Genomic DNA, 44020 nt, shown 5'->3' with positions numbered 1-44020 from the left:
CCAGCGGACCCTCCGGGCTTCGTTCTTTCGTGTTCCCAGCTTATCAGATGTTTTCCGCTCCGTTTCCGGGGCTTCGTTCATCCAACTCGCCGGTGTCTTCCGGGGCTTGACGCCCTGTCCGACGTTTCAAACTCTAGCCGATCCCCGCCTCGAAAGGCGAATCCAGCCGCAATCCGATAAAACGCCCACGCCAAATAAGCACCGAGCCGCGAATCGAAAATGCCGACGCGACCCAGCCCAAACCTGGGAAATGGTGTTTCAGAGGATTGGCTACCCCGGGACCGTCCGCGCAGACGCGTGTCCGGTGCTCCCAGCCAGGCAGCTCGAAGAACTCTACGCGCTCCTGCACGCGGATGCAAACGGCAGGCGAACGCCCGCCGACCGGAACCCCTGGGAGAGGGGGCCGGCCGGCGGGCGGGCGCTGAGCGCCGGGGGCTGCTCCCGGCTGGGGTTCTCAGCTGTTGGTGGGGAAGCCCAGGTTGATACCGCCGTGCGACGGGTCCAGCCAGCGCTGGGTGACGGCCTTGCCGCGGGTGAAGAAGTGCACGCCGTCCGGGCCGTACGCGTGGGTGTCGCCGAAGAGCGAGGCCTTCCAGCCGCCGAAGGAGTAGTAGGCGACCGGCACCGGGATCGGCACGTTGATGCCGACCATGCCGACCTCCACCTCGAACTGGAAGCGCCGGGCCGCGCCGCCGTCGTTGGTGAAGAGGGCGGTGCCGTTGCCGTACGGGTTGGCGTTGATCAGCGCCAGGCCCTCCTCGTAGGAGGAGACGCGCACGACGGAGAGGACCGGGCCGAAGATCTCGTCGTTGTAGACGGACATGCCGGGCTTCACGTGGTCGAACAGCGTGGGGCCGAGCCAGAAGCCGTCGGCCGTCGGGGTGCCGTCCTTGTCCTCGGCGGTGACCGGGTGCTTGCGGCCGTCCACGGCGAGCTCGGCACCGTCGGCGAGGCCGGACTCCACGTAGGAGGTGACCTTGTCGCGGTGCTGGCCGGTGACCAGCGGGCCCATCTCGGAGTCGCCGTTGCAGCCCGGGCCGACCTTCAGGGTGGCGATCCGCTGCTTGATCTTCTCGACCAACTCGTCGCCGACCGGGTCGACCGCGACCAGGACGGACACCGCCATGCAGCGCTCGCCGGCCGCGCCGAAGCCGGCGTTGACGGCGGCGTCGGCGGCCAGGTCGAGGTCGGCGTCGGGCAGGACCAGCATGTGGTTCTTGGCGCCGCCCAGGGCCTGCACGCGCTTGCCGTAGCGGGTGCCGGTCTCGTAGACGTAGCGGGCGATCGGGGTGGAGCCGACGAAGCTGACGGACTTGATGTCCGGGTGCTCCAGCAGGCGGTCGACGGCCACCTTGTCGCCGTGCACGACGTTGAAGACGCCGTCGGGCAGGCCGGCCTCCTTCCACAGCTCGGCGAGGAAGACCGCTGCGGACGGGTCCTTCTCCGACGGCTTCACCACGACGGTGTTGCCCGCCGCGATGGCGATCGGGAAGAACCACATCGGCACCATGGCCGGGAAGTTGAACGGCGAGATGATCGCGACCGGGCCGAGCGGCTGGCGGATCGAGTAGACGTCGATGCCGGTCGAGGCCTGCTCGGTGAAGCCGCCCTTGATGAGCTGCGGGATGCCGCAGGCGTACTCCACGACCTCCAGGCCGCGGGCGATCTCGCCCAGGGCGTCGGAGTGCACCTTGCCGTGCTCGGCCACGATGATCGAGGCCAGCTCGTCGCGGCGGGCGTTCAGCAGCTCGCGGAAGGCGAAGAGCACCGTCGCCCGCTTGGCGACCGAGGCGGTGCGCCACTCGGTGAAGGCGGAGGCGGCCGCGGCCACGGCCTGGTCGACCTCGGCGATCTCCGCGAAGTCGACGTGGCCGGCGACCTGGCCGGTGGCCGGGTCGAAGATGTCACCGCGGCGGGGCGCCGCACCGGCGGTGGCGACCGGCTGGCCGCCGATCCAGTGAATGATGTTCCTGCTCAAGGTCCGTCTGCCTCCGAAGTCCCGGGCGGCGTCCTGCCACCGGTCCGGTCTGGCGCCGCCCGTAGGGGCCGGGCGACGGGATTCACGGGGCTACCGCGCTCTCTTCTCCAGTCTGGTGGCCGCCCCGGCCGGGCTCAACGACCAGGCTGACGGGGATCGTCGATTCAGCCTTACAGGTCGTCCGGTCACTACGCCGAAAGTGGCGGCGCCGAACGTGTGCCCGGACCGCCGCGACGCGCGATGCCCAGGCCGGGTTCAGGCCTCCTCGCCGTCCTCCAGGTACGGATCGTGCAGCCCGTCCACCGCCTCCTGGGTCTCCAGCAGGTCCAGCCGCAGGTCCTGTGCCCACGCCAGCGCCCACCGCTTCAGCCCGTCCACCGCCCCGGCCGGGAGCCCCCGGGCACGGAAGCGTCCGTCCGCCGCCTCGGCGAGCGTCTCCAGCCGGTCGGCGAGCGTCGCGGGCTGGAAATCCGGGTCCAACTCCCCGGCCAGCGCGAGCAGTTCGCCCTCCCGGTAGGACCGGGTGAGGGCGTGCGCGTCGATCAGGTCGCGCGGCATGCCCCGGTCGACGAGCAGTGCGGTGGTCAGTGCCGCCGCGTCCTCGAGGGCGACGACCGGCAGCACCACCGGCGGCTCGTCTGGCCCGGGAGCGCCCAGGTCGAGCCGGACCGGCCGGTGGCCGAGCGGTTCCTTGCGCAGCTCCACCGAGTGGGACCGCCCGCCCAGCGCCAGCCGGACGGCGAGCTGCTCCAGCCGGGGCGTGCCCGGCCGCTCGGCGACCCCGCCGCCCGCGGCCCGGTACGCGTCGGCCAATGCGTCGGCCACTTCCGGCAGGTCGGCCGCTCCGGTCGCCAGGGTGAGGCCGTCCTGCGGGCAGGCCGCGACGCCGTGGGCGCGCAGCGCGTGCCCGCCGGCCAGGGCGAGGCCGTACCGGTGGCAGACCGGCGCGGCCAGGGCGGCCAGGCGCAGCTGGGCCGGGCCCGGGCGGAGGGACGCGTCGACGGCGTGCGGGGCGGTGGTCACGCCTCCAGTCTGACGCGACCGCCCGCTCCGCGCGCCACGCGCCATCGCCGACCCCACCGCCGTCCCCGCCGCCCCTCACCACCCGCCGCCCCTCACCACCCGCCGCCCCTCACCACCCGCTGCCCCTCGCCACGGCCTCGTGCAGGGCGAGCTCCAGCAGCACCGGGTCGACGAGCCGCCCGGAGCCGTCCGGCGGGACCAGCCAGCGCACCCCCCGGCTCCTGCGCTCGGGGTGCGGGACGACGATCCAGGTGCCCTCGCCCGCGCCGCGTACGCCCGTACCGACCCAGCGTGCGGCGGTGCCGACCGGCACCAGGAAGCTGACGTGCTCGTCGCCGAAGTCGGTGAGGGCCGGCCCGCAGGGGCCGGTGTCCAGGATCTCCAGCGCCGGGTGCCCGAGCCGTCCGGGGACGGTGAGGACGTCCCAGCGGCGGCCGGCCGGTAGCAGCATCAGGCTCAGCCCGGTGCGCTCCCAGTGCTTCCGGAAGGACTCCGGGTCCGGTGCCACCTGGGCGAGCCAGTGCAGTCCGGTGCTCTCCATGTCTGTCCCCGCTTCTTGCCGTTCGTCCTGTTCGGGCGCGGCGGGGAAGATCGAAACCCGCCGTCACCAAGGAGAGGCAGGCGGCGGGTTCCGATTACACGGGTCGGCGGCACATTACTTGCGGCACTCGGCGGCACAACACTCGGCGCCACGGCACTCGGCTGCACAGCACTCGGCGGCACATGACGAGGTCAGCTGTCGAAGCCCAGCCCCAGCCGGTCGAGCGTGCGCAGCCACAGGTTGCGGTGGCCGCCGTTGCGGTCGGCCCGTTCCAGCGACCGGGTGGTGATCTCGATGCCGGCCCAGCGCACCGGCTCGGGCGGGAACGGCAGCGGCTTGCTGCGCACCATCTCCAGCGCGGTGCGCTCGGTGCGTTCGCCCGCGAGGAGGTCGAGCATCACCTCGGCGCCGAAGCGGGTCGCGCCGACGCCGAGCCCGGTGTAGCCGGCCGCGTACGCGACCTTGCCCCGGTTCGCGGTGTCGAAGAACGCCGAGAACCGGCTGCAGGTGTCGATCGCGCCGCCCCAGGCGTTGGTGAAGCGCAGCCCTTCCAGCTGCGGGAAGCAGCGGAAGAAGTGGCCGGCGAGGGTCCGGAAGGTCTCCGGCCGCTGGTCGTACTCGTGCCGGACGTGGCCGCCGTAGTGGTAGACCGCGTCGTAGCCGCCCCAGAGGATCCGGTTGTCGGCGGAGAGCCGGAAGTAGTGGAACTTGTTGGCGCTGTCGCCGAGCCCCTGCCGTCCGCTCCAGCCGATCGAGGCGAGCTGTTCGTCGTTGAGCGGCTCGGTCATCAGCGCGTAGTCGTACACCGGGACGATGTACGGACGGACGCGCCTGAGCAGGGACGGGAACACGTTGGTGCCGAGCGCGACCCGCCGGGCGAAGACCCGGCCGTACGGGGTGCGGGCGGCCATGCCGCTGCCGTACTCCCGGAGGTCGGTGGCCCGGGTGTGCTCGAAGATCCGCACGCCCTGGCCCAGGCAGGCGTCCTTGAGGCCCCAGGCGAGTTTGGCGGGGTGGACCATCGCCACGCCCTCCTTGTCCCAGAGGCCGCCGAGGAAGGTCGGCGAGTTCACCTCGGCGCGCAGCTGGTCGGCGTCCAGGACGGTGATGTCGAGGCCGTACCGGGCGACCGCCTCGGCGACCTCGTGGAGTTCCTCGACCTGGTGGGGCTGGGTGGCGACGTCGATCTCGCCGGTGCGCTCCCACTCGGCGTCGATCCCGTAGCGCTTGAGGGTGTCCTCGATGCCGTCCAGGTTGGCGGCGCCGAGGCGTTCCAGCTGCGCGAGTTCGGCGGGCCAGCGTTCCAGGCCGTTCCCGAAGCCGTGGGTGAGGCTGGCCGCGCAGAATCCGCCGTTGCGCCCGGACGCGGCCCACCCGACCTCGTTGCCCTCGACCAGGACGACGTCCAGCGAGGGGTCGCGTTCCTTGGCGATGAGGGCGGTCCACAGGCCGGAGTAGCCGCCGCCGACGACCAGCAGGTCGCAGGTGGTGCCGCCGACCAGGGCGGGCAGTGCGGCCGGCCGGCCCGGGTCCTCCAGCCAGAAGGGGGTGGGCCTGGCGTCACTGAGTGCGCGGGCGGATTCCATGCATTATCAGCCACTTTCTACGGATAGAGGACAGATCGAGCCACCGCTGACCGGCCGTACGTCAGGCCGACCGTACGTCAGGCGGCGGCCTTCCTTCGGTTGCCGAGCCACTGGCCGGCGACGGTCAGCGCGACGGCGGCGGCGAACATCGCGGTGCCGATGACGTTCACCTGCACCGGGATGCCGCGTTGGGAGGCGCCCCAGACGAACATCGGGAAGGTGACCGTGGTCGGGCCCGAGTTGAACTGGGTGATGATGAAGTCGTCGAAGGAGAGAGCGAAGCTGAGCAGCGCGCCCGCCGCGATGCCGGGGGCCACCAGCGGCAGGGTGACCCGGAGGAAGGTCTGGGTGGGGGTCGCGTAGAGGTCCTGGGCGGCCTGCTCAAGCCTCGGGTCCATGCTCATCACGCGGGCCTTGACCGCCGTCACCACGAAGCTGAGGCAGAACATGATGTGCGCGATGAGGATGGTGGTGAAGCCGAACGGGATGCGCATGTTGAGGAAGAGCGTCCCGAGCGAGGCGGCCATGACCACCTCGGGCATGGCCATCGGCAGAAAGATCATCGCGGTGGTGGCCGAGCGGCCGCGGAAGCGGTGGCGGGCCAGCGCGAAGGCGACCATGGTGCCGAGCACGGTGGCGCCGATGGTGGCGAACACCGCGATCTGCAGGCTGAGCGAGAGCGACTGGCACATGTCGGCGACGCCGCAGGGGTTGGTCCAGGCGTCGGTGGAGAACTCATTCCACTCGTAGTTGAACTTGCCCACCGGCTTGTTGAACGAGAAGGCCAGCACGACCAGGTTGGGCAGCACCAGGTAGGCGAGGGCCAGCAGGCCGGCCAGCACCACCAGGTGGGCCCGGATCCACTTGATCACTCGGGACATCAGACCAGTTCCTCCGTCCCGGCCTTGCGCATGTAGACCGTCACCATGCCCAGGATCAGGGCCATCAGGATGAAGCTCAGCGCGGCCGCCGTGGGGTAGTCGAGCACGTTCAGGAACTGCTTCTGGATGCCGTTGCCGACCATCTGCTCGCTCGGCGAGCCCAGCAGCTGGGCGTTGATGTAGTCGCCGGAGGCCGGGATGAAGGTCAGCAGGGTGCCCGCGACCACGCCCGGCAGCGAGATCGGGAAGGTGACCTTGCGGAAGGTCGTGAACGGCCGGGCGTAGAGGTCGCCGGCCGCCTCGTGCAGGCGCGGGTCGATCCGTTCCAGCGAGGTGTACAGCGGCAGGATCATGAACGGCAGGAAGTTGTACGTCAGGCCGCAGACCACGGCGAGCGGCGTGGCCAGCACCCGGTCGCCGTCGGTCAGGCCGACGAGGTTGGTGAGGTCGAGGACGTGCAGCGCGTTCAGCGCGCCGACCACCGGGCCGCCGTCGGACAGGATGGTCTTCCAGGCCAGCGTGCGGATCAGGAAGCTGGTGAAGAACGGCGCGATGACCAGGATCAGGATGACGTTGCGCCAGCGCTTGCTCGCCTTGAAGGCGATCGTGTACGCGAGCGGGTAGCCGACGGCCAGGCAGAGCACGGTGGCGACGGCCGCGTAGGAGAACGAGCGGACGAAGTGCCACTTGTACTCGACCAGGGCGTCCCAGTAGGTCGCGAAGTGCCAGGTGACCTTGAAGCCCGCTTCGAGCGAGCCGGTCTGCAGCGAGGTGGACGCCTGGTAGAGCATCGGCACGGCGAAGAAGACGACCAGCCAGGCTATGCCGGGCAGCAGCAGCCAGTACGGGGTGAGCTTGCGCCTCGCCTTGGGCGCCGGCTCCGTCAGGGGGATGACCTGGGGCGGTGCGGCCGGGGTGGTGGCGGTCATGCGGCCTCCTCCGCGGTGCCTGCGTCGATCGCCTGCGAGGCGTCCAGGGCGAAGGAGTGCGCCGGGTTCCAGTGCAGCAGGACCGGGGCGCCGGGGACGATCCGGGCGTCGCGCTCCATGTTCTGCTCGAAGACGGCGACTTCCTGGCCACCGTCGGTGCGCACCACGTACTGGGTCGAGACGCCGATGAAGCTGGAGTCGACCACGGTGCCGGCCAGCTTGTTGCGGCCGTCGGCGACCTCCTCGGAGGCGTGCGTGATGGTGATCTTCTCCGGGCGCACGCCCAGGTGAACACGCTTGGCGTCGGTGGCGCAGCGCGCCTTCGGCACGGTGAGGCGGGTGCCGGCCGCGCTCAGCAGCAGGTCGCCGCCGCCGGTGCCGGTGACTTCGGCGGGCAGCAGGTTGGACTGTCCGAGGAAGTTGGCCACGAAGGTGGTGGCGGGGTTCTCGTACAGGTCGGCGGGCGCGCCCAGTTGCTCGACCCGGCCTCCGTTCATCACCGCGATGGTGTCGGCCATGGTCATGGCCTCCTCCTGGTCGTGGGTGACGTGGACGAAGGTGATGCCGACCTCGGTCTGGATCCGCTTGAGTTCCAGTTGCATCTGGCGGCGGAGCTTGAGGTCGAGCGCGCCGAGCGGCTCGTCCAGGAGCAGCACCTGCGGGTGGTTGATCAGCGCGCGGGCGACGGCGACGCGCTGCTGCTGGCCGCCGGAGAGCTGGTGCGGCTTGCGCCGGGCGTACTGGCCGAGCTCGACGAGTTCCAGCATGTCGTCGACCTGCTTCCGGACGTCCTTCTTTCCGCGCCGGCGCAGGCCGAAGGCGACGTTCTCGAAGATGTCCAGGTGCGGGAAGAGCGCGTAGCTCTGGAAGACGGTGTTCACCGGCCGCTTGTACGGGGGCAGGGCGGTGACGTCCTGGCCGCCGATCAGGACGGTGCCGCTGGTGGGCTCCTCCAGGCCGGCGATCATGCGCAGGGTGGTGGTCTTGCCGCAGCCGGAGGCGCCGAGCAGGGCGAAGAAGGAGCCCTGGGGGACGGTCAGGTCGAGCGGGTGGACGGCGGTGAACGAGCCGTAGGTCTTGCCGATGCCGGTGAGCCGGACGTCGCCGCCGGCGGCCGCGTCGCGCTGCTGGTCTGTCATGGAGTGGTGTCTTCCTGGGTTTCTCGGCCGGGAACGGGGGTCAGGCGCCGATGAGCTTGGAGAACTTCTGCTCGAAGTCGCTCTCCTCGCTCTCGGTGAGCGTGCGGAACACGTGCGCCTTGGCCGCCATCTCGGGGGTGGGGACGACCAGCGGGTTGGCCGCGGAGTCCGGGGCGAGGGTGGCGAGCTCGTCCTTCATCCCGGTGACGGCGGAGACGTAGCCGATGCCCGCGACCAGCTGCGCCGCGATCTTCGGCTGGTAGTAGAAGTCGATCAGCTTCTCCGCGTTCGTCTTGTGCCGGGCCTTCGCCGGGACCAGCAGGTTGTCGGTCGAGGAGATGAAGCCCTTCTCCGGCACGACGAACTCGATGTCCGGGTTGTCGACGCGCAGTTGGATCAGGTCCCCGCCCCAGGCGACGCAGGCCGCGATGTCGCCGGAGGAGAGTTCCTGCCCGTAGTCGTTGCCGGTGAAGCGGCGGATCTGCTTGCTGTCGACGGCCTTCTGCACCCGGGCGATCGCGGCGTCGTAGTCGTCGGCGGTGAACTTCGCCGGGTCCTTGCCCATGTCCAGCAGGACCATCCCGATGCTGTCGCGCATCTCGGACAGGAAGGTGACCCGGCCCTTCAACTCGGGGTCGTCCAGCAGCTGGGAGACGCTGGTGACCTCCTTGCCCCTGGTCGCCTTCCGGTTGTACGCGACGACGACCTGGATGCCCGCCCACGGGTAGGAGTAGAGCCGCCCCGGATCCCAGTCCGGGGCGCGGAAGCGCGCCTCGACGTTGGTGATCGCGGTGGTGACGTTCACCGGGTCGAGCTTCTGCACCCAGCCGAGCCGGATCATCCGGGCGGCCATCCAGTCGGTGAGCACCATCAGGTCGCGGCCGGTGTCCTGGCCGGAGGCGAGCTGCGGCTTGATCTTGCCGAAGAACTCGACGTTGTCGTTGACGTCCTCGTTGTACTTGACCTTGATCCCGGTGGCCTGGGTGAAGGCCTCCAGGGTGCCGTGCTTCTCCTTGTCCTTCTCGTCGGTGTCGACGTACAGGGGCCAGTTGGAGAAGTCGACCTCCTTCTCCGTGTCCGACAGGTCCTTGGCGGCGTTGGCGGTGGAGTCACCGGTCGTCCGGGAGGCCGCCGGGATTCCGCACGCGGCCAGGGTGCCCGCTCCCGCGGTCAGGGCGGCGGCGCGCAGCAGGGCGCGGCGGCCCAGTGCGGCCCGGCCGCTGGTCAGGCTGCGCTCCCAGGCCCTGCGGACCGGTTCGGGCAGACCTTCGGTGAGCTCGTTGAACGCCATGGAACGGGCCTCCTGGGGGAGAAGTGGGGCGTGGGGGAAGCGCCCTGGTCCGGGGGTTATCTGTCTCCGAAGACGGTGCGGTGCCAGTCCTTGCGGGCCACCGCGGTGGTGTCGAACATGACGTGCTTGACCTGGGTGTACTCGTCCAGCGAGTACTGGGACATGTCCTTGCCGTAGCCGGACGCCTTGTAGCCGCCGTGCGGCATCTCGCTGATGATCGGGATGTGGTCGTTGACCCAGACGCACCCGGCCGCGAGCTCCCGGGTGGCGCGCAGCGAGCGGTGCACGTTGCTCGTCCAGGCGGAGGCGGCCAGGCCGTACGGGGTGTCGTTGGCGAGCCGCAGGCCCTCGTCGTCGCCGTCGAAGGGCAGCACGACCAGCACCGGGCCGAAGATCTCGCCCTGCACGACCTCGCTGTCCTGGGCCGCGCCGGTGATCAGGGTGGGCTGGTGGTACGCGCCCCGGGTGAGGTCGGTGCCGTCGTGGCCGACCATGGGCACGCGGCCGCCGGTGACCACGGTGGCGTAGGAGCGGGCTCGCTCCACGAAGCCGGCCACCCGGTCCCGGTGGGCGTGGGAGACCAGCGGGCCGAGGTCGGTCCGCGGGTTCAGCGGGTCACCGATCCGGATCGCCGCGAACAGTTCGGCCACCCCGGCCACGAAGGCCTCGTACAGCGGGCGCTGGACGTACGCGCGGGTGGCGGCGGTGCAGTCCTGGCCGCCGTTGATCAGCGAGGCGGCGACGGCGCCGTGGACGGCGGCGTCCAGGTCGGCGTCGTCGAAGACCACGAACGGGGCCTTGCCGCCGAGCTCCAGGTGGGTGCGCTTGACGCTCGCGGTGGCGATTTCGGCGACCCGCCGGCCGACCGCGGTGGAGCCGGTGAAGGAGACCATCGCGACGTCCGGGTGTCCGACCAGGTGCTCGCCGGCGGTGCGCCCGGCGCCGGTGACCACGTTCACCACGCCGTCCGGGATGCCCGCCGCCGTGCACGCCCGGGCGAACATCAGCGAGGTCAGCGGGGTCAGTTCGGCCGGCTTGAGCACGATGGTGTTGCCCGCCGCGATCGCCGGGAGGATCTTCCAGGCGGCCATCTGCAGCGGGTAGTTCCACGGTGAGATCGAGCCGACCACGCCGATCGCCTCGCGCCGGACGTAGGAGGTGTGGTCGCCCGAGTACTCGCCGGCCGCCTTGCCCTCCAGGTTGCGGGCGGCGCCGGCGAAGAACGCGGCGTTGTCGATCGTGCCGGGGACGTCGAACTCGGTGGCGAGCTTGACCGGCTTGCCGGTCTGCGCGGTCTCCACCCGGGCGAGGTCGCCGCAGGCGTCGGTCAGTACGGCGGCCAGCCTGGTCAGCGCCTCGGAGCGCGCGCCGGGAGTGGCCGAGGACCAGTCCGGCAGGGCGGCCTTCGCCGCGGCGACGGCGGCGTCGACGTCCCCGGTGGTGGCCAGGGCGACCTGCTCGACCACGCTGCCGTCGGCGGGGTTGACGACCTGGAAGGGTTCGCCGCTGCCCCGGGCCTGGCGGCCGGCGATGTACTGCGCGCCCGCGCCGAAGTCGGTCAGGTCCATCTGGTTCCTCCATGTGCCGGTGGTACGACTGAGCGACGGACTGCCGCCTCCGCGGTGGGGGTCTGCGCGGGGGTGCGGGAATCCGTCCGGTCGATCATCGGGGTTGGGCGATCCTGACAGTCCGGAACGATCCGGACAAGGGATTCCACGGTTGCGTTCGTGTTAACGCGACGGATTCCGGCGCGGGATCGGTTTTCCGCCACAGCCGACCCGCTGACCATGCCCGTTGCCGCCGGGGCGTGACAAGGGCCACTGCGACAACCGAGGCGTGAAGGGCCTTACAGGGTGCAAGGATGCGGGCAGGGCAACAGGTCGTCGCGGCAATGGATGATTTGCCTGACACTGTGACGAGACACTGTGACCTGAACACCGTGCCCGACACCGTGCCCATTCCCGATGACCGACTCCGATCCCCCATGCCGGCCCCACACGGCCCCGGAGGCCCCGCGATGCTCCCCACCGTCGCCCGCGTACTCGACCTGGAGGTGATGCGGCGCGGCCTCCCCCAGGTCGTGGCCGGCGCCGGCCACCTGGAGCGGCCGGTCCGCTGGGTCCACGTCAGCGAACTGCCCGACGTCGCCGGGATGCTGCGCGGCGGCGAACTGGTGCTGACCACCGGCATCGCCCTGCCCGAGGACCGCGAGGGCCTGGCCCGCTACGTCCGCGAGCTGGACGAGGTCGGGGTGGCCGGCCTGGTCGTCGAGTACGGGCGGCGCTACTTCGACACGCTCCCCCGCGCCCTGGTGAACGCCGCCGAACAGCGCGGGCTGCCGCTGATCACGCTCCGCCGCGAGCTGCGCTTCGTCGCCGTGACCGAGGCCGTGCACGCCCTGGTGGTCAACGCCCAGCTGGAGCAGCTGCGCATCTCCGAGTCCGTCCACCAGGTGTTCAACGAGCTGGTGGTGGAGGGCGCCGAGCCGCCGGAGGTGGTCCGCCAGGTGGCCCGGATGGCGGGCGGCCCCGTCATCCTGGAGAACCTGGCCCACCAGGTGCTCGCCCACGACACCGCCGGGCGCCCGGAGGCCGAGGTGCTGGAGGACTGGGAGCGCCGCTCGCGCGGGGTCCGGCCGGCCGGCCGCACCGGGCACGACCCGCGCAGCGGCTGGCTGGTCACCACCGTGGGCGCCCGAGGCCAGGACTGGGGCCGGCTGGTGCTGGTCCAGGAGCCCGGCCCGCTGCCCGAGGGCGAGACCCACCCGCACGCCATGCTGCTGGAGCGCGGCGCGTCCGCGCTGGCGCTCAACCGGCTGGTGGTGCGCGACCGGGAGAGCCTGGAGCGGCAGACCCACCGCACCCTGCTCTCCGGCATCCTCACCCACGCGCTGACCGTCTCCGAGGCCGCGTTGCGCGCCCAGGCGCTCGGCGTCCCACTGGAGGGCCGACGGCTGGTCGGCGTGGTGCTGCGCCAGCGGCGCGGGCCGATCCCGGCCGCGCTGGAGGCGCAGGCCCGGCTGCGCGACTTCACCGAACTGGCCGCGGGCGCCGTCCGGGCCAGCCGGCTCTCCGCGCTGGTCGGCGCGCTCGACGACGAGGCCGTCGGCCTGCTGATCTCGCTCGGCGCCCAGCAGGAGGAGCACGCCTCGCTGGACACCTTCTCGGCGACGCTGCGCCGGATGTCCGCCGAGGCCGGCCGGGAGGGCGCCGACCCGGCGGGCCCGGTGGTCGCGGTCGGCTCCTCGGTCGGCTCGGTCCGCGACGCCCGGCGCACCCTGCTGGAGGCCGCCCAGGTCGCCGACGCCGCCCTGCACGACGTGCCCGGCGGCGGCCGCAGCTCCTACTACCGGCTGCCGGACGTCCGACTGCGCGGCCTGCTCCACCTGCTGCGCGACGACGCCCGGCTGCAGACCTACGTGGAGCGGGAGCTGGGTCCGCTGCTGGCCCACGACGCCGAGCACAACGGCCAGTTGGTGCAGATGCTGCGGATCTACCTGGAGCAGGGCCGGAACAAGTCGGCCGCGGCGGACGCCGCGCACCTGTCCCGGCCGTCGTTCTACGACCGGCTGCACAAGGTCGAGCGGATCCTCGGCGTCGACCTCGACCAGGTGGAGTCCTGCCTCTCCCTGCACGTGGCGCTGCTCGCCCTGGACGCGGTACGGCGCTGACGCACCGGCGTCACACCCCGGTGATGCGGCCCCAGACCTTGTGCAGTCCGGGCCGCTCCGCCGAGGTGACGTCGCGCATGGTGCGCAGCCTGGCGCGCATCTCCTCGGTCGGGAACACCAGCGGGTTCTCGGCGAGTTCGGCCTTCTCCTTGTCGCCGCTGGCCGCCAGCACCTCGCGGGCGGCCGGCACCGGGCAGATGTACTGGACGAACGCGGCGAGTTCGGCGGCCACCTCGGGCTGGTAGTAGTAGTCGACCAGCAGTTCGGCGTTGCGCTTGTGGACGGCCCGGTTGGGCACCATCAGGCTCTCCGCCCACAGCTCGCCGCCCTCCTCCGGCACGACGAACCCGATGTCCGGGTTCTCGGCGGTGAGTTGGACGGCGTCGCCGGAGTAGGCCTGGCAGGCGAGCGCCGCGCCGGAGGCGAGGTCGCTGGTGTAGTCGTTGCCGGTGAAGCGGCGGATGTGGCCGGTGTCGACCATCTTCTGCACCAGGTCCATCGCCTTGTCGGCGTCGTCCGCGGTGAACGTCGCGAGGTCCGCGCCCTGGGAGAGCATCAGCAGCCCGAGCGCCTCGTCGAGCCCGGCGAACAGCGTGACCCGGCCCTTGAGGTCGGGCGCCCACAGGTCGGCGGTGGACTTGATCTCCCGGCCGAGCGCCTTGCGGTTGTACGCGATGCCGGTGATCCCGGACTGCCACGGCACGCTGCGCCGGCGCCCGGGGTCGAAGGCCGGGTTCGCGAGCTGCGGGTCCAGGTTGGCGGTCACGTGGGGCAGGTTGGCCCGGTCCATCGCCTGCACCCAGCCCAGTGAGACGTACCGTCCGGCCATCCAGTCGCTGACCACCATCAGGTCCCGGCCGGGGTCGGCGCCCTGGGTGAGCACCGGGCTGATCTTGCCGAAGAACTCGTCGTTGTCGTTGATGTCCTCGGTATAGGTGACCGCGATCCCGGTCTGCTCGCTGAAGGAGTCCAGGGTCGGGCGGCGGCCCTGGTCGTCGGTGTCGATGTACTGCGTCCAGTTGGAGAAGGCGAGCCGCTTGTCGCTGTCCGAGCGGTCCGGCGCCGAGCGACGGTCCTCTGCGACGTACGCGGACGGGATCCCGCAGCCGGCCAGCGTGCCGGCGCCGAGCAGCGCGGCCCCGCCGAGCACGGAGCGCCGGCGCACGGAGACGGGGCCCCTCGGGCGGTCGGGGGTCGAACGGCGGGTCGGGGCGGAGGTGGAGCTGCGGGTGGAGCTGCTGGTCATGGGAAGCCTTCCGGGACATGGGGCGGCCCCGGGCAGGCGGGTGCCCGGGGCCGCCCTGCGAGGTTCGTCAGCCGGTGTGCGCGTCGGTGAGCGACAGCACCTCGTCCAGCACCGCGAGGCCGGTCTTGGCCTCCTCCTCGGTGACGGTGCACGGCGGGACGACGTGGAAGCGGTTCATGTTGACGAACGGCCAGAGCCCGCGCTGCTTGCAGGCGGCGGCCAGTTCGGCCATCGGCGCGTTGGCGGCGCCGGCGGCGTTGTAGGGCACGAGCGGCTCGCGGGTCGACCGGTCCTTCACCAGGTCGAGCGCCCAGAACACGCCGAGGCCGCGGACCTCGCCGATCGACGGGTGCCGCTCGGCCAGCTCGCGCAGGCCGGGGCCGAGCACGGTCTCGCCGATGTGCTTGGCGTTCTCGACGATGCCCTCCTCCGCCATGGCGTTGATGGTCGCCACCGCGGAGGCGCAGGCCAGCGGGTGGCCGGAGTAGGTGAGCCCGCCGGGGAAGGGCCGCTCGGCGAAGGTGGCCGCGATCTCGGCGCTGATCGCCACGCCGCCCAGCGGCACGTAGCCGGAGTTGACGCCCTTGGCGAAGGTCAGCAGGTCGGGGGTGACGCCCCAGTGGTCGGCGGCGAACCACTCGCCGGTGCGGCCGAAGCCCGCCATCACCTCGTCGAGGATGAACACGATGCCGTGGCGGTCGCAGATCTCCCGCACCCCGGCCAGGTAGCCCGGCGGCGGGATCAGGATGCCCGCGGTGCCGACCACCGTCTCCAGGATGACCGCCGCGACGGTGCCGGGCCCCTCGAACGCGATCAGCTGCTCCAGGTGCTGCAGCGCGCGCTCGCACTCCTGCGCCTCGTTCTCGGCGTGGAAGTTGGAGCGGTAGGCGTACGGGCCCCAGAAGTGCACCACGCCGGAGACGCCGGTCTCGTTGGCCCAGCGCCGCGGGTCGCCGGTGAGGGCGATCGCGTTGGCGGTGGCGCCGTGGTACGAGCGGTACGTGGCCAGGACCTTCTGCCGGCCGGTGTGCAGCCGGGCCAGCCGGATGGCGTTCTCGTTGGCCTCGGCGCCGCCGTTGGTGAAGAAGATCTTGTCGAGGTCGCCGGGGGTGCGCTCGGCGATCAGCCGGGCGGCCTCGCTGCGCGACTCGACCGCGAAGCCGGGGGCGATGGTGCAGAGCTTCGCCGCCTGCTCCTGGATCGCGGCGACCACCTTCGGGTGCTGGTGACCGATGTTGGTGTTGACCAGCTGCGAGGAGAAGTCGAGGTAGCGGTTGCCGTCGTAGTCCCAGAAGTACGAGCCCTCGGCGCCGGCCACCGCGAGGGGGTCGATCAGCGCCTGGGCGGACCACGAGTGGAAGACGTGTGCGCGGTCGACGGCCTTGACGGCCTGGCCGGCGGCTGAGTCAGCGGTGGGGATGCTCATGCCGGTAAGGCTAGGACGGGCCGCCCCCGAAGTGCAGGCTCATCGTGTCAGCCGCTCGCACGATCCGTCGACAGGATGCAAAGACGGTGGGGCCCGGGTCGTCCGACCCGGGCCCCACCGTCACGTCGTGCGCTGACGGCTGTGTCAGATCGCGGTCATGACGTGCTTGACGCGGGTGTAGTCCTCGAAGCCGTACGCCGACAGGTCCTTGCCGTAGCCGGACTTCTTGAAACCGCCGTGCGGCATCTCGGCGACCAGCGGGATGTGGGTGTTGATCCAGACGCAGCCGAAGTCCAGCCGGCGCGACATCCGCATGGCGCGGGCGTGGTCCTTGGTCCACACCGAGGAGGCCAGCGCGAACTCGACGCCGTTGGCGTACGCGACGGCCTGGTCCTCGTCGGTGAACCGCTGCACGGTGATGACCGGGCCGAAGACCTCGTTCTGGATGATCTCGTCGTCCTGGTTCAGGCCGGAGACGACGGTCGGCGCGTAGAAGTAGCCCTTGTCGCCGACCCGGTGGCCACCGGCCTCGACCTTGGCGTGGGCGGGCAGCCGCTCGATGAAGCCGGAGACCTGCTTCAGCTGGTTGGCGTTGTTCAGCGGGCCGTACAGCACGTCCTCGTCGTCCACGCCGCCGGTCTTGGTCTCGGCTGCGGCCTGGGCCAGTGCCTCGACGAAGGCGTCGTGGATCGACTCGTGCACCAGCACGCGGGTGGCGGCGGTACAGTCCTGGCCGGCGTTGAAGTAGCCCGCCACCGAGATGCCCTCGACTGCCTCGGCGATGTCGGCGTCCTCGAAGACCACGACCGGGGCCTTGCCGCCCAGCTCCAGGTGGACGCGCTTGACGTCCTTGGAGGCCGACTCGGCGACCTGGATGCCGGCCCGGACCGAGCCGGTGATGGAGGCCATCGCCGGGGTCCGGTGCTCGACCATCAGCTTGCCGGTCTCGCGGTCACCGCAGAGGACGTTGAAGACGCCGGCCGGCAGCTCCAGCTCCTTCAGGACGCCGCCGATGATCTCGGCCAGCAGCACGGTGGAGGCCGGGGTGGTGTCCGAGGGCTTCAGCACGACGGCGTTGCCCGCGGCGAGGGCCGGGGCGAACTTCCAGACGGCCATCATCATCGGGTAGTTCCACGGCGCGACCTGGGCGCAGACGCCGACCGGCTCGCGGCGGACGATCGAGGTCATCCCGTCCATGTACTCACCGGCGGCCTTGCCCTCCAGCAGGCGGGCGGCACCGGCGAAGAAGCGGATCTGGTCCACCATCGGGCCGATCTCCTCGGAGAGGGTCAGCGCGCGGGGCTTGCCGGTGTTGCGCACCTCGGCGTCGACGATCTCGTCGGCCCGGGCCTCGACCGCGTCGGCGATCTTGAGCAGCAGCTTCTGCCGGGTGCTCGGGGTGGCGTCGCGCCAGATCGGGAAGGCGGCAGCGGCGGAGGCCATGGCGGCGTCCACGTCCGCGGCACCGGACAGCGGCGACGTCGCGTACACCTCGCCGGTGGTCGGGTCGACGATGTCGAGCGTGCGGCCGTCAGCCGCGTCGACGAACTCACCGTTGATGTAGTTGCGCAGCGTGCGAAGGTCGCTCACGGATCTCTCCTCGGTCGGGGCCTGCGGCATTGCAGATTCCGGCGCCATGGTACGTCGGCGGGTCCGACGCACGAAGGGTGCCGAGTGGCCGGGCCCGAATCGGCACGGTCCACTGGTGGCGGTATGCGCGGCATCCCCCGGGGCCACGCGCGTACCGTGCCAGGGTAGCCGTTCCACTGCCGTTATCGACAGGCCGAGTGCGTGGAGGCGATGAAATCCGTATCTGTTTTTCAAGATCGCGACGAAATCAGCAGCATCCACGCTTGCGAACGCTGGCCCGATCAGGCACAGTGACGGCGTGGCCAACCGCGACCGGAACGCCGGCGTTCCCCTCGACGCCGCCTCCAAGGCGATCATCGAGCAGCTCCAGGAGGACGGGCGCCGCCCGTACGCCGCCATCGGCAAGGCCGTCGGCCTGTCCGAGGCAGCCGTACGGCAGCGCGTCCAGAAGCTGCTCGACCAAGGCGTGATGCAGATCGTCGCCGTCACGGACCCGCTCACCGTCGGCTTCACCCGCCAGGCGATGGTCGGCATCCGGGTCGAGGGCGACATCGAGCCCGTCGCCGACGCGCTGGCCGCCCTCGACGAGGTCGACTACGTCGTCTGCACCGCAGGCTCGTTCGACCTCCTGGCCGAACTGGTCTGCGAGGACGACGAGCACCTGCTCGAACTGATCAACAAGCGCATCCGCGCGCTTCCCGGCGTGCGGAGCACCGAGAGCTTCGTTTACCTGAAGCTCCGGAAACAGACCTACACCTGGGGCACCAGATGACAGCCGACCCGGCGCAGAAGGACCTTTCCAAGACCGCCTACGACCACCTGTGGATGCACTTCACCCGCATGTCGTCGTACGAGAACTCCCCCGTGCCGACGATCGTCAAGGGCGAGGGCACCTACGTCTGGGACGACAAGGGACGCAAGTACCTCGACGGCCTCGCCGGCCTGTTCGTCGTCCAGGCCGGCCACGGCCGCGAGGAGCTCGCCGAGGCCGCCGCCAAGCAGGCCAAGGAGCTCGCCTTCTTCCCGGTGTGGAGCTACGCCCACCCGAAGGCCGTCGAGCTGGCCGAGCGCCTGGCCAACTACGCCCCCGGCGACCTGAACAAGGTCTTCTTCTCCACCGGTGGCGGAGAGGCCGTCGAGACCGCCTGGAAGCTCGCCAAGCAGTACTTCAAGCTGACCGGCAAGCCGACCAAGTACAAGGTCATCTCGCGCGCCGTCGCCTACCACGGCACCCCGCAGGGCGCGCTGTCCATCACCGGTCTGCCGGGCCTGAAGGCCCCGTTCGAGCCGCTGGTGCCGGGCACCCACAAGGCGCCGAACACCAACATCTACCGTGCCCCCGCCTTCCTGCAGGGCCCGGACGGCACCGTCGACCCCGAGGCCTACGGCCGCTGGTGCGCCGACGAGATCGAGGTGGCCATCCTCAACGAGGGCGCCGAGACCGTCGCCGCCGTCTTCGTCGAGCCGGTGCAGAACGCCGGCGGCTGCTTCCCGCCGCCGCCCGGCTACTTCCAGCGCCTGCGCGAGATCTGCGACCGCCACGACGTGCTGCTGGTCTCGGACGAGGTCATCTGCGCCTTCGGCCGCCTCGGCACCATGTTCGGCGCCGACAAGTTCGGCTACCAGCCCGACATGATCACCTGCGCCAAGGGCATGACCTCGGGCTACTCCCCGATCGGCGCCACGATCATCTCGGACCGCCTGGCCGAGCCGTTCTACAAGGGCGACAACACCTTCCTGCACGGCTACACCTTCGGCGGCCACCCGGTCTCCTCCGCGGTGGCGCTGGCCAACCTCGACATCTTCGAGCGCGAGGGCCTGAACCAGAAGGTCCTCGACAACGAGGCCGCCTTCCTGGGCACCCTGAACAAGCTGCGCGACCTGCCGATCGTCGGCGACGTCCGCGGCAACGGGTACTTCTACGGCATCGAGCTCGTGAAGGACAAGGTCACCAAGGAGTCGTTCAACGACGACGAGGTCGAGCGCGTGCTCTACGGCTTCCTGTCGAAGGCGCTCTTCGACAACGGCCTGTACTGCCGCGCCGACGACCGTGGCGACCCGGTCATCCAGCTGGCCCCGCCGCTGATCTCCGACCAGTCGACCTTCGACGAGATCGAGCAGATCCTGCGGACCAGCCTCACCGACGCGTGGGCGAAGATCTGACCACCTGATCCTTCCTCCCCACCCTCCGCCGAAGGGCGGCCCCGCTCCCCGCGGGGCCGCCCTTCGGCGTTCCCCCGCTCCCGGCTCGCACTCCTGGCTCTCCGCACCCGCAACATCACAGTCGCATGACCAAACATGCCTGAATGCGGGTGATTTGCCCGTGATGGCCCAGTGCGCCGCAACCGCGCCCCGCCCCGGTCGTTCTAATCTGACGACTGTCATATCCCTGCGGCCACCCAGGATGGAACCTCATGTCAGCGGCACCGCCTGACAACGACGTGCTGTGGGCCCGGGGGATCGTCAAGTCCCATCACGGCACCCCCGCCCTGCGCGGCATCTCGCTCGGCGTCCGTGAGGGCGAGGTGCTCGCCGTCACCGGCCCGCGCGGCTCCGGCAAGAGCACCCTGCTGGACTGCCTCTCCGCCCGACTCCCCGTCGACGAGGGCGAGGTCTGGTTCAACAGCGCCCCCGTGCACACCCTCACCCGGACCGGCCGCGAACGGCTGCGCCGCGACCGCTTCGGCTTCGTCGGCTCCGAACCGCACCTCGTCCCCGAACTGACCGCCCGCGAGAACGTCGCCCTGCCGCTGCTGCTCGCCGGAGCCGGCAACAAGGCCGCGTACACCGCCGCCACCGAGTGGCTGGAGCGCCTCGACGTCGGCGACTTCGCCGGACACCGCCCCGAGCGGCTGGTCCAGAGCCAGCGCCAGCGGGTCGCCGTCGCCCGCGCCCTGGCCCCGCTGCCGCCCGTCGTCTTCGCCGACGACCCCACCGCCCCGCTGCACCGCGAAGCCGCCGACCAGGTCCTGCGGATACTGACCAGCGCGGCCCGCTCGCACCAGCTCACCCTCGTCCTCGCCACCCACGACCCCGAGCTCGTCCGGTTCGCGGACCGCGCCGTCGCCCTCGTCGACGGACGGCTCACCGCGCCCGCCGCCCCCGTCCCGCGCCGCACCGCCGCGTCCGGGGCCACCGGGGCGTCCGCCGTCGCGGCCACCCGCCGCTGACGACGCCGAGCCCCTGAAAGAGTCGACGTGTTCTATCTCCGTCTGGCCCGGGGCTACCGGGTGCCCGACTTCGGCCGCTGGCTGCTCACCGCGCTGGCCGCCGCCGTGGTCGCCGCCTTCCTGCTGCGCTCCCTCGGCCGGGCGATGAGCGACCCGCACGGCGGCCCCGACCCGCTGGCCCGGCTGCTCTGGTGCCTGCCGCCGCTCGCCGCCGTCGCCTGGTTCGCGGCCGTCGCCGCCCGATCGGTGCCCGCCCGGCGGCCCGAGCGGATCGCCGGCCTCACCGCCGCCGGGGCCGGCTCCCGCCGGATCCGGACCCTGATCGCCGGCGAGGTCGCCCTCGCCTGCGCCCTCGGCAGCGTGCTCACCCTGCTGGTCTTCCTGGTGCTGCGCAACGACATCGCCGGGCCCTCGCTCGCCCCCGACCTCGGCATGGGCGTCCCGCTGCCGGCCGCCGCGCCGATCACCCTGCTCGCCCTCGTCCCGCTCACCGCCGGCATCGCCGCCGCCTGCGCGGTACCGTCCACCGAAGGCCTGCAAGGCGGCCGCACCCGCCACCGCACCGGCTTCGGCGCCTGGCGGATCGCGCTGCCGATCGGACTGGGCGTGATCGGCGCCGCCCTCGAACTCATCGCGCTGCGGCCCGGCGCCGCCGCCGACGGCCGCCCCATCCACCTCCCCGCCGGGCTCGGCACCACCAGCACCGCCGCCCTCGGCGGCTGGGCGGCCGGCGCACTGGGCCTCGCCCTGCTCACCGGCCCACTGCTGGCCTGCGCCGGCCGGCTGCTCGCCCTCGGCCGACCCACCCCGCTGCGGCTCCTGGCCGGACGCGGGCTCACCGCCCAGGCCCCCAGCCTCGGCGCGCCACTGGCCGTCCTCACCCTCGCCATCGCGCTGGTGCTCACCACCATCCGCTACTGGATCGGCACCCCCGACAGCGCGGACGCGCTGCCCGCCGTCGAGGCGGGCCTGGTGATCGGCTGCGCGACCGCCGCGGTGATCGCCCGACTGGCCGAGGTCCGCACCGACCGCCGGGACGTCACCGAAGCGCTGCTGCGCCTCGGTGCCTCGCCCCGGCTGCTGTTCGGCGCCGTCGCGCTGCGCAGCCTGGCCGTCGGCACCACGCTGCTGCTGACCGGCGGGGCGACCGCGGAGCTGGCCGCCGCCGGACTGCGCTGACCCTCCGCCACCGAGCGGGCCGCGACTGCCCGCGGCCCGCCGTCGGCCGGCTGCTAGCCCGCTGCTATCCCGCTGCGGCGAGCTGGCCGCAGGCGCCGTCGATCTCCTGGCCGCGGGTGTCGCGGACGGTCGTCGGCACCCCGTGCGACTGGAGCCGGCGGACGAACTCGCGCTCGTCCTCGGGCCGGGAGGCGGTCCACTTCGAACCCGGGGTCGGGTTCAGCGGGATCAGGTTGACGTGCACCCGGTGGTTCTTGATCAGCCGGCCCAGCAGGTCCGCCCGCCAGGCCTGGTCGTTGATGTCCTTGATCAGCGCGTACTCGATGGAGATCCGGCGACCGGACTTCTCCGCGTAGTTCCAGGCGGCGTCCAGCACCTCGTCGACCTTCCACCGGGTGTTCACCGGCACCAGCTCGTCGCGCAGCTCGTCGTCCGGAGCGTGCAGCGACAGCGCCAGACGGCAGCTGAGGCCCTCGTCGGCGAAGCGGTGCATCGCCGGGACGAGCCCGACGGTGGAGACGGTGATGCCGCGCTGCGACAGGCCGAAGCCGTCCGGCGCCGGATCGGTCAGCCGGCGGATAGAGGCCAGCACCCGGTTGTAGTTGGCCAGCGGCTCGCCCATGCCCATGAAGACCACGTTGGACAGCCGCGCCTCGCCGCCCGGGATCTCCCCGGCCTTGAGAGCGCGCATCCCGGCGGCGATCTGCTCGACGATCTCGGCCGTGGAGAGGTTGCGGGTCAGCCCGGCCTGGCCGGTGGCACAGAACGGGCAGTTCATGCCGCAGCCGGCCTGCGAGCTGATGCACATGGTCACCCGGTCCGGGTAGCGCATGAGCACGGACTCCACGAGCGTGCCGTCGAACAGCTTCCAGAGCGTCTTGCGGGTGGTGTCCTCGTCGCAGGAGACGTGCCGCACCACCGACATCAGCTCGGGCAGCAGGCTCCCGGTGAGCTTCTCCCGGCTGGCGGCGGGGATGTCCGTCCAGTCCGCCGGGTCGTTCGACATCCGGCCGAAGTAGTGGTTGGAGAGCTGCTTGGCACGGAACGGCTGCTCGCCCAGCTCGGCGACGGCCTCCTTGCGCTCGGCGGGGCTCAGGTCGGCGAGGTGTCGCGGGGGCTTTGCGCCGCGCGGCGCGACAAAGGTGAGTTCTCCGGGCTTAGGCATGGTCCATCCAGTGTCTCAGACGCGCGAGGGCCCCGGACGCCAGGCGTCCGGGGCCCTCCGACGTACCGCGGATCAGGTGCCGACGAAGGCCGCCAGCAGCAGCCAGACCACCGGCGCGGTCGGCAGGAGCGAGTCCAGCCGGTCCATGATGCCGCCGTGGCCGGGCAGCAGCGTGCCCATGTCCTTGATCCCGAGGTCGCGCTTGATCATCGACTCGCCCAGGTCGCCCAGGGTCGCCGTGACCGCCGCGCAGCCGCCCAGGATCAGGCCCTGCCACCAGGTGCCGTCGTCGATGATCAGCTGCATCAGCACGGCGCCCGCGAGCATCGACAGCGCGATGCCGCCGGCCAAGCCCTCACGGGTCTTGCCCGGGCTGATCGTCGGGGCCAGCTTGGTCCGGCCGAACTTGTAGCCCACCGCGTAGGCGCCGGTGTCGCTGCAGATCGTGACGATCAAGAAGAGCACGATCCGCTGGGCGCCGTCGTCGGAGGCCAGCATCATCGCCACGAAGGTGGCCAGGAACGGCACGTAGAACGCGGTGAACACGCCTGCCGTCATGTCCCGCAGGTAGTTCTCCGGCGGCTCGAACATCCGCCAGACCATCACCGCCAGCCCGGTCAGCGCGAGCGAGGCCGCGGCCCACTGGATCCCCGACCAGTAACCGGTCGCGACCATGGCGAGGCCGCCCACGACCAGCGGGACCAGCGGCGCCTTGATCTGCTTGCGCTCGGCGAGCCGGCTGGTCAGCTCCCAGACGCCGACCGCCACCGCGGCCATCACGACGACCAGGAACAGCGCCTTCACCACGAACAGCGAGGCGACGACCACCACGCCGAGGCCGGCCCCCACGCCTATGGCGGCCTGGAGGTTACGGCCGCCGCGCTGCTTGCGCGGCTGCGGCTGCGGGTCGGGCTGGGCGGCCACGGGTGTCTCCTGCCCTGGATGGGACGACGGCACGAAGCGGGGCTGTCCGGCCGCCGGGCGGCTGGGCGGCGGCCCGGGATGCACCGGCGCCCCCGGGTGCGGCGGGGCGCCGTGACCAGAAGCGGGGGCGGCGTGACCGGGGGCCGGGGCGGCGTCGGGCGATATCGCGCGGAGCACGACCGTCTCCGTCACGCCGGGCGGCGGCGACTCGGGCTGCTCGTCCCGGAACAGCGGACCGCTCAGCCGGCCGGCCTCCCGGGCGGGCTCCGCCGCGGGGTCGCCCGGGCCGCCGGCGGCGGGCCGACCGGGGGCCGCGGACGCATGGCGGGCGGCCGACCGGCCGGGGCCGGGCACACCGGGAGGCGGGCCGGGGTCGGCCGGTACGGGAGGCATGACCTGAGTCTCCTCCGCGTCGCCGCCCCAGTACACCGGAGGCTGCTGCGAGTGATCCGAACGGAGGCCGTGGCGTCCCGGGACGGTGCCCGGCACGGCTTCGCCGCCCGGGCGTCCCGGGACCGGCGCCGACTGCTCGCCGTACCCCGGCGCCGGGTGGGCCGGGGTACGGGGTGCCTGCGGCTGCGGCGCCGGGCGGTACGGCTGGAACTGCTGGTCGGACGGGCCCCAGTAGCCAGGGGCGTCAGGGGCGTCGTTCATCAGACCTCGAGCAGCTCGGATTCCTTGTGCTTCAGCAGCTCGTCGACCTGGGCCACGTACTTGGCCGTGGTGTCGTCGAGCTCCTTCTCGCCGCGGCGGCCGTCGTCCTCGCCGACCTCGCCGTCCTTGACCAGCTTGTCGATGGCGTCCTTGGCCTTGCGGCGCACGGCACGGATCGAGACCTTGGCGTCCTCGCCCTTGGTCCGGGCGATCTTGATGAACTCCCGGCGGCGCTCCTCGGTCAGCTCCGGCAGCACCACGCGGATGATGGAGCCGTCGTTCGACGGGTTGACGCCCAGGTCGGAGTCGCGGATCGCCTGCTCGATCGCCTTCAGCGCGGTCTTGTCGAACGGCGAGACGACCGCCATCCGGGGCTCCGGCACCGAGAACGAGGCCAGCTGGTTGATCGGCGTCACGGTGCCGTAGTACTCCGCGACGATCTTGGCGAACATCGCCGGGTGCGCGCGGCCCGTGCGGATGGCCGCGAGGTCGTCCTTGGCGACGACGACGGCCTTCTCCATCTTCTCCTCGGCTTCGAGGAGGGTCTCTTCGATCACTGTGGTCTCCCTGTCCGGTTCATCTGCTGTTGTTCCGACCGGTGTCGGCGCGGTGGCCGGTCGCGGCGCCCGCGCAAGTCCCGTACGGCTGGTTGCTGCTCAGGCCCGGACAGAATCCTGGCTGATGAGTGTGCCGATCTTCTCACTCTTCACCGCACGCGCGATATTGCCCTCCGCCAGCAGCTCGAAGACCAGCATCGGGAGGTTGTTGTCCTTGCACAGCGTGATCGCGGTGAGGTCGGCGACCTTGAGGTCGCGCGCGATGACCTCGGAGTACTCCAGCGCGTCGAACTTGACCGCGTCCGGATTGGTCCGCGGGTCGGAGTCGTAGACGCCGTCCACGCCGTTCTTGCCCATCAGCAGGACGTCGGCGTGGATCTCCAGCGCGCGCTGGACGGCCGTGGTGTCGGTGGAGAAGTACGGCATGCCCATACCGGCGCCGAAGATCACCACGCGGCCCTTCTCCAGGTGCCGGACGGCCCGCAGCGGCAGGTACGGCTCGGCGACCTGGCCCATGGTGATGGCGGTCTGGACCCGGGTCTCGATGCCCTCCTTGACCAGGAAGTCCTGCAGCGCCAGGCAGTTCATGACGGTGCCGAGCATGCCCATGTAGTCGGAGCGGGCCCGGTCCATGCCGCGGACCTGCAGCTCGGCCCCCCGGAAGAAGTTTCCGCCCCCGATGACCACCGCGACCTCGGTACCGGCGCGGACGACCGTGGCGATCTCCCGGGCGATCGCGTGCACGACGTCCGGGTCGACGCCGAGGCCGCCGCCACCGGCGAAGGCTTCACCGGACAGCTTGAGCAGCACCCGGCGGCGCGAGCCGGCCCCGTGGTCCTGCGCGGTCTCCTGCGTCTCCTGCATGGACTTCTCCTTTTTGCACCTACTGGTCACAGGCGCGGGTGTGCGGATGCCCCGCCTGCGCGTACACGCGAGGAGGCCACTGCCGCGGGAACCGGTTCGGTGTCCTGCACGGCAATGGCCTCCTCGTCGTTCGTGGTGCCGACGCGAGCCCGCCCGTGGGCGGTTGGCGCTGGGTGAGCCCGTTCGGCGTTCCCCGCCCCGTTCAGCGGGCGGGGGCGGTTCCCAGCCTAGAGGGACCGGGGACCAGGTGGAACGTGGCTCAGGCGCCGACGCGGAAGCGGGCGAAGCGCTTGAGGGCGACGCCGTTCTCCTCGAGGACCTTGGCGACGGTCTTCTTGTTGTCCTTCGCGAAGGCCTGCTCCAGGACGGAGTTCTCCTTCACGAAGCCGGTGACGCGACCCTCGACGATCTTCGGCAGGGCGGCCTCCGGCTTGCCCTCCTCGCGAGCGGTGGCCTCGGCGACGCGGCGCTCGTTGTCGAGCTCCTCGGCCGGGATCTCCTCGCGGGACAGGTACTTCGGCGCGAAGGCGGCGATGTGCTGCGCGACGTCCTTGGCGACCTCGGCGTTCTCCTTGTCCAGCTCGACCAGGACGCCGACGGCCGGCGGCAGGTCGGGGCTGGTCTTGTGGAGGTAGACCGCGACGAAGCCCTCGCCGTCGAACCGGGCGAAGCGACGGAAGACGATCTTCTCGCCCAGGGTGGCGTTGGCCTCGTCCACGAACTGCTGGACGGTCTTGCCGGCCTCGATCTCGGAAGCCAGGGCGGCGTCCAGGTCGGCCGGGGCGGACTTGGCCACGTGGGCGGCGATCGCGTCGGCGACCTTGACGAAGTTGTCACCCTTGGCGACGAAGTCGGTCTCGCAGTTCAGCTCGACCAGCACGCCGGACTTCTTGTCCTCGGCGATCAGCGCGGCGACGGCGCCGTTGGAGGCGTCACGGCCCTCGCGCTTGGCGACGCCCTTCTGGCCCTTGATGCGCAGGAGCTCGACGGCCTTCTCGACGTTGCCCTCGGCCTCGTCCAGGGCCTTCTTGCAGTCCATCATGCCGGCGCCGGTGAGCTCACGGAGCTTCTTGACGTCCGCGGCGGTGAAGTTCGCCATGGTGTGAATCTCTTCTCGCGTCTCGCGTGTCTGCGTGGAGTGACGCCGGGACCGGTGGTTCGGTCCCGGCGTGGGAGAGAGGGGCACCCACCGGCTTCGTACCGGCGGCTGCCCCTCACCCTTGGTGCGTCAGGCCTGCTCGGCCGGAGCCTCGGTGGCCGCAGCCTCGTCAGCGGGGGCCTCGACGGCCGCAGCCTCGTCGGCCGGAGCCTCGGCGGGGGCCTCAGCGGCCGGGGCCTCGGCGGCGGCGGGGGCCTCCTCGGCCTTCTTCTCGCCCTCGATGAGGTCCTTCTCCCAGTCGGCCAGCGGCTGGTCGGCGCCCGGCTCGGCCTTGGTGTCGCCCTTGGCGACACCGGCGCGGGACTTCAGGCCCTCGGCCACGGCGTCGGCGATCACGCGGGTCAGCAGGGTGACGGAGCGGATCGCGTCGTCGTTGCCCGGGATCTTGTAGTCGACCTCGTCGGGGTCACAGTTGGTGTCGAGGATGGCGACGACCGGGATGTTGAGCTTCCGGGCCTCGCCGACCGCGATGTGCTCCTTCTTGGTGTCCACGATCCAGACGGCGCTGGGAACGCGCTGCATGTCGCGGATACCGCCGAGGGTCTTCTCCAGCTTGTCGTGCTCGCGCTGGAGGACCAGGAGCTCCTTCTTGGTGAGGCCGGAACCGGCCACGTCCGAGAAGTCCAGCTCGCCGAGCTCCTTGAGGCGCTGCAGGCGCTTGTAGACGGTCGAGAAGTTGGTCAGCATGCCGCCGAGCCAGCGCTGGTTCACGTAGGGCATGCCCACGCGGGTGGCCTGCTCGGCGATGGCCTCCTGGGCCTGCTTCTTCGTGCCGACGAAGAGGACGCTGCCGCCGTGGGCAACGGTCTCCTTGATGAACTCGAAGGCGCGGTCGATGTAGTTCAGCGACTGCAGGAGGTCGATGATGTAGATGCCGTTGCGCTCCGTGATGATGAAGCGCTTCATCTTCGGGTTCCAGCGGCGGGTCTGGTGACCGAAGTGGACGCCGCTCTCCAGCAGCTCCCGCATCGTGACGACGGCCATTGCCGTGCTCCTCAGGTGTTACGGCCCGGCAGCGGCACCGCGTCGCGGCGATCGCCCACAGCCGGGTCAGGCTCGGTTTGTCCGTGGCGGCCAGGTGACAGCCACGCCTGACGCCCCGAACGTGCCGAGCTGCTTCACCCGCGCGGCCATGGGGCCGGACGGGCTCGGCGGACCGAGCGGCACTCGCACCTGGTGACGTTGCGGACGAACCGCGTCCGACCACCGGTGGCGGGGCGTGCGAAGTCGACCCAGCGGACCGGGTCGCGTGTGAAGTGTACGGGAAGCGCCGAGCGAGGAGCGACTTCGCGTGCGGCCGAGGGCTTGCGGGGGAGCTGGGAAGAGCCTGGGAAACGGCTGGAACGGGCTGGTCCGCCGTGGACGGAGAGCGGGTGCGGGCCGGTCGGTTGCCTGCCCCCGCCGCGCCCGGGTATGCCGCCTGTACACCGGATGGCCGCGTCCGTACACCCGTTGGGGGGAAGGCGCTCGGGCGCGGGGGCGGTTTGTCCACAGGAATCCGGATCTGGGTGGTGCGGGGGCGGTGCGGCCGCGAGCCTTCGGGCATGACTGCTCGTGCGTGGTTGGTCGGGATTCGGTGGGCGCTCTCCGCGGTGGTGGGGGTGGCGCTCGTGCTGTCGGCGGCTTCGGGGGCTTCCGGGGGTTCGAGGGTTTCCGGGGGTTCGGGCGGCTCGGGTGGCTCGGGCGGTTCCGGCGGCTCGGGCGGTTCCGGCGGCGGTGTCGATCGGGGCGGCACGCGGGCCTGGCCGGTGGGCGGGCCCGGGGCAGTCCTGGGACGGTTCGATCCGCCGGCGAAACCCTGGGCCGCCGGGCACCGGGGCGTGGACCTCGCCGCCGCCCCCGGAACGGAGGTACGGGCGGCCGCCGCCGGGGTGGTCACGTTCGCCGGGCTGGTCGCGGGCCGCCCCGTGGTGACCGTCTCCCATCCGGGCTCGGGCACTCCCGCGCTCCGGACCACCTACCTGCCCGTCACCGGCACCGTCCCGGTCGGCAGCGCGGTGGCCGCCGGGCAGGTGATCGGGCAGCTCGCCGCGGACGGGCGGCACTGCGCCGCGGGCGACTGCGTGCACTGGGGCCTGCTGCGCGGAGGCCGCTACCTCGACCCGCTGGCCCTGTTCGGTGCGGGCACGGCACGGCTGCTGCCGTTGGGAGGCGGGGGCGAGTAGAGCGGCTCAGGCCCGGCCGAGTCCGTGCAGCGCCAGGGCGACGGCAGCGTCGGCGATCTGCTCGGGCCCCTCGGCCGGGCATCCGGCGCGGGCCCCGGCGGCCACCCGCTCGGACCGGCGGACAGCCGCCTCCACGACCCCCTGCAGCAGTGCCGCGGCCAGCCGGGGCTGCTCGTGGCCCAGCTCCTCCAGCGCCTGAACGACCAGACCGGCCAGTCTGCCGTGCGCCGCCCGGATCCGCTCGCGCGCGGCCTCGTCCAGCTCCAGCGCCGAGATCGCCACGACTGCACGGTGGCGCGGGTCGGCGGCCAACGCCAGCTGCCCCCGGACGTACGCCTCGATCCGCTCGGCAGCGGTGTCGCAGCTCTCCATCCCGGCCTCGATCTCGGCCGCCCAGAGCGGGAAGTCCACCTCGCAGAGCGCCTCCACCACGGCGGCGCGGGACCGGAAGTACTCGTACACCGAGGAGCGCGCCAGCCCGGTGCGCGCCGCGAGCGCGGGGAAGGTCAAGGCCTCCATGGCGCCCTCGGTGAGCAGGATGCGGGCAGCATCGAGGAGGGCTGCCCGCTGCAGCTGGCGATGCTCGGCCACCGTGGCCGCTCGGATCTTCGGCACGCTCCCACTGTACGGAGCCCCACCTGCGGCCGACACGGCGCCGCGCATGGAGGAGCGCGGACCCGCCCGGCGGGTCCGGCCCGGGCCCCCGCCCGCTACCGGACGTCCGAGAGCTTGGCCCGCAACTGGAGGACCGACTTGGTGTGGATCTGGCTCACCCGGCTCTCCGTCACCCCCAGCACCTGGCCGATCTCGGCGAGGGTGAGCCCCTCGTAGTAGTAGAGCGTCACCACGGTCTTCTCCCGCTCGGGGAGGGTGTTGACCGCCTGGGCGAGGAGTCTGCGCAGCTCGCGGTCCTCGGCCACCTCGACCGGGTTGTCCGCGCCGTGGTCCTCCAGCGTCTCCATCAGGCTCAGCCGGTCACCGCCCTCCCCCACCGGGTGGAGCAGTTCGTCCAGCGCCACGACGTTGGCGAGCGACAGCTGGCTGAAGATGGCGTGCAGGTCCTCGATCGCGATGCCCATCTCGGCCGCGACCTCGGGCTCGTGGGGCGTCCGGCGCAGCCTGGCCTCCAGCGTCGCGTACGTCCGCTCGACCGCCTTCGCCTTCTGCCGCACCGAGCGGGGGATCCAGTCCAGGGCTCGCAACTCGTCGATGATCGCGCCGCGGATGCGGCTGATCGCGTAGGTCTCGAACTTGATGGCGCGGTCGATGTCGAACTTCTCGATCGCGTCGATCAGCCCGAAGACCCCGGAGGAGACGAAGTCCGCCTGTTCGACGTTGGACGGCAGGCCGACCCCGACCCGTCCCGCCACGTACTTGACGAGCGGTGAGTAGTGCAGGATCAGTTGCTCGCGCAGGCGCTGGTCCCCACTTCCCTTGTACGAGCGCCAGAGGTCTTCGAGCGCGCTGCGTCCCTGGACCGCGGCGTCCGGCGACCGGGCAGTGTCGGGCGGCCTGGCTGCGCCGCCGCCGCCGTCGGCACCGGGACCGGCACCGGCACCGGCGGGCGCGCCCGCCGGTACGGGCGCGGGCGTGTCGGCGGGCGCTGGCGCGCCAGCAGGGGCGGGGGCGCCGACGCCGCGCGCCGCCTCGGTGCCGCTCGTCTCCTCGGTGCTCCGGTCCGCGTCCGCGGACTGGCCTGGCACCACCGTCGGCCGGCCGCCCTGGCGCGACAGACCTCCCCTCGTCCCCGCCGACTTGGACGGGAACTCGGCCGCGGAGCGCCGCTCGGTCCGCGGCCCTCCCGAGGACCGAGCGCCGCCGGTCACTCTGTGTCCGGGAATGTGTGTGGGCATGCGTGGGTCTGCGCCGTTCTGCCGAGTCATGTGCTGATAGGGAAGGCATGTGGAGCGTAGCGTGACCGACTCACTGCAAAGCGCTACCGCCACTCGGTCGTCCCCCGATTCGGTGGCGTTCACTCATCGGATCCGCGCACACGAGCGGAAGAACCGGATCAGCAGGTCAGCCGAGCCGTCCCCGAATCGCCGCCCCCCGGCGCACAGGCGTTCTCCCTTGCGGTACTCACCTCCTCCGCACCATGCGCCAGTGCGCACCGTGCCGCTCGACGTAGCCGAGCGAGCCCAACTCGTAGAGCCGCTGCAGCACTTCGTCCGGCGGGAGGCCGGACTGGCGGGCCAGTCGCTCGACCGGTGCGCCCTCCGCCGTCGCCGGCACGGCCTCCAGCACCCGGGCCACCGGGGGCTCCAGCAGGTCGCGCGGCAGCACCGGTCCCCTGCGCTGCGGGGCCAGGTCGTCCCCGATCGCCCCGATCAGCTCCCCGATCTCGGCCGCGTCGGTGACCAGCGTGGCACCGCCGCTGCGGATCAGGGCGTGCACTCCGGCCGAGAGCTCCGAGGTCACCGGACCGGCCACGCCCATGGTGTGGCGGTTGAGGTCCCGGGCCCGTCTGGCCGTGCTCAGTGCGCCGCTGCGCACGGCCGCCTCGACCACCACGGTGCCCCGGGTGAGCGCCGCGATGACGCGGTTGCGGAGGACGAAGCGGAAGCGGTTCGGGTGTTCGCCGGGCGGGAGTTCACTGATCAGCAGCCCCTGGACCCCGATCCGCCGGATCAGTTCGGCGTTCCCCTTCGGGTAGGCCACGTCGACGCCGCAGGCGAGCACCCCGATGGTCATCCCGCCCACGGCGAGCGCCCCCCGGTGGGCGGCCGCGTCGATCCCGTAGGCGGCCCCGGAGACCACCACCCAGCCGCGCTCGGCCAGTTGGGCCGACAGCTCCCCGGCGACGTGGGCGCCGTAGGCCGTGCAGGCGCGGGAGCCCACGACGGCGACCGAGCGGAGCGCAAGCAGCCGCAGCGAGCCGGTGCCGACCGCCCAGAGCCCGATCGGGCGTCCATCGCCCAGATCGTCGAGTTGGCTGGGCCATTCCGTGTCCCCCGGAATGATGAATCGTCCACCGGTGTGCCGTACCCGTTTCAGGTCTGTCTCCGGATCCAGACCCGGGAGCCGCGCCTGGTAGCCGGCCAGCCGGACGGAGTCCAGCCCGGGGTGGTCGGGCACCGTGCCGGCCCGGATCGCCTCGACCAGGTCGGCGGCGGGGAGCCGGTCGAGCCAGCGGCCCACCACCGCGTCCCCGGGCTCGCTGAGCCGGCTGAGCATGACGCGGGCGAGGCGCTCGCGTTCGGGCGCTGCCGCGCTGTCGCCCACCGCCCCTGTCGAGCAGGTGGCCGGGGGGTATCTGAACAACTGGTTCATGCCGAGCCCTCCGCGCTCTCCGAACACTCTTTGCCCGTGCTGGGCCGGCCGTTTCCGGGCGGCCCGTCGTCGGGCGGGCCGTCGTCGGGTCGGCCATCCCCGGATCGGTCATCCCGGGGCGGGCCGGTGCGCCGGGCCGGGAGGCCCCCGAGCCGGCCGAACACCCGCTCGGTCAGCGGCAGCCCGTGCTCCACCCCGGTGCGCAGGACCAGGGCCGTCCGCACGTCCCGCTGGTCGGGGCGGTCGCGGCCGGCCAGGTCGGCGACCGTCCAGGCGACCCGGAGCACCCGGTCCAGGCCGCGGGCGGTCAGCACTCCCCGCTCCAACTGACGCGCCACATCGTTGAGCGCGCCGGACTCCAGCTGCCAGCGGGTGCGCAGCTCGTGGCCCGGCACCTCCGCGTTGGTCCGCCAGGGGGTGCTCGCCAGCCTGGCCGCCGCCCGTTCCCGTGCCGCCAGCACCCGGGCCGCGACGGTCTCGGTGGTCTCCGCCGTGGTGTCCCGTTCCATGAGTTCGACCCTCGTCACCGGCGCCACCTGGACCTGGAGGTCGACGCGGTCCAGCAGCGGACCGGAGAGCCTCCCCTGGTACCGGCTGACCATCGCCGGGGTGCACTCGCAGCCCTCGCCCCGGCGTGAGTACCGGCCGCAGGGACAGGGGTTGGCGGCCAGGCAGAGGAGGAAGCGGGCCGGAAGCCGGAGCGACCCGGCCGAGCGGGCGATCACCACCTCGCCGGCCTCCAGCGGCTGGCGCAGCGCGTCGAGCACCCGGACGGGGAACTCCGGGGCCTCGTCCAGGAACAGCACTCCCCGGTGGGCCAGCGAGACGGCGCCCGGTCTCGGCAGGCCGCTGCCGCCGCCGACGATCGCGGGCATCGTGGTGGAGTGGTGCGGGGCGCAGTAGGGCGCGACGGCGATCAGCGGGCGCCCGGCCGGGAGCAGGCCCGCCACCGAGTGGACGGCGGTGACCTCCAGCGCCTCCTTCTGGGTCAACGGCGGGAGCAGCGCGGGCAGCCGCTCCGCCAGCATGGTCTTGCCGGCACCCGGCGGCCCCTTCAGGTAGAGGTGGTGCCCTCCGGCGGCGGCGATCTCCAACGCCCGCCGGGCCTCGTACTGGCCGGCCACGTCGGCCATGTCGAGGCGGGCAGCCATGTCGTCGGGAAGGCCCCGCACGCTCGCGCTGGGCAGCATCAGCCCGGCCATCAGCGGATCCGGCCGGCCGGCGATCGGATCGGGCGGCTCCTCCGGCGGCGGCGCCCCGGTCAGGATGGCGACCAGCTGGCGCAGGCTGCGGACGCCGATCACCGTCACCCCGGGGACGAGCGAGGCCTCGGGCGCGGTCTGCTCGGCTACCACGACCCGCTTGTATCCGGCGTCCGCGGCGGCCAGCACCGACGGCAGCACGCCGCGGACCGGCCGCACCCGGCCGTCCAGCCCCAGCTCGCCGATGATCAGCAGGTCGGCGATGGCGGAGGGGTCGAGCCGTTCGGCGGCGGCCAGCACGGCGCAGGCCACCGCGAGGTCGAAGCCGCTGCCGCTCTTGGGCACCGAGGCGGGGCTGAGGCCGACCGTCAGCTTGCGCTGCGGCCAGGACTCGCCGCTGTTCACGACCGCGGCACGGACCCGGTCCCGGGCCTCGCTGAGCGCCTTGTCGGGCAGGCCGACCAGGGCGAACGCGGCCACCCCGGGCTCCAGATCGGCCTGGACCTCGACGATCACGCCGTCGACGCCGACCAGCGCGACGGAACAGGTACGGGCGAAGGCCATCTCAGACCACCCCCCGCAGGTGGTCGACCAGGGCCGCACCCCGCGCCCGGTTGACCACCGCGACCAGGTCGATCCGCACACCGCCCGGCGGGGCGGGCGGCCAGTGCGGATCCGTCGGGCCGGCGTCGTAGTCGGGCCCGGCCAGCCGGGCGAAGTGGCCGGGCCAGCGCTCGGCCAGCCAGCGCTCGGCCAGGCGTTGCAGCCGGGCGGCCTTGGCCTGGTCGATGGCCTCGCTGGGCTGCTGGAAGCCCCGTTCGGAGCGGGTCTTCACCTCGCAGACCGCCACGGTGTCGCCGTCGAGGGCGACGATGTCCAGCTCGCCCTCCACGCAGCGCCAGTTGCGGTCGAGGATGCGGAGCCCGGCCTCCACGAGGTGGCGGGCGGCGACCCGCTCGCCGTAGCGGCCGAGCCCGTTCCTGGTGCTGCGGTCCGGGACGCCCCGCGTCTTCTTCCCGGGTGCGGCCGTGTTCTTCTTCCCGAGTGCGGCCGTGCTCGGGACGCCCGCGCTCGGTACGCCCGTGTCCGGGACGGCCTGGTCCTGCACGACGGTGTGCTGCATGGTGACCACCTCCGCTGAGGAGGCTGCACCAAGGCGCTCGGCCGGGCCCGGAAATTCTCGTTCCCTGTGGATAACCCGGGCCTGTGGACAACTTTTGTCACCCGCAGGGGTGAGGAGCCCCCGTCCCGCCAAATTCGGCTGGACAACGCGGCACGGAGTCGTTCAACGTCAGTTCCCGAAGCCGGACTCGTCCGAGGGCAGCTCCAGATCGCTCTTCGCGAGTTCCTCGATGTTCACGTCCTTGAAGGTCAGCACCCGGACCTTTCGGACGAACCGGGCCGGCCGGTACATGTCCCAGACCCACGCATCCGCCATCGACACCTCGAAGAACACCTCGCCCTGGACCGAGTGCACCTGCATCTCGTAGTCGTTGGTGAGGTAGAACCGTCGCTCGGTCTCGATCACGTACTTGAACAGGCCGACGACGTCCCGGTACTCCCGGTAGAGCTTGAGCTCCATCTCGGTCTCGTACTTCTCGAGATCTTCGGCACTCATCCAGGCGTCCCCTCAACTTGTCACGTCCACCCATTGTGGACCACCCGCACCCACGGTCAGAGCCGTACCGGTTCCACCGGCGGGCCCTCGGCCAGCAGCCGTTCCAGGAAGTCCGCCAAGCCGACCGGATAGACCGTCTCCGCGGTCCCCCTCAGTTCCTCGACCGTCCACCAGCGCGCCGCGAGCAGCTGGGCGTGTTCCTCCGCGCCCATGCCGGAGTGGTCCAGTCCCGTCTCCGTGGTCCGGGCCAGGTGGAACCACTGCTCCTGTTCGTAGCGCTGCCCCCGAAAGGAGAACGACACCGTGCCGTACCCCACCAAGGGCCCCAGGTCCACGCCCCGCAAGCCCGTCTCCTCCACGAGCTCCCGCTCCGCCGCCTCGCGCACGTCCTCCCCGGCCTCCAAGCCGCCCCCGGGCGTGAACCACCACGCCTCCCCGGGTACCGCGGGATCGGTACCCAGGAAGAGGAGGATGCGGTCCAGCCCGTCCAGCAGCAGGATCCGCGCCGCCCGGCGGCGCTGTGGTGTCATGGCGGCGCTCCACGCTCCTTCCGTTCGCATCGGTGGCGCTTCCGATCCTGCCACCCGGCGCCGCCGTCCGGGGCGATGTTCGCCAGAGCGGCCCGCGCCGCGACGGCCCCGTTCAGGAGCTGCGCCCCCGGCGGATCCGGCGGGCCAGGGCCGCCACGCCGCCCACCGCCGAGGTCACGATGATCAGCGCCGCACCCGCGACGGTGGCGTAGGCGGCGGGCTCCAGCGGGCCGGGCTGCGACGCCCTCGCGCCCGCGAAGCCGTCGAAGGCCGCGGTACGGGCGAGCAGGCCCATCCGGCCGAAGGGCTTCACGGTGGCCTCGACCCTGGCCTCGACGGCGCCTGCCGGGACGGTGCCGCCGTCGACCTCCAGGTGGGTCCGGGAGTCGAGCGAGCCGACCCGGTTGTCGCCGAGGAGGAACAGCCGGCCCTGCGGCACCGTCACGCTGAACGACTCGCCCTGGCGGCCCTGGGCCGCGAGGTACGGCTCGTCCACCGGCTGTCCGTTGACCGTCAGCCGGCGGTTGTCCCCGCTGGTGGCCACGGTGTCGCCACCGACGGCGACCACCCGCTTGACCATGAGCTCCCCGCCCCAGGCCTCGTCCCGGAAGACCACCACGTCGCCCCGCCCGATGGCACCGCCGCCGACCTTCCGGGCCAGCACGGTGTCCCCGACCTGCAGCGTCGGGTGCATCGAGGGGGTGGGGATGTCGTACGGCCGGTAGTCGATCGCGATGAGGGCGAAGCCGCCGATCATCATCAGCAGCCCGAGTGCCAGCGCGATGCCCTGCAGCACCGCGGCGGGCCCGCGTCGCTCACCGGCGGGCGCGACCGGGCGGTCGGCCTCCTGCTCCACGACACTGCTCATCGATACCGTCCACCTCTGGCCGACCGGAGAACACCACTGGCACGCCGGGGTCACCGGCGGAAAAGCCGACGGGCCGTGGCACGTCCGAGCAGATTACTCGTCGGTACCACGGCCCGCGCAAGGGTCGGGGACAACCCGGAGGAGCTCAGGACTCCTTCCGGTGCTCCGCCCGGCCCCGGACCCGACGCACCAGCGGAAGCAGGGCGACGGCTCCCACCGCACCGGCCACGGGGGGCGCCGACTGCGCGGCCGCCGCCAGGCCCTTCTGGTCGAAGGTGCCCGGCACCGACAGCGTCGACCAGTGGTCGACCGGCCAGGCCACCACGAAGGCGCGTCCGATCACGTTGCCCACCGGGACGGTGCCACCGCCCGGCTGGTCCATGTGGAAGCGGGAGTCCAGCGAGTCGGCCCGGTGGTCGCCCATCACCCAGATCCGGCCGTCGGGCACCTTGACCGGCCCGAAGGGGTGGTCACCGCAAGGGGTGTTGCCCTGGTAGACGTACGGCTCGTCGAGTGCGACGCCGTTGACCTTGACCGGCCCGACGCCCTCGCACTCGACGGTGTCCCCGCCGACGGCGATGACCCGCTTGATCAGGTCCTTCTCATCGGCGGAGGGCATCAGGCCGACGAAGCTGAGCACGTCCTGCACACCGCGCACGAAGGAGTTGCTGCTCTGCTGGGTCGGCTCGTCGTTCAGCCAGCCGCCCGGGTCGTGGAACACCACGACCTCACCGCGCTCGGGTTCGGCCCCGAACCAGGGGGTCAGCTTGTCCACCAGGACGCGGTCGCCCACCTGCAGCGTGTTCTGCATCGACTCCGACGGAATGGAGAACGCCTGGACGAAGAAGGTCTTGATCACGAGCGCGAGGATCAGCGCGATGCCGACCAGGATCGGCAGCTCCTTCCAGAAGGAGCGCTGCTTGCGCGGCTTGGCCGGAGCCTCCGACTCCGACCCGTCCGCCGGCTCGGACTCGAAACGCGAGGGTTCCGAGGAGTCGTCCGCCCCGGTGCCGTGGTCGTCCGCCGTCTGGGCCGCGGTGTCCTCGACCGCGGCCGAGGACACCGCGGACTCGGCGGACCGGGCCGCCCGCCGGCCCGGGCCCTCGGGCTCTCCGGCGCCCGAGCGGGCACCGATCGCCAAATCCCCCACAACGTCTCCTCCCTGCTGTGCGGACGCCCGCGCGCCCGCGCTCAAAGTGCCGCACAGCGGGCACCACGCTCGCCATGACCATGAACGCCTCAGGGTTGCCCACCGCGGGCTCCCCTGACACCGGCACAGCCTCGACGGACGACCGGGAGCACTCCCGGCCGCACCTGCACTTCTCTATCACTCCAAGGCATCCGGCTCGCGGTTCCACACGCGAGGCCCGGCCGGTCGGCGGCCGGCGCGGCTCACTCCGGAGGCCGGCCCCGCCGACGAACGACGAGCGGAAAGATGCCCAACACACCCATAACGAGCGGGGGTTGCCGAGGAACCGGCCCAACGTCCACGGATTCCCCGGCAGTTCCACCGGCCCGCGGAGCCTGCGCGAGAGAGGAGAGTGAACCCGGCACGTCGAGTTGATGGAAGCGGTCCAGCGGCCAGGCGATTACGAACGCGCGACCGACCACGCCGCTCAGCGGGATCGTGCCCTGTCCCGGATTGCCCATGTGGAAACGGGAGTCGGCGGAGACGTCCCGGTGGTCGCCCATGACCCAGAGCCGCCCCTGTGGCACGTTCACCTTGAAGGGCTGCCGGGACGGCGGGTTGCCGGGCGCGAGGTAGGGCTCGTCCACCGGATGGCCGTTGACGCTGAGCCGCCCCTGCGCGTCGCAGCACTCGACGGTGTCCCCGCCAACACCGATCACCCGCTTGATCAGGTCCTGCTCGTTGTCGGACGGCAGGAGCCCGACGAAGGTCAGCACCCGCTTGGCGGCGCCGAGCACCGCGCCGTCGTCGGAGGGCTTGTGGTCGCGCTCCAGCCAACCGCCCGGGTCCTTGAACACCACCACGTCGCCACGCTGCGGCTCACTGCCGAACCAGGGGGTCAACTTGTCCACCACCACCCGGTCCCCGACCTGGATGGTCTCCTCCATCGAACCCGAGGGAATCACGAACACCTGGACCAGGAAGGTCTTCATCACCAGTGCCACCAACAGAGCCACCAGGATGATCAGCGGGATCTCGCGCACCAGTGACCGCTTGCGCCGCCGGGCCACGCGTCGGGCGCTGCGACGGCGCTCGGCCCGGCCGCGTACGGCCGGAGCCTCGGCGGTCCCGGCGTCCGCCGGTCCGACGCCACCCGGTTTCCGGGTCGGGCGGTCGGCGAGCCTGCCCCTACCTCTGGTCCCCATGACCGCCCGTCCCCGCAGTCGCGGCGAAGGCCGCGGGCCGGTCCAGGCTGGTCAGGCGCGAGAACGGGTACACCACCCAGTCCGCCCGGCCGATCACCTTCTCCTCGGGCACGAAGCCGCCGCCGGGCTCACCGAGGTGGTCGCGGGAGTCACGGGAGGCGCTGCGGTGGTCGCCCATCACCCACAGTTCGCCGGCCGGGACCACCACGTCGAAGGCCACGCTCGACGGGTCGTCCCCCTGGTCCAGGTAGGAGGCCTCGTCCACCGGGACGCCGTTGACGGTGATCTGGGTGCCCGGGCCGGCACTGGTCACCCGGTCCCCGCCGATGCCGATCACGCGCTTGACGTAGACGGTGTCCCCGGCCGGGGCCAGCCCGAGGTCCTGGGCGAACGACCGCAGGCCGTCCCAGAACCCCTGCGGTTTCACCGACTCCGGGAGGAAGGAGCCCGACCCGTCGAAGACCACGACGTCGCCCCGCTGGGGATGGCCGCCGAAGGCGTAGGCGAGCTGGTTCGCGATCAGCCGGTCGCCCGGGCGCAGGGTGCCCTCCATCGACCCGGAGGGCACCGAGAACGGACGAGCGACGAAGGCGTTCACCAGGAGCAGGGCCGCCAGGCAGATTCCCACCAACAGCAGCAGATCGCGCGAGCGCGAATGGCCGGACTCCTCGTCCGGCTCGTCGTCCGGCTCCTCGCCCTGCTCCGGAGCCTCGGTGGGGCTCTCGGTGGGGCTCTCGGTGGAATTGTCGGAAGCAGCAGCAGGCGTACCAGCCGGCTCCTCCCGGAGGACGGCCCCGGAAACGACCGCGGACCGCGACAGCGAGTCCGCACCGGTGGGTGCGGGACTGCCGTCGCGGTCCGCGGGTGGTTCGTGCGTGCTCATCGGGGGGTGAGCTTACCTTGCGGCCGTTCGGCCCCCCCGGGAGCGCTCCGATCCCCCGGCGAGGCCGGGGGCCGGTGGATCAGCGGTCGCGCTTCTCCTTGATCTTCGCGGCCTTGCCGCGGAGGTCACGCAGGTAGTACAGCTTGGCGCGGCGAACCGCACCGCGGGTCACGACCTCGATCTTCTCGACGACCGGGGTGTGCACCGGGAAGGTGCGCTCCACGCCGACGTTGAAGCTGACCTTGCGAACGGTGAAGGTCTCACCGACGCCGGCGCCGTGACGACGGATGACGACGCCCTGGAAGACCTGGACACGGGAGCGGTTGCCCTCGATGACCCGGACGTGGACCTTCAGGGTGTCACCGGCACGGAAGGCCGGGATGTCGGTACGCAGCGAGGCCGCGTCGACAGCAGCGAGCTTGTTGCTCATGTTGCTCTCCATCGCAGGCGCCACGGGCCGCCCACGGAAATAGTCACAATGGGGTGTGCTGCGGGCCGCATCGGCTGGCGGCGATCCCCCCGTGGCGGGGGCGCCGGTCCACGTGCCCCCTACGGGAGGGAACCAGCGACAGACAGCAGCCGCCTATTCTTCCACACCACCGGCCGCGGACCGAAATCGGCCGAGCCGCTCGTCCCAGGCCAGGCCGAGGATGCTGAGCGCTTCGCGGTCCTTCTTGTCGAAGGCGCCGTGCTGCCAGCGCTCGACCAGGTCGGGCCGGTTCGCCAGGGTGCGGGCGAAGGCCTGCTCGCGCCGCCAGCGGGCGATCCGGCCGTGGTTGCCGCTGAGCAGCACGTCGGGCACGGTCCGGCCGCGCCACTCGGCGGGCTTGGTGTACACCGGGCCCTCCAGGAGGTCGGCCATCGCGCCGGGCGCGAAGGAGTCGTCGCGGTGGGATTCGGCGTTGCCGAGCACCCCGGGCAGCAGCCGGGCGATCGCCTCGACCATCACCAGCACCGCGACCTCGCCGCCGGCCAGGACGTAGTCGCCGATCGAGGCCTCGACCACCGGCATGCGGGTGGCGGCTTCGTCGATCACCCGGCGGTCGATGCCCTCGTAGCGCGCGGGGGTGAAGGCCAGCCAGGGGCGGCCGGCCAGTTCCTGCGCGAGCTCCTGGGTGAAGGGGCGCCCGCTGGGGGTGGGCACGACCAGGGTAGGCAGCTCGCCCTCGGGGCCGCCGGCAACCACCGCGTCCAGTGCCTCGCCCCACGGCTCGGGCTTCATCACCATGCCGGGGCCGCCGCCGTACGGGCTGTCGTCCACCGTGCGGTGCACGTCGTGCGTCCACTCGCGCAGGTCGTGGACGTGCACGTCCAGCTGCCCGCGGGCGCGCGCCTTGCCGACCAGCGAGATGTTCAGCGGCTCGAGGTACTCGGGGAAGATCGAGACGACATCGATCCGCATGCCGCTCTGCACGCTGCCGCCCGGCGCGTCGCCACCCTGCACCTCGCCACCCTGCGCGCCGCCGTTCTCCTCGACGGTCACTCCGACTCCTCCGGGTCCTCGGCCTGGTCGGCCGAGGAGGTGCCGGCGACATCGGCCTGGTCCGGGTCGATCAGCCCGCCCGGCGGGGTGATCACCGCGCGCTGGTTCTCCAGGTCGATGGTCGGCACGATCTGCCGGACGAAGGGCACCAGCACCTCCGTCCCGTCGGGCTTCTTCACCGTGAGCAGGTCCTGGTACGGCAGGTGGACCACCTCGGTCAGCTCACCGACCAGCGTGCCGTCGAGCAGCACCACGTCCAGGCCGATCAGCTGGTGGTCGTAGTACTCCTCCGGATCGTCGGGCGTCTCCTCCGGGTCGATCTCGGCGATGAGCACGGTGCCCCGGAGAGCCTCGGCCGCGTTGCGGTCCTTGACGCCGACGAAGCGCAGCAGCAGTCGGCCGCTGTGCACCCGACCGGACTCGACGGTCAGCGGCCCGGTCGACGCGGGGTCGGTGAGCAGGACGGCACCCGGGCCGAGCCGGAGTTCCGGCTCGTCGGTGCGGACCTCGACGCTGACGTCCCCCCTGATGCCGTGGGCACGGCCGATCTTGCCGACGACGAGCTGCACGGTGATCGTTCTCCTGGAGTTCCTGGGCCGAATCGAAAAGCACGACGGGATTGGAAGCCGTGATGCGAAGGATGGTGCTGAGGATGGTGCTGTGGGCTGTGCGAAGCGGTAGTGCAAAGCGGTAGTGCGAGGAAGCGGTGGTGCGGGGGAACGAGAAAAGGCCGACCGGGACGACATGCGTCCCGGTCGGCCCCAAGCCCTGACGGCTGAACGAGCAGCTGCGTCAGTGAATGTTGTCCACGTCGACCAGGTCGACCCGGACGTTGCGACCGCCGAGGGCGCCGACCACGGTGCGCAGAGCGCGCGCCGTGCGGCCGCCCCGGCCGATCACCTTGCCGAGGTCATCGGGGTGCACTCGCACCTCGATGGTGTTCCCCCGACGCAGGTTGCGCGAGCGCACCTGTACCTCGTCGGGGTGCTCGACGATGCCCTTCACCAAGTGGTCGAGGGCGTCCTCGATCACGCTCAGGCCTCGACGGCGGCGTCGGCGTCAGCCTCGGCCTTGTCCGACTTCTTGGCCTTCGGGGTGATGGCAACACCGGTGGTGGCGTCCTCGAAGCCGGCGACGGCCTTCGCGAACAGGTGCGAGAAGTCCTCGACCTTGGGCTCGGCGACCAGCAGCGGCGCCGGGGCCGGCAGGCCCTTGAACTTCTGCCAGTCACCGGTCAGCTTGAGGATGGCGAGCACGGGCTCGGTCGGCTGGGCGCCGACGGACAGCCAGTACTGGGCGCGGTCGCTGTCGACCTCGATCTTCGAGGGGTTGTAGGTCGGCTGGTAGATGCCGATCTCCTCGATCGCACGACCGTCACGCTTGGTGCGCGAGTCGGCGATGACGATGCGGTAGTGCGGGGAGCGAATCTTGCCGAGACGCTTCAGCTTGATCTTGACTGCCACGGGAGTGGGTTCTCCTGGTGTTGACGTGGGTGAGCGGGCTCGCCGTCGCGTGGGGTTGCGGGGCGGACCGTTCAAGGGACACGCCAGCCGTAGGAGAGAGGGGTCCTTGCCCGGCTGCCGAGTACTCAGCTGTCCATTCTGCCATACCGGCGCGAACCGCCCGCACACGGGCCCGGGGACCGACCAGGGCTCGACCGGGAGCCCCCGCTCCCGGCCCAACCCACGTGTTCACCGCTGGTGCGCCGTACGACCGTCCCGCCGAACAGCACACATTTCCTCACCTGCTCGCCCGTTGCACGCGCTCGTACGCGCTCGCACGTGCTCGCATCCTCCCGGTACTGCCGGACCGCTGCCCGCACAGCAGTCCGCCGGATGGCCGAGCAACCGAGTCGCCGAGCAACCGAGCGGCCGGGCCGCCGACCGCTTACGCGATCTTGAACGGCTGCTGGCACGCACCGCAGACGATGGACGCCTGCGCGAGCACCGACGGTACGACCCGGACGTTGCGCCCGCAGCCGCAGACCGCCTTGACCCGGACGCCGCCCCCGGAGGAGCCGTGCCGCGCGGCCGGGCCGCGGAAGGCACGCGTCGCGCCGTCACCGGTGACCGCCTCCTGGTGCGCGCCGAGGGCGCGATCCAGGCGCTCGATGGTGCCGGCGTAGCGTTCCTGGGTCTCCTTGAGCATGGTCACCTGGGAGAAGCCGCTGCTTGCATGCGGTTCGACCGGGTGCGCCAGGCCCAGCTCGGAAGCGAGCATCAGGAAGCGCCGGTTGTGGTAGCGGCCGGCCCGCGAGGTGTCCCGGATGTCCCGGGCCGCGGCCAGACCGTGGGCAGCCTCGTGGAGGAGCCGCTCGAAACCGAGCCGCGTGCCACAGGCCGAGGAGGATTCGCCGATCAGGGCCTCGGGCGAGGCCAGGTCGGGGAGATCCTGGTGGTAGGCCTGGATGTCACTCCAGGCGGCGGCCAGTTCGGCCGCGAGAACGAGGGGCTGTGTCGTGCTCACGCTAGACCAACGATGGAGTGCGAGCCGATGTTCCGCATGTTCCCGTTCTTCGGGAATTCACAGGGAACTCCCAGGAATGCAAGGCCGCGCGCGAATTGCGCGCTCCGGATCTGACGCAAGACCAACCCCCTGCCGGTTCGGCCCGTCGTAGAGTCGGCGGGCCTGAGGAATTCCGTCCGGGAGCGGGCTGTCGCCCCCAGGACGTGCGGCCCGTGGTCCTGTCGGATTG

General features: G+C 71.8%; 41 protein-coding genes. 6 read left to right on the top strand and 35 right to left on the bottom strand.

Translation table 11 applies throughout. The annotated features are described in order from the left end of the window. Positions 1-454: 454 nt before the first annotated feature. From AC0B61_RS29005 to AC0B61_RS28965, 9 genes are all read right to left on the bottom strand, one after another. The gene (locus AC0B61_RS29005; protein ID WP_471744156.1) at positions 455-1978 is read right to left on the bottom strand and encodes a CoA-acylating methylmalonate-semialdehyde dehydrogenase; all 1524 of its coding nucleotides are present in this window, start codon (positions 1976-1978) and stop codon (positions 455-457) included. 255 nt (positions 1979-2233) lie between these two features. After that, positions 2234-3001, bottom strand: a complete 768-nt coding sequence (locus AC0B61_RS29000) for a hypothetical protein (protein WP_471744154.1) — start codon at positions 2999-3001, stop codon at positions 2234-2236. Between the two features lie 109 nt (positions 3002-3110). After that, positions 3111-3542, bottom strand: coding sequence for a hypothetical protein (locus AC0B61_RS28995; RefSeq protein ID WP_471744152.1), 432 nt, complete (start codon positions 3540-3542; stop codon positions 3111-3113). Between the two features lie 191 nt (positions 3543-3733). After that, positions 3734-5128 (bottom strand): NAD(P)/FAD-dependent oxidoreductase, encoded by a 1395-nt coding sequence (locus tag AC0B61_RS28990; protein ID WP_471744151.1) that lies wholly within the window; start codon positions 5126-5128, stop codon positions 3734-3736. 77 nt (positions 5129-5205) lie between these two features. After that, positions 5206-6009, bottom strand: a complete 804-nt coding sequence (locus tag AC0B61_RS28985) for an ABC transporter permease (RefSeq protein WP_471744149.1) — start codon at positions 6007-6009, stop codon at positions 5206-5208. Beyond that, complete coding sequence (locus tag AC0B61_RS28980; RefSeq protein WP_471744148.1) at positions 6009-6938, bottom strand: ABC transporter permease; 930 nt, start codon at positions 6936-6938, stop codon at positions 6009-6011. The genes AC0B61_RS28985 and AC0B61_RS28980 overlap by 1 nt, the downstream gene beginning before the upstream one ends. Continuing rightward, entirely contained in the window at positions 6935-8077 is a 1143-nt protein-coding gene (locus AC0B61_RS28975) for an ABC transporter ATP-binding protein (RefSeq protein ID WP_471744146.1), read from the bottom strand. Before AC0B61_RS28975 ends, AC0B61_RS28980 begins: the two co-directional genes overlap by 4 nt. A 40-nt stretch (positions 8078-8117) precedes the next feature. Further along, positions 8118-9368: a polyamine ABC transporter substrate-binding protein gene (locus AC0B61_RS28970; RefSeq protein WP_471744144.1), complete on the bottom strand. Its 1251-nt coding sequence runs from the start codon at positions 9366-9368 to the stop codon at positions 8118-8120. A 56-nt stretch (positions 9369-9424) separates the two neighbouring features. Next, on the bottom strand, positions 9425-10936 hold the full coding sequence (locus AC0B61_RS28965) for a gamma-aminobutyraldehyde dehydrogenase (RefSeq protein WP_471744142.1): 1512 nt from the start codon (positions 10934-10936) through the stop codon (positions 9425-9427). Positions 10937-11385: 449 nt separating this feature from the next. Between AC0B61_RS28965 and AC0B61_RS28960 the strand changes: the two genes are divergently transcribed. Then, on the top strand, positions 11386-13038 hold the full coding sequence (locus AC0B61_RS28960; RefSeq protein WP_471744140.1) for a PucR family transcriptional regulator: 1653 nt from the start codon (positions 11386-11388) through the stop codon (positions 13036-13038). Positions 13039-13048: 10 nt separating this feature from the next. On the opposite strand, the gene AC0B61_RS28955 is transcribed toward AC0B61_RS28960, so the two are convergent. The 3 genes from AC0B61_RS28955 to AC0B61_RS28945 all read right to left on the bottom strand — a co-directional run bounded on the left by AC0B61_RS28955 (position 13049) and on the right by AC0B61_RS28945 (position 17330). Beyond that, complete coding sequence (locus AC0B61_RS28955) at positions 13049-14284, bottom strand: polyamine ABC transporter substrate-binding protein (protein ID WP_471744138.1); 1236 nt, start codon at positions 14282-14284, stop codon at positions 13049-13051. A gap of 67 nt (positions 14285-14351) precedes the next feature. Further along, positions 14352-15710: an aminotransferase class III-fold pyridoxal phosphate-dependent enzyme gene (locus AC0B61_RS28950; protein ID WP_471744136.1), complete on the bottom strand. Its 1359-nt coding sequence runs from the start codon at positions 15708-15710 to the stop codon at positions 14352-14354. Between the two features lie 144 nt (positions 15711-15854). Beyond that, on the bottom strand, positions 15855-17330 hold the full coding sequence (locus tag AC0B61_RS28945) for a gamma-aminobutyraldehyde dehydrogenase (RefSeq protein WP_471744134.1): 1476 nt from the start codon (positions 17328-17330) through the stop codon (positions 15855-15857). Between the two features lie 268 nt (positions 17331-17598). On the opposite strand from AC0B61_RS28945, the gene AC0B61_RS28940 reads away from it, so the two are divergent. The 4 genes from AC0B61_RS28940 (at position 17599) to AC0B61_RS28925 (ending at position 21649) form a co-directional block, all read left to right on the top strand. After that, positions 17599-18072: an Lrp/AsnC family transcriptional regulator gene (locus AC0B61_RS28940; RefSeq protein WP_471744132.1), complete on the top strand. Its 474-nt coding sequence runs from the start codon at positions 17599-17601 to the stop codon at positions 18070-18072. Further along, positions 18069-19463 carry an aspartate aminotransferase family protein gene (locus AC0B61_RS28935; RefSeq protein ID WP_471744130.1) on the top strand — a complete coding sequence of 465 codons (1395 nt, stop codon included), beginning with the start codon at positions 18069-18071 and terminating at the stop codon, positions 19461-19463. Before AC0B61_RS28940 ends, AC0B61_RS28935 begins: the two co-directional genes overlap by 4 nt. A gap of 251 nt (positions 19464-19714) precedes the next feature. Next, the gene (locus AC0B61_RS28930; protein WP_471744128.1) at positions 19715-20470 is read left to right on the top strand and encodes an ABC transporter ATP-binding protein; all 756 of its coding nucleotides are present in this window, start codon (positions 19715-19717) and stop codon (positions 20468-20470) included. Between the two features lie 27 nt (positions 20471-20497). Continuing rightward, positions 20498-21649: a hypothetical protein gene (locus AC0B61_RS28925; RefSeq protein WP_471744126.1), complete on the top strand. Its 1152-nt coding sequence runs from the start codon at positions 20498-20500 to the stop codon at positions 21647-21649. 64 nt (positions 21650-21713) lie between these two features. Here AC0B61_RS28925 and rlmN read toward each other — a convergent pair whose 3' ends face one another. From rlmN to rpsB, 6 genes are all read right to left on the bottom strand, one after another. Next, positions 21714-22814 (bottom strand): dual-specificity RNA methyltransferase RlmN, encoded by a 1101-nt coding sequence (gene rlmN / locus AC0B61_RS28920; protein WP_471744124.1) that lies wholly within the window; start codon positions 22812-22814, stop codon positions 21714-21716. 72 nt (positions 22815-22886) lie between these two features. Beyond that, positions 22887-24131, bottom strand: coding sequence for a phosphatidate cytidylyltransferase (locus tag AC0B61_RS28915; RefSeq protein WP_471744122.1), 1245 nt, complete (start codon positions 24129-24131; stop codon positions 22887-22889). Between the two features lie 260 nt (positions 24132-24391). After that, a complete protein-coding gene (gene frr / locus AC0B61_RS28910; RefSeq protein ID WP_471744120.1) occupies positions 24392-24949 on the bottom strand; it encodes a ribosome recycling factor in 558 nt (185 codons plus the stop codon). A 99-nt stretch (positions 24950-25048) separates the two neighbouring features. Then, a complete protein-coding gene (gene pyrH / locus AC0B61_RS28905; RefSeq protein WP_471744118.1) occupies positions 25049-25813 on the bottom strand; it encodes a UMP kinase in 765 nt (254 codons plus the stop codon). Positions 25814-26072: 259 nt separating this feature from the next. After that, positions 26073-26912, bottom strand: a complete 840-nt coding sequence (tsf, locus tag AC0B61_RS28900) for a translation elongation factor Ts (protein WP_030243525.1) — start codon at positions 26910-26912, stop codon at positions 26073-26075. A 129-nt stretch (positions 26913-27041) separates the two neighbouring features. After that, a complete protein-coding gene (rpsB, locus tag AC0B61_RS28895) occupies positions 27042-27956 on the bottom strand; it encodes a 30S ribosomal protein S2 (RefSeq protein WP_471744116.1) in 915 nt (304 codons plus the stop codon). Positions 27957-28792: 836 nt separating this feature from the next. On the opposite strand from rpsB, the gene AC0B61_RS28890 reads away from it, so the two are divergent. Then, positions 28793-29137: a M23 family metallopeptidase gene (locus AC0B61_RS28890; RefSeq protein ID WP_471744114.1), complete on the top strand. Its 345-nt coding sequence runs from the start codon at positions 28793-28795 to the stop codon at positions 29135-29137. A gap of 6 nt (positions 29138-29143) precedes the next feature. On the opposite strand, the gene AC0B61_RS28885 is transcribed toward AC0B61_RS28890, so the two are convergent. The 17 genes from AC0B61_RS28885 to AC0B61_RS28805 form a co-directional block, all read right to left on the bottom strand. Continuing rightward, the gene (locus tag AC0B61_RS28885) at positions 29144-29728 is read right to left on the bottom strand and encodes a TetR/AcrR family transcriptional regulator (protein ID WP_471744164.1); all 585 of its coding nucleotides are present in this window, start codon (positions 29726-29728) and stop codon (positions 29144-29146) included. Positions 29729-29847: 119 nt separating this feature from the next. Next, positions 29848-30840, bottom strand: coding sequence for an RNA polymerase sigma factor WhiG (whiG, locus tag AC0B61_RS28880; protein WP_471744112.1), 993 nt, complete (start codon positions 30838-30840; stop codon positions 29848-29850). Between the two features lie 376 nt (positions 30841-31216). Beyond that, the gene (gene dprA / locus AC0B61_RS28875; protein WP_471744110.1) at positions 31217-32407 is read right to left on the bottom strand and encodes a DNA-processing protein DprA; all 1191 of its coding nucleotides are present in this window, start codon (positions 32405-32407) and stop codon (positions 31217-31219) included. Then, positions 32404-34173: a YifB family Mg chelatase-like AAA ATPase gene (locus tag AC0B61_RS28870; protein ID WP_471744108.1), complete on the bottom strand. Its 1770-nt coding sequence runs from the start codon at positions 34171-34173 to the stop codon at positions 32404-32406. The genes dprA and AC0B61_RS28870 overlap by 4 nt, the downstream gene beginning before the upstream one ends. A 1-nt stretch (position 34174) precedes the next feature. After that, complete coding sequence (locus tag AC0B61_RS28865) at positions 34175-34732, bottom strand: YraN family protein (RefSeq protein WP_471744106.1); 558 nt, start codon at positions 34730-34732, stop codon at positions 34175-34177. Between the two features lie 168 nt (positions 34733-34900). Then, complete coding sequence (locus AC0B61_RS28860; protein ID WP_030243512.1) at positions 34901-35227, bottom strand: DUF2469 domain-containing protein; 327 nt, start codon at positions 35225-35227, stop codon at positions 34901-34903. 56 nt (positions 35228-35283) lie between these two features. After that, positions 35284-35757: an NUDIX hydrolase gene (locus AC0B61_RS28855; protein WP_471744104.1), complete on the bottom strand. Its 474-nt coding sequence runs from the start codon at positions 35755-35757 to the stop codon at positions 35284-35286. Between the two features lie 112 nt (positions 35758-35869). Beyond that, entirely contained in the window at positions 35870-36625 is a 756-nt protein-coding gene (gene lepB, locus AC0B61_RS28850) for a signal peptidase I (protein WP_471744102.1), read from the bottom strand. Positions 36626-36770: 145 nt separating this feature from the next. Beyond that, the gene (gene lepB / locus AC0B61_RS28845; RefSeq protein ID WP_471744100.1) at positions 36771-37775 is read right to left on the bottom strand and encodes a signal peptidase I; all 1005 of its coding nucleotides are present in this window, start codon (positions 37773-37775) and stop codon (positions 36771-36773) included. Between the two features lie 242 nt (positions 37776-38017). Further along, positions 38018-38797 (bottom strand): signal peptidase I, encoded by a 780-nt coding sequence (gene lepB / locus AC0B61_RS28840; protein WP_471744098.1) that lies wholly within the window; start codon positions 38795-38797, stop codon positions 38018-38020. A gap of 145 nt (positions 38798-38942) precedes the next feature. Further along, positions 38943-39842: a signal peptidase I gene (gene lepB / locus AC0B61_RS28835; protein ID WP_471744096.1), complete on the bottom strand. Its 900-nt coding sequence runs from the start codon at positions 39840-39842 to the stop codon at positions 38943-38945. Between the two features lie 79 nt (positions 39843-39921). After that, on the bottom strand, positions 39922-40272 hold the full coding sequence (rplS, locus tag AC0B61_RS28830) for a 50S ribosomal protein L19 (RefSeq protein WP_030243502.1): 351 nt from the start codon (positions 40270-40272) through the stop codon (positions 39922-39924). 153 nt (positions 40273-40425) lie between these two features. After that, complete coding sequence (gene trmD, locus AC0B61_RS28825; protein ID WP_471744162.1) at positions 40426-41244, bottom strand: tRNA (guanosine(37)-N1)-methyltransferase TrmD; 819 nt, start codon at positions 41242-41244, stop codon at positions 40426-40428. Between the two features lie 77 nt (positions 41245-41321). Continuing rightward, positions 41322-41894 carry a ribosome maturation factor RimM gene (gene rimM / locus AC0B61_RS28820; RefSeq protein ID WP_471744094.1) on the bottom strand — a complete coding sequence of 191 codons (573 nt, stop codon included), beginning with the start codon at positions 41892-41894 and terminating at the stop codon, positions 41322-41324. 223 nt (positions 41895-42117) lie between these two features. Then, positions 42118-42357: an RNA-binding protein gene (locus AC0B61_RS28815; protein WP_396567185.1), complete on the bottom strand. Its 240-nt coding sequence runs from the start codon at positions 42355-42357 to the stop codon at positions 42118-42120. A 2-nt stretch (positions 42358-42359) separates the two neighbouring features. Further along, positions 42360-42788: a 30S ribosomal protein S16 gene (rpsP, locus tag AC0B61_RS28810; protein WP_471744092.1), complete on the bottom strand. Its 429-nt coding sequence runs from the start codon at positions 42786-42788 to the stop codon at positions 42360-42362. Between the two features lie 424 nt (positions 42789-43212). Then, positions 43213-43791, bottom strand: coding sequence for a hypothetical protein (locus tag AC0B61_RS28805; protein WP_030243495.1), 579 nt, complete (start codon positions 43789-43791; stop codon positions 43213-43215). Positions 43792-44020: the final 229 nt, after the last annotated feature.

The organism is Kitasatospora sp. NPDC023385, assembly GCF_055664045.1.
The sequence above is the reverse complement of the archived record's forward strand: the minus strand, read 5'-3'. Positions and strand labels throughout refer to the sequence as shown.

Coding starts and splice junctions, on each gene's coding strand:
- AC0B61_RS28995 (WP_471744152.1), bottom strand. CDS start 3,542: ATGGAGAGCACCGGACTGCACTGGCTCGCCCAGGTGGCACCGGACCCG.
- AC0B61_RS28990 (WP_471744151.1), bottom strand. CDS start 5,128: ATGGAATCCGCCCGCGCACTCAGTGACGCCAGGCCCACCCCCTTCTGG.
- AC0B61_RS28985 (WP_471744149.1), bottom strand. CDS start 6,009: ATGTCCCGAGTGATCAAGTGGATCCGGGCCCACCTGGTGGTGCTGGCC.
- AC0B61_RS28980 (WP_471744148.1), bottom strand. CDS start 6,938: ATGACCGCCACCACCCCGGCCGCACCGCCCCAGGTCATCCCCCTGACG.
- AC0B61_RS28975 (WP_471744146.1), bottom strand. CDS start 8,077: ATGACAGACCAGCAGCGCGACGCGGCCGCCGGCGGCGACGTCCGGCTC.
- AC0B61_RS28970 (WP_471744144.1), bottom strand. CDS start 9,368: ATGGCGTTCAACGAGCTCACCGAAGGTCTGCCCGAACCGGTCCGCAGG.
- AC0B61_RS28965 (WP_471744142.1), bottom strand. CDS start 10,936: ATGGACCTGACCGACTTCGGCGCGGGCGCGCAGTACATCGCCGGCCGC.
- AC0B61_RS28960 (WP_471744140.1), top strand. CDS start 11,386: ATGCTCCCCACCGTCGCCCGCGTACTCGACCTGGAGGTGATGCGGCGC.
- AC0B61_RS28955 (WP_471744138.1), bottom strand. CDS start 14,284: ATGACCAGCAGCTCCACCCGCAGCTCCACCTCCGCCCCGACCCGCCGT.
- AC0B61_RS28950 (WP_471744136.1), bottom strand. CDS start 15,710: ATGAGCATCCCCACCGCTGACTCAGCCGCCGGCCAGGCCGTCAAGGCC.
- AC0B61_RS28945 (WP_471744134.1), bottom strand. CDS start 17,330: ATGCCGCAGGCCCCGACCGAGGAGAGATCCGTGAGCGACCTTCGCACG.
- AC0B61_RS28935 (WP_471744130.1), top strand. CDS start 18,069: ATGACAGCCGACCCGGCGCAGAAGGACCTTTCCAAGACCGCCTACGAC.
- AC0B61_RS28930 (WP_471744128.1), top strand. CDS start 19,715: ATGTCAGCGGCACCGCCTGACAACGACGTGCTGTGGGCCCGGGGGATC.
- rlmN (WP_471744124.1), bottom strand. CDS start 22,814: ATGCCTAAGCCCGGAGAACTCACCTTTGTCGCGCCGCGCGGCGCAAAG.
- AC0B61_RS28915 (WP_471744122.1), bottom strand. CDS start 24,131: ATGCCTCCCGTACCGGCCGACCCCGGCCCGCCTCCCGGTGTGCCCGGC.
- pyrH (WP_471744118.1), bottom strand. CDS start 25,813: ATGCAGGAGACGCAGGAGACCGCGCAGGACCACGGGGCCGGCTCGCGC.
- tsf (WP_030243525.1), bottom strand. CDS start 26,912: ATGGCGAACTTCACCGCCGCGGACGTCAAGAAGCTCCGTGAGCTCACC.
- rpsB (WP_471744116.1), bottom strand. CDS start 27,956: ATGGCCGTCGTCACGATGCGGGAGCTGCTGGAGAGCGGCGTCCACTTC.
- dprA (WP_471744110.1), bottom strand. CDS start 32,407: ATGAACCAGTTGTTCAGATACCCCCCGGCCACCTGCTCGACAGGGGCG.
- AC0B61_RS28870 (WP_471744108.1), bottom strand. CDS start 34,173: ATGGCCTTCGCCCGTACCTGTTCCGTCGCGCTGGTCGGCGTCGACGGC.
- AC0B61_RS28865 (WP_471744106.1), bottom strand. CDS start 34,732: ATGCAGCACACCGTCGTGCAGGACCAGGCCGTCCCGGACACGGGCGTA.
- AC0B61_RS28860 (WP_030243512.1), bottom strand. CDS start 35,227: ATGAGTGCCGAAGATCTCGAGAAGTACGAGACCGAGATGGAGCTCAAG.
- AC0B61_RS28855 (WP_471744104.1), bottom strand. CDS start 35,757: ATGACACCACAGCGCCGCCGGGCGGCGCGGATCCTGCTGCTGGACGGG.
- lepB (WP_471744102.1), bottom strand. CDS start 36,625: ATGAGCAGTGTCGTGGAGCAGGAGGCCGACCGCCCGGTCGCGCCCGCC.
- lepB (WP_471744096.1), bottom strand. CDS start 39,842: ATGAGCACGCACGAACCACCCGCGGACCGCGACGGCAGTCCCGCACCC.
- rplS (WP_030243502.1), bottom strand. CDS start 40,272: ATGAGCAACAAGCTCGCTGCTGTCGACGCGGCCTCGCTGCGTACCGAC.
- trmD (WP_471744162.1), bottom strand. CDS start 41,244: ATGCGGATCGATGTCGTCTCGATCTTCCCCGAGTACCTCGAGCCGCTG.